At 47.0% G+C, this 57,671-nt stretch carries 44 protein-coding genes and 1 pseudogene; 29 read left to right on the top strand and 16 right to left on the bottom strand.

Features of this window, described 5'->3' with window-relative positions; all coding sequences use genetic code 11:
- The first annotated feature begins 205 nt into the window (after positions 1 to 205).
- The gene (locus ACK5NH_RS05755) at positions 206 to 2,362 is read left to right on the top strand and encodes a S46 family peptidase (RefSeq protein WP_416918229.1); all 2,157 of its coding nucleotides are present in this window, start codon (positions 206 to 208) and stop codon (positions 2,360 to 2,362) included.
- Between the two features lie 515 nt (positions 2,363 to 2,877).
- Here the strand turns inward: ACK5NH_RS05755 and ACK5NH_RS05750 are convergent.
- On the bottom strand, positions 2,878 to 3,990 hold the full coding sequence (locus ACK5NH_RS05750) for a hypothetical protein (protein ID WP_416918226.1): 1,113 nt from the start codon (positions 3,988 to 3,990) through the stop codon (positions 2,878 to 2,880).
- Positions 3,991 to 4,864: 874 nt separating this feature from the next.
- On the opposite strand from ACK5NH_RS05750, the gene ACK5NH_RS05745 reads away from it, so the two are divergent.
- Positions 4,865 to 6,322, top strand: coding sequence for a DUF4892 domain-containing protein (locus tag ACK5NH_RS05745; RefSeq protein WP_416918224.1), 1,458 nt, complete (start codon positions 4,865 to 4,867; stop codon positions 6,320 to 6,322).
- A 172-nt stretch (positions 6,323 to 6,494) separates the two neighbouring features.
- Here the strand turns inward: ACK5NH_RS05745 and ACK5NH_RS05740 are convergent, their stop codons facing one another.
- From ACK5NH_RS05740 to ACK5NH_RS05730, 3 genes are all read right to left on the bottom strand, one after another.
- Entirely contained in the window at positions 6,495 to 7,205 is a 711-nt protein-coding gene (locus ACK5NH_RS05740) for a 23S rRNA pseudouridine(2604) synthase RluF (RefSeq protein WP_416918222.1), read from the bottom strand.
- A gap of 11 nt (positions 7,206 to 7,216) precedes the next feature.
- A complete protein-coding gene (locus ACK5NH_RS05735) occupies positions 7,217 to 7,909 on the bottom strand; it encodes a hypothetical protein (protein ID WP_416918220.1) in 693 nt (230 codons plus the stop codon).
- Between the two features lie 185 nt (positions 7,910 to 8,094).
- Positions 8,095 to 9,432 carry a Na+/H+ antiporter NhaC family protein gene (locus ACK5NH_RS05730; RefSeq protein ID WP_416918218.1) on the bottom strand — a complete coding sequence of 446 codons (1,338 nt, stop codon included), beginning with the start codon at positions 9,430 to 9,432 and terminating at the stop codon, positions 8,095 to 8,097.
- A gap of 460 nt (positions 9,433 to 9,892) precedes the next feature.
- Here ACK5NH_RS05730 and ACK5NH_RS05725 point away from each other — a divergent pair, with 460 nt between their 5' ends.
- Positions 9,893 to 10,741, top strand: coding sequence for an FAD:protein FMN transferase (locus ACK5NH_RS05725; RefSeq protein WP_416918216.1), 849 nt, complete (start codon positions 9,893 to 9,895; stop codon positions 10,739 to 10,741).
- A gap of 123 nt (positions 10,742 to 10,864) precedes the next feature.
- Positions 10,865 to 11,248 (top strand): hypothetical protein, encoded by a 384-nt coding sequence (locus ACK5NH_RS05720; protein WP_416918214.1) that lies wholly within the window; start codon positions 10,865 to 10,867, stop codon positions 11,246 to 11,248.
- A 74-nt stretch (positions 11,249 to 11,322) separates the two neighbouring features.
- On the opposite strand, the gene ACK5NH_RS05715 is transcribed toward ACK5NH_RS05720, so the two are convergent.
- Together ACK5NH_RS05715 and ACK5NH_RS05710 are read right to left on the bottom strand one after the other, a co-directional pair.
- A complete protein-coding gene (locus tag ACK5NH_RS05715) occupies positions 11,323 to 12,954 on the bottom strand; it encodes a methyl-accepting chemotaxis protein (protein ID WP_416918212.1) in 1,632 nt (543 codons plus the stop codon).
- A 142-nt stretch (positions 12,955 to 13,096) separates the two neighbouring features.
- Complete coding sequence (locus ACK5NH_RS05710; protein WP_416918210.1) at positions 13,097 to 13,987, bottom strand: DMT family transporter; 891 nt, start codon at positions 13,985 to 13,987, stop codon at positions 13,097 to 13,099.
- A 194-nt stretch (positions 13,988 to 14,181) separates the two neighbouring features.
- Between ACK5NH_RS05710 and ACK5NH_RS05705 the strand changes: the two genes are divergently transcribed.
- Positions 14,182 to 14,961 (top strand): AraC family transcriptional regulator, encoded by a 780-nt coding sequence (locus ACK5NH_RS05705; RefSeq protein WP_416918208.1) that lies wholly within the window; start codon positions 14,182 to 14,184, stop codon positions 14,959 to 14,961.
- A 551-nt stretch (positions 14,962 to 15,512) separates the two neighbouring features.
- Here ACK5NH_RS05705 and ACK5NH_RS05700 read toward each other — a convergent pair.
- From ACK5NH_RS05700 to ACK5NH_RS05685, 4 genes are all read right to left on the bottom strand, one after another.
- On the bottom strand, positions 15,513 to 15,899 hold the full coding sequence (locus ACK5NH_RS05700) for a GreA/GreB family elongation factor (RefSeq protein ID WP_416918206.1): 387 nt from the start codon (positions 15,897 to 15,899) through the stop codon (positions 15,513 to 15,515).
- A gap of 463 nt (positions 15,900 to 16,362) precedes the next feature.
- Positions 16,363 to 16,497, bottom strand: coding sequence for a DUF2474 family protein (locus tag ACK5NH_RS05695; RefSeq protein ID WP_084789167.1), 135 nt, complete (start codon positions 16,495 to 16,497; stop codon positions 16,363 to 16,365).
- Positions 16,498 to 16,558: 61 nt separating this feature from the next.
- Complete coding sequence (gene cydB / locus ACK5NH_RS05690; RefSeq protein ID WP_416918204.1) at positions 16,559 to 17,566, bottom strand: cytochrome d ubiquinol oxidase subunit II; 1,008 nt, start codon at positions 17,564 to 17,566, stop codon at positions 16,559 to 16,561.
- 55 nt (positions 17,567 to 17,621) lie between these two features.
- Positions 17,622 to 18,962, bottom strand: a complete 1,341-nt coding sequence (locus tag ACK5NH_RS05685; protein ID WP_416918396.1) for a cytochrome ubiquinol oxidase subunit I — start codon at positions 18,960 to 18,962, stop codon at positions 17,622 to 17,624.
- Between the two features lie 155 nt (positions 18,963 to 19,117).
- Here ACK5NH_RS05685 and ACK5NH_RS05680 point away from each other — a divergent pair, with 155 nt between their 5' ends.
- Positions 19,118 to 20,530, top strand: a complete 1,413-nt coding sequence (locus ACK5NH_RS05680) for a PLP-dependent aminotransferase family protein (RefSeq protein WP_416918202.1) — start codon at positions 19,118 to 19,120, stop codon at positions 20,528 to 20,530.
- A 208-nt stretch (positions 20,531 to 20,738) separates the two neighbouring features.
- Positions 20,739 to 22,031 carry an O-acetylhomoserine aminocarboxypropyltransferase/cysteine synthase family protein gene (locus ACK5NH_RS05675; protein WP_416918200.1) on the top strand — a complete coding sequence of 431 codons (1,293 nt, stop codon included), beginning with the start codon at positions 20,739 to 20,741 and terminating at the stop codon, positions 22,029 to 22,031.
- Positions 22,032 to 22,103: 72 nt separating this feature from the next.
- On the opposite strand, the gene ACK5NH_RS05670 is transcribed toward ACK5NH_RS05675, so the two are convergent.
- Both ACK5NH_RS05670 and ACK5NH_RS05665 read right to left on the bottom strand, forming a co-directional pair.
- A complete protein-coding gene (locus ACK5NH_RS05670; protein ID WP_416918198.1) occupies positions 22,104 to 25,250 on the bottom strand; it encodes a DUF2339 domain-containing protein in 3,147 nt (1,048 codons plus the stop codon).
- 207 nt (positions 25,251 to 25,457) lie between these two features.
- A complete protein-coding gene (locus tag ACK5NH_RS05665) occupies positions 25,458 to 26,591 on the bottom strand; it encodes a methyltransferase (RefSeq protein WP_416918196.1) in 1,134 nt (377 codons plus the stop codon).
- Positions 26,592 to 26,781: 190 nt separating this feature from the next.
- On the opposite strand from ACK5NH_RS05665, the pseudogene ACK5NH_RS05660 reads away from it, so the two are divergent.
- The 17 genes and pseudogenes from ACK5NH_RS05660 (at position 26,782) to dinB (ending at position 44,612) form a co-directional block, all read left to right on the top strand.
- Positions 26,782 to 27,448 (top strand): annotated as a pseudogene (locus ACK5NH_RS05660) (alpha-ketoglutarate-dependent dioxygenase AlkB family protein).
- A gap of 134 nt (positions 27,449 to 27,582) precedes the next feature.
- On the top strand, positions 27,583 to 27,903 hold the full coding sequence (locus tag ACK5NH_RS05655; protein WP_416918194.1) for a BolA family protein: 321 nt from the start codon (positions 27,583 to 27,585) through the stop codon (positions 27,901 to 27,903).
- 204 nt (positions 27,904 to 28,107) lie between these two features.
- Positions 28,108 to 29,223: a TRAP transporter substrate-binding protein gene (locus ACK5NH_RS05650; protein ID WP_416918192.1), complete on the top strand. Its 1,116-nt coding sequence runs from the start codon at positions 28,108 to 28,110 to the stop codon at positions 29,221 to 29,223.
- A 155-nt stretch (positions 29,224 to 29,378) separates the two neighbouring features.
- Entirely contained in the window at positions 29,379 to 29,888 is a 510-nt protein-coding gene (gene luxS / locus ACK5NH_RS05645) for an S-ribosylhomocysteine lyase (protein ID WP_416918190.1), read from the top strand.
- A 154-nt stretch (positions 29,889 to 30,042) separates the two neighbouring features.
- Positions 30,043 to 32,094, top strand: coding sequence for a TonB-dependent receptor domain-containing protein (locus ACK5NH_RS05640; protein ID WP_416918188.1), 2,052 nt, complete (start codon positions 30,043 to 30,045; stop codon positions 32,092 to 32,094).
- Positions 32,095 to 32,497: 403 nt separating this feature from the next.
- Entirely contained in the window at positions 32,498 to 33,832 is a 1,335-nt protein-coding gene (locus ACK5NH_RS05635) for a Na(+)-translocating NADH-quinone reductase subunit A (RefSeq protein ID WP_416918394.1), read from the top strand.
- A complete protein-coding gene (locus ACK5NH_RS05630; protein ID WP_416918186.1) occupies positions 33,832 to 35,031 on the top strand; it encodes an NADH:ubiquinone reductase (Na(+)-transporting) subunit B in 1,200 nt (399 codons plus the stop codon). Before ACK5NH_RS05635 ends, ACK5NH_RS05630 begins: the two co-directional genes overlap by 1 nt.
- On the top strand, positions 35,024 to 35,812 hold the full coding sequence (locus tag ACK5NH_RS05625) for a Na(+)-translocating NADH-quinone reductase subunit C (protein ID WP_416918184.1): 789 nt from the start codon (positions 35,024 to 35,026) through the stop codon (positions 35,810 to 35,812). Before ACK5NH_RS05630 ends, ACK5NH_RS05625 begins: the two co-directional genes overlap by 8 nt.
- Positions 35,812 to 36,444 carry an NADH:ubiquinone reductase (Na(+)-transporting) subunit D gene (locus ACK5NH_RS05620; protein ID WP_011621733.1) on the top strand — a complete coding sequence of 211 codons (633 nt, stop codon included), beginning with the start codon at positions 35,812 to 35,814 and terminating at the stop codon, positions 36,442 to 36,444. The genes ACK5NH_RS05625 and ACK5NH_RS05620 overlap by 1 nt, the downstream gene beginning before the upstream one ends.
- A 6-nt stretch (positions 36,445 to 36,450) precedes the next feature.
- Complete coding sequence (gene nqrE, locus ACK5NH_RS05615; RefSeq protein WP_006080469.1) at positions 36,451 to 37,059, top strand: NADH:ubiquinone reductase (Na(+)-transporting) subunit E; 609 nt, start codon at positions 36,451 to 36,453, stop codon at positions 37,057 to 37,059.
- Between the two features lie 46 nt (positions 37,060 to 37,105).
- Positions 37,106 to 38,362, top strand: a complete 1,257-nt coding sequence (gene nqrF / locus ACK5NH_RS05610) for an NADH:ubiquinone reductase (Na(+)-transporting) subunit F (RefSeq protein ID WP_416918181.1) — start codon at positions 37,106 to 37,108, stop codon at positions 38,360 to 38,362.
- Positions 38,363 to 38,460: 98 nt separating this feature from the next.
- Positions 38,461 to 39,519, top strand: a complete 1,059-nt coding sequence (locus ACK5NH_RS05605; protein ID WP_416918179.1) for an FAD:protein FMN transferase — start codon at positions 38,461 to 38,463, stop codon at positions 39,517 to 39,519.
- Positions 39,520 to 39,530: 11 nt separating this feature from the next.
- On the top strand, positions 39,531 to 39,755 hold the full coding sequence (nqrM, locus tag ACK5NH_RS05600; RefSeq protein ID WP_007645837.1) for a (Na+)-NQR maturation NqrM: 225 nt from the start codon (positions 39,531 to 39,533) through the stop codon (positions 39,753 to 39,755).
- A gap of 373 nt (positions 39,756 to 40,128) precedes the next feature.
- Positions 40,129 to 40,602 (top strand): bacterioferritin, encoded by a 474-nt coding sequence (gene bfr / locus ACK5NH_RS05595; RefSeq protein WP_416918177.1) that lies wholly within the window; start codon positions 40,129 to 40,131, stop codon positions 40,600 to 40,602.
- Between the two features lie 9 nt (positions 40,603 to 40,611).
- The gene (gene bfr / locus ACK5NH_RS05590) at positions 40,612 to 41,079 is read left to right on the top strand and encodes a bacterioferritin (RefSeq protein ID WP_416918175.1); all 468 of its coding nucleotides are present in this window, start codon (positions 40,612 to 40,614) and stop codon (positions 41,077 to 41,079) included.
- 299 nt (positions 41,080 to 41,378) lie between these two features.
- The gene (locus tag ACK5NH_RS05585; RefSeq protein WP_416918173.1) at positions 41,379 to 43,382 is read left to right on the top strand and encodes a methyl-accepting chemotaxis protein; all 2,004 of its coding nucleotides are present in this window, start codon (positions 41,379 to 41,381) and stop codon (positions 43,380 to 43,382) included.
- A 150-nt stretch (positions 43,383 to 43,532) separates the two neighbouring features.
- The gene (dinB, locus tag ACK5NH_RS05580) at positions 43,533 to 44,612 is read left to right on the top strand and encodes a DNA polymerase IV (RefSeq protein ID WP_416918171.1); all 1,080 of its coding nucleotides are present in this window, start codon (positions 43,533 to 43,535) and stop codon (positions 44,610 to 44,612) included.
- A 162-nt stretch (positions 44,613 to 44,774) separates the two neighbouring features.
- Here dinB and ACK5NH_RS05575 read toward each other — a convergent pair whose 3' ends face one another.
- Positions 44,775 to 46,238 (bottom strand): aminoacyl-histidine dipeptidase, encoded by a 1,464-nt coding sequence (locus tag ACK5NH_RS05575; RefSeq protein WP_416918169.1) that lies wholly within the window; start codon positions 46,236 to 46,238, stop codon positions 44,775 to 44,777.
- Between the two features lie 218 nt (positions 46,239 to 46,456).
- On the opposite strand from ACK5NH_RS05575, the gene ACK5NH_RS05570 reads away from it, so the two are divergent.
- From ACK5NH_RS05570 to ACK5NH_RS05550, 5 genes are all read left to right on the top strand, one after another.
- Positions 46,457 to 47,995 (top strand): M17 family metallopeptidase, encoded by a 1,539-nt coding sequence (locus tag ACK5NH_RS05570; protein ID WP_416918167.1) that lies wholly within the window; start codon positions 46,457 to 46,459, stop codon positions 47,993 to 47,995.
- Between the two features lie 915 nt (positions 47,996 to 48,910).
- Positions 48,911 to 51,076, top strand: a complete 2,166-nt coding sequence (locus ACK5NH_RS05565) for a TonB-dependent siderophore receptor (protein WP_416918165.1) — start codon at positions 48,911 to 48,913, stop codon at positions 51,074 to 51,076.
- Between the two features lie 409 nt (positions 51,077 to 51,485).
- Positions 51,486 to 52,775 carry an NCS2 family permease gene (locus ACK5NH_RS05560; RefSeq protein WP_416918163.1) on the top strand — a complete coding sequence of 430 codons (1,290 nt, stop codon included), beginning with the start codon at positions 51,486 to 51,488 and terminating at the stop codon, positions 52,773 to 52,775.
- Between the two features lie 176 nt (positions 52,776 to 52,951).
- Positions 52,952 to 54,070, top strand: a complete 1,119-nt coding sequence (proB, locus tag ACK5NH_RS05555) for a glutamate 5-kinase (protein WP_220057477.1) — start codon at positions 52,952 to 52,954, stop codon at positions 54,068 to 54,070.
- 12 nt (positions 54,071 to 54,082) lie between these two features.
- Complete coding sequence (locus ACK5NH_RS05550; RefSeq protein WP_416918161.1) at positions 54,083 to 55,360, top strand: glutamate-5-semialdehyde dehydrogenase; 1,278 nt, start codon at positions 54,083 to 54,085, stop codon at positions 55,358 to 55,360.
- Between the two features lie 73 nt (positions 55,361 to 55,433).
- On the opposite strand, the gene ACK5NH_RS05545 is transcribed toward ACK5NH_RS05550, so the two are convergent.
- The 3 genes from ACK5NH_RS05545 to ACK5NH_RS05535 all read right to left on the bottom strand — a co-directional run bounded on the left by ACK5NH_RS05545 (position 55,434) and on the right by ACK5NH_RS05535 (position 57,400).
- Positions 55,434 to 55,736 carry a hypothetical protein gene (locus tag ACK5NH_RS05545; RefSeq protein WP_416918159.1) on the bottom strand — a complete coding sequence of 101 codons (303 nt, stop codon included), beginning with the start codon at positions 55,734 to 55,736 and terminating at the stop codon, positions 55,434 to 55,436.
- Between the two features lie 124 nt (positions 55,737 to 55,860).
- A complete protein-coding gene (gene ybaK, locus ACK5NH_RS05540; RefSeq protein ID WP_011621747.1) occupies positions 55,861 to 56,337 on the bottom strand; it encodes a Cys-tRNA(Pro) deacylase in 477 nt (158 codons plus the stop codon).
- 142 nt (positions 56,338 to 56,479) lie between these two features.
- Positions 56,480 to 57,400 (bottom strand): DMT family transporter, encoded by a 921-nt coding sequence (locus ACK5NH_RS05535; protein ID WP_416918157.1) that lies wholly within the window; start codon positions 57,398 to 57,400, stop codon positions 56,480 to 56,482.
- Between the last annotated feature and the right edge of the window lie 271 nt (positions 57,401 to 57,671).

Below are 57,671 nucleotides of genomic sequence, written 5' to 3'. Positions count from 1 at the left end.
AAGTAGGTAAGTGATGATGAATGTATTTGCTTTGTAAGCGAGTTTTTCAAACTCTGTTATTGAGTGCGTGCGATATGCTAAAGTCAGGCCCAGTGCCTGACTTTTTGCTTTTTTAGCGTTAACCAAAGCGGCATGTAATCCCAATAAATATAAGAAATGGCCTCGCAAGCGCTCGGCTTTCTTCACCTAAAACGGACTTAAGATAATGAAAAAATGGTTACTCTCAGTTGCCGTGGCGGCGAGTTTTGCCTCCCATGCCGATGAAGGCATGTGGCAGCCACACCAATTGCCCGCAATGGCCGACGAACTCAAAGCAAAAGGCTTAGAGATTGATGCGAAATCGATCTCCAAACTGACTGAATTCCCCATGAATGCCGTGATTAGCCTAGGTGGCTGTACGGCATCTTTTGTTTCGCCAAAAGGCCTTGTGGTGACAAACCATCACTGTGCCTATGGTTCGATTCAATATAACTCGACTCCAGAGAAAAACCTGTTACAGGACGGTTTCTTAGCCAAGACCTTTGCCGATGAATTACCCGCGGCGCCCGGTTCTCGCGTTTATGTCACCGAAGATGTCACCAATGTCACTGAGCGAATCAATGCTGGGCTTGAAAACAAAACGGGCCGTGAGTTTTATCAAGGCGTTGAGAACCAAGAAAAAGCACTCGTTGCCGAGTGTGAAAAGGATGAAGGCTACCGCTGCCAAGTGTATAGCTTCCACGGTGGCTTAGAATATTATCTGGTAAAACAGTTAGAAATCCGCGACGTACGTTTAGTCTATAACCCAGCGGGCAGCGTCGGTAAATACGGCGGCGATGTGGATAACTGGATGTGGCCGCGCCACACGGGCGACTTTTCCTTCTACCGCGCCTATGTGTCTAAAACCGGTAAACCCGCTGAATTTAGCGCCGACAACGTGCCGTACGAGCCAAAGAGCTTCTTAAAAGTCTCGGCCAAAGGTGTGAGCGAAGGGGATTTTGTGATGGTGGCGGGTTATCCCGGCCGTACCAACAGATACCGCACCGCGAACGAAGTGCAAAATCAGTTCGAATGGGCTTACCCAGAAGGCAAGATGCTGCGCGAACGTTTTATTGAAATCATTAAAGAAACCGCGCCAGAAGGCAGCGACGAGCGCATTAAGTACGAGAGCCAAATCGCTGGCTTAGCGAATTACGCTAAAAACTTCACTTCGATGATTGAGTTTTATGGTAAATCCACCATGTTAGCCGACCGCAAGGCCCGTGAAGCCGAGCTTGCCGCATGGATTGCCAAAGATAGCAGCCGCGAAGCCAAATACGGTAAAACCTTAAGCGAATTAGACGCGCTGATCGCCAAGAGCAAAGCCCATCAAGAACGGGATATGATTTTAAGCTACATTGGCAACACTACTATGGTGCCAACGGCGACCAATCTGTACCGTTTGGCCCATGAGAAGCAACTGCCTGATATGCAACGTGAACCTGGCTTCCAAGACCGTGATATGACGCGTTTCAAGGCGAGCATGGAACGTATCGACCGCCGTTATGCGCCAAGTGTCGATAAGGCCGTACTCTTAGATATGCTTAAACGTTATGCCGCGTTACCCGAGGCGCAGCGCTTACCTGCTATGGATAAAGCCTTTGGTATCGATAAAAAGGTTAACGAAGCTAAACTGGCTAAAACCTTAGACAAAATGTACGCCAAAACCGAGCTGGGCAACAAAGATGTGCGTTTAGCTTGGATGGAAAAATCCGTTGATGATTTCAAAGCCTCTAAGGATCCTTTTATTCAATTCGCCGTGGCCATGTATGACACCAACATGAGCGAAGAGAAGAAAGAGAAAGAGTTAGATGGCGAGTTGATGAAAGTGCGTCCGCAGTATATGGATGCCATCATCGCCTATAACCGTGAGCAAGGTAAGCCAGTGTACGCCGATGCGAACTCTAGCCTACGCGTGACCGTTGGCCATGTTAAAGGTTATGAACCTAAAGATGGTTTAGTGGCTAAGCCTTTTACTCGACTCGAAGGCATAGTGCAAAAAGACACTGGCGTTGACCCATTCGATGCGCCGAAAAAGCAGTTAGAGCTTATCAAGCAGAAGCAATACGGTGATTTCTATGTGAAAGCCATCGATTCTGTGCCGGTAAACTTCCTGTCGACCTTAGACACAACGGGTGGTAACTCAGGCTCTCCAACCCTAAATGGTCGCGCCGAACTAGTAGGTTTACTGTTCGATGGCGTGTATGAAAGCATCATCGGTGACTGGGCGTACGACGATAATATCAACCGCTCAATCCAAGTCGATAGCCGTTATATGCTGTGGGTAATGAAGTATTTAGATAATGCTGACAACCTATTAGCCGAGATGGAAATCGTTAAGTAATCCATCACCGCATCGCACAGGTGCGGCAAGTATCATTGCCTAATGCTTGTGTCGCATGATTTAGGTGATAAATAGGTAGCAATTGCAAGACAATAAAAAGCGATAAACCAATGTGGTTTATCGTTTTTTTGTATGTAATGACTTGCCGATAATTGTTGAAAGCAGTATTGCTAGGCGAGCCATGGTATTCGCTCACCGACACGCAGCAAGTCCATCCGTGGATGCTCGACCGCCTCGTCCTTGAGGCGGACGGTCGTCTCGCCAATCACCATGACTCACCCTTTTAGCATCGGTGTAGCTTGCAGGTTTTAAAGAAACACACAGCATGCTTTGGGACATTTTCGAGTTAAAGCCTTAACTCTAACGTGTCTATTTGGGATAAAAATATCTATGGAGATAACGCCCGCTTAAGCGGACAAAAATTGTTGGTTACAATGCGGAGCGAAGCGGAACCTAACAAACTGTTTTTGTTACGTTTAAAGCGCTTGTTATGTTCGTTTTTCAGTAAACTTTTCTTACTTGATTTTACTATAATCACCAAGTGACATTTTCTGAAATGTTCTACCTTTGGTGTCGAAAATTTCTAATTCCATCATGACCCCATGTACTTTATACATGCAAACAAAATATGGAATTAATTCATTTCCTAACTCTTGAAACTTAACTTTTCCCAGCGAGCGAACATCTGTTATTCTAATTTTCCATTGATTTAGAATTTTATCTACACCTAGAACATTATAATTTAAAACCGCAAAGACATTTCCAATTTGAGACATAATTGACTCTATTGTTAATTCGTAGCATTCATCGTTAGTGGTAACATCTTTTTTCACTTCAAGCTCTGTACTAGATAACTCAAGGCATGTTTTGAGTAAAATTTGAATGCAATCTATGGCTTTAAATAACTCAAAAAAGTCTTCATATTTTAAAGTAATAGAACTATTGTTATTATTTCCGTACTCACAATAAATAGAATCTGAGTTTTTACTATATTTATAAGATGAATGGTTACTTATATTTCGCCATTGATTTAGTGGAACACCTCTTAATAATGTTTTGAGAACAGCATCAATATCATCTGAAGAGTTAATTAATTCAGAAACAACTTTGCCGTTTGACAAGTTTGTTTTGTTTCCATACAAAGAAGACTCTTTACTACAAGTCAGGATTCTATAAACCAACTGTAGCTGTGGGTACAAGCTACTTTCAACTATCTCGCCCAACGAAGAAAAACCTGACTTGATAATTGTTCTTCTATTTTCTAAGTGAGCTGTATTAGCCAGTGCTGCAGCATCTTGATAACTAACAAGTGCTTCGTGAATTTGCAGATCAAACTCGGCATAAAACGTCCGTACTTCATCTTTGTGATCTTCAAGAGCGACTCGCAAGTTTTTGAAGAAGAAATCTATAAAGTCTTCGTATACAGTTCCTTTTGCCCATTTAATAAACATGACTTCAAAAGCAAATGCCTTACTACTTACAATAGCCTTAATGCGTTTTTCATCATTAATATATTTACTTAAAACTTTAACTGAGAACAGGTCAAACTCTGCTATTGATTCAAATTCAATCCCTTTCAGGAGGTAAGAAGCTTCCATTTGACTATTAATTAAGAACTTATCATCCATAATTATTTACTCCGAAATAGGCAAAATTTTGCAAAAGAACATAACATTTATTAGTGCGCATGCGCATTTACCTAGTTGGATCAGTAAAAACACGCACGGTTAACTATCTGTATGCAAAGAACTTATCAGCTTTCTGCCAAATACACCATCTGGAAAAACGCGCATGCGCGTTTTCCAAACCTATTAACTAAAAGTTAGTCACTATAGTTAATTGATTTTATAGAGTTTACTTATTTTAGATAGAATTGGTGCGCACAAGTCTTGTCTTAAAATCATACAAAAATACCTAAATTTAAATATGACTGTATAACCATACATTATTAGCCGATTAATGGTAGGGACAAACATAAGTAACTAGATGAGAATTTGTATGGCAACTGGAGTTGAAATTATCGATTGAGCTAACGAATAGAAATACGGAATGGGGCATTAGCTTTTTTGCCAAATGAACAGTGCAATGGCCGTCAAAATTGCCATTGTTGCAACAGTGACCGTTGGCGACATGGATGTCGCCGTCGAGCCTATAGGGACATATTCACGGCGTGTCACTGGGGAAACAATGACAATTAATCCTACACACCTGACGACAAACTTATCTCGCTTTGGGGCAATAGCTTTTAGTAAGATGAACTGTGACCGTTGGCGGCATATAAACCTCCTTGTTCAATGCTGAATCAAGTATAGATTGAGGTTATTACCACGCTATTTAAAGCAGGATATCGCAGTATTTTCCGTATTTCCTTTTCAATAAAAAGTATTACTTTTATACGGGTTAATACCTAGATAAATATTTTTATCGTATTATCCCGTCACTATTTTTTATCTATTTAGTTGGTTCGCGAGGGCTAACTTTCCCTACAGAAAAGGATTTTTTATGGGACATAAGACGTTACTGAGTGCTGTATTTTTGACTGCGACCTGCGGTGTCGCCACTTTTGCGGTGAATGCTGAGTCGCTGTTTACTTCCTTCCCTGACGCCAAATCGCCTGAAGAAAAGCGCATCCACTTTACGCCCTTTGAGCTTATCACCGCAGTGAATGGTGACAAGTTCACTCTGTTGCCTGTATCGGGGAAATTGACTCGACAAAGCGTTGAGTTGCCAGAGGGGTATAGTCCCGAGCATGTGATCAATAACTATTTGGCACAGCTTAAAAAACTGAATGCTGAAGTGTTATTTAGCTGCAAGGCCGCCACTTGTGGTGATGGTCAAGCCATGCAAACTCAGCTAAAGCCACTTAAAAGTGTGAATGCCGACTATCACAGTGCTTACGTGGCGGCAAAACTAAAAGGCCCTCGCGGTGAGGTTTACACCAGTATCTACGTCGTCAATCGCGAGGATAGATACACCTATCTACAGGTCGATATCCTCGACGCTATCCCTGAGCCGCTGGATTTGATCCAAGCGAATAGTGACTTTTTACAACAGGCGCCGAAGGACATTGAGATTAAAGATAGGCGTAGTGATGATGCTCAAGGCGCGACAGACCATCCTTTGCTGGGGCGTATGCCCGGCAGTTATATTTCAAGTTACAAACAAACTAACTTTACCCAAGTGCCTGTATTGGTGGGGATCTCGGGCGCAGATTATCAAACCAAATCGCTGGACGCCAAGCTTACCCAAATAACTTATCAGATGCCTGAAAGCTATTCGTTGTTTGAAATCAACAGCAATTATGCCGCAGCAGCACAAAAGCTGCAGGCTGAGCGGGTGTTCCACTGTAAAGGTACGGCCTGCGGCGACGATGATAACCTGATCAATGCCATCAAATTAATCAAGGACGATAAAGAAGATGAATGGCAGGAGTATCAGCTGTTTAAGCTGAGTCACGCCAAGGGCGATGTTTACTTCGATATCTATTCCCAAGGATATTTCGATGGCACACCTGCCGATACTACGCTCAGGATAATGGAACTCTCTACTCTGAAGGATGACCGTGTGGCGATCGACCTCGATGCCTTGACCGATGCAATTAGCCAAACAGGCAAGGCGACGTTAGAGGGATTGTTGTTTGATTATGACAGTGAGCGTATGTTGCCTGAGTCTAAGCCTGTACTCGAGGTCCTCGCGAGTTATCTTAAGCAGAACCCTGCGTTGAGTTTCTATGTGGTCGGACATACCGATGACAAGGGCGAGCGGAGTTACAATCAAAGCCTGTCGGAGCGCCGCGCCGCTGCAGTGATTAAGCAGTTGAGTGATGGGTTTCAAATTCCGTCGACCCAATTAACCGCCCACGGTAATGGGGAATACAGCCCTGTGGCCAGCAATACGAATGACGCTGGACAAAAGTTGAATCGCAGAGTGGAGTTAGTGCTTCGTTCCGATAAAAAGTAGCTCAACGCATCAGCTTGAAAGGCTACTTTAGTTTCATCAACAACGCCTGAGTCATCTCAGGCGTTTCTATCTTCATCGGCGTTTATTGGCGCTCATTGGAAGATATTGTTCGCGCAGGCATTTGTCTCAAATTGAGGTTAACTGCTTAAGTGTATTCGCCACTTGTCCTTCACTAAATTGCCACAGCGGCTTTAAGTGCCGTAACTTCCTCTGGGCTGAGCGGCCGCATCGCTCCTTCGGCTAATGACTCTAGGGTTAATGTCATTAACGCGACGCGTTGTAAGTCAATCACCTTATAACCCAAGGCGTTGGACATGCGCCGAATTTGGCGATTTAGCCCTTGGGTGAGCACAATTTCAAAACGGTCTGCACTTAACCGCATCACTTGGCAGGGGAGTGTGCGCACTTCTTTGTATTGCACGCCGCTAGCCATTTGTTCGATAAAGGCATCGTTGAAGGGTCTATCGAGTTGCACATGGTAAGTTTTACTGTGGGCAAAACTGGGGTGCATCAGTTTATGGGTGAGTTCGCCATCATTGGTGAGCAGCAATAAGCCACGGGAATCCTTATCTAATCTGCCAACAGGGTAGAGTCTTGGCGCAGTTGGCAGTAAATGCAGCAAACTGGACTTATCGGCATCTAACAAACGGCAATCTGTGCCTACGGCTTTATTGAAGATCCAATAAGTGAGCGCTTCGGCGCCCGATATGGGCTTTTCATCTAAGCAGAGGCTATCAAGACATTGACCGCCAGCATCGAAATGCACGGTATCGGTATGCTTAGCTATCTTGCCATTGAGGCTGATGCGTCCGGCCTCAATCAAGCGGCAGGCTTCACGGCGTGAACTAATGCCGCATTGGGCAAGGTATTTGGCGAGACGCATTAATGACTAAACTAAAACGGGTGATGGACTTGGGCGCGATGATACAGGATTTTGGATAAACGGCGCATGGCAAATGCGAGGCTTAAGCACCAAATAATATTGAGGTTCGTTTGCAGCCACATATTGGCGGCAACAAAACAGAAGTGATTGCCTGTCTCGCAGGGCGGGAAATCCAGTTGGCTCCAATCGAGTTGTAAGCTCAGGCTAACGGCACTGATAAAGCTTAATAAGCTTAAGTAAAACAAGGGTCTTGGGCAGATAAGTTTAGGCACGATTCCCGCGATAATCACCAAGGCATGCAGGGTTAGCGTGCTTAACAGATAGCTAGTGGAAACCAGCCTGTGCATGGTTAAAAAGTTAATCGGAAAAATACCCATCAAAATCACCGAGGTGCCAACCCAGGCGCCCGTGAGCGCAATATATTGGCTAAAGCTGTCGAGTTTAAGTAAGTAGAGCCCAGCCATAGAGATCAACATACAAATCCCCGCGGCTAATAATCCGAGGTTAAACACATAGGCGAGGGGCGAGTTGATATAGTCACCGAGAAAATCGGCACGCATAAACAGGGCGGGAGTACCCACTGTTTGATATTCGCCGTAGAGTGCGATAATAACCCCGGTGGCACTCAGCAGCGCCGCGCCTACAATCAACCAAGTGATCAGGCGATGTAAGTCGTAAAAACTGGGTTCATGCTGCGGATTCATATTGTGATGGATGCATTTTGGGGTGAATGACTATGCCGTAAATTAAGGTTAATACCGCGCAAATAACCCGCTGTAACTTGCCTTAATCCGAAACTGATGGCAAGTCTTGAGCTAATTTGAACCTTAGGCAGATAAAAACAAAGGGAGCGAATGGCTCCCTTGGTGTTATCGATAATCGAATAAGGTTAGTGGCGCTTACGGAAAATCACAATCGCAATCGCGACAGCCGCTAGGATCATGCAGTACCAAGCGTGGGATACAGCCGCCAGCGGTGTGATGCTAAAGGTTGAAGCGATCAGCAGTGCTTGGGCGCCATAGGGAATTAACCCTTGGATAATACAGGCAAAAATATCGAGTACACTGGCCGCGCGCTTAGGGCTAACACCGTGTTTTTCTGCCAGATCTTTAGCAATATCACCCGTCACAACGATAGACACTGTGTTGTTGGCAACGCAGCTGTTGGTGACGGCTACAATCCCTGCCATGCCTAACTCGGCCGCGCGGCATGAGGCTTCGCCTTGAGCTTTTGAGAAACGGGTGATGAGCTTTTCAATCTGCTTGCTTACAAAGGCTAAACCACCTTGTTGTTGCATCAGCGCGGCTAAACCACCGACTAACATCGACAGGATGAAGATTTCCTGCATATTGCTAAAGCCCGCGTAGATATCTTTACCAAATTGGATAACGCCATAGTCCATGGTTAGGAATCCCGCGGCGCCCGCCAGCAGAATGCCTAAGGTCAAGACGACGAACACGTTTAACCCTGCGACCGCTAATACCAGAATCGTCAGGTAAGGAATCACCTTGATAAAGTCGATATCCTGAGCGGCTAGATCGGCTTGGCCTTGGCCTGCAATCACAAAGGCGATAAAGGTCAGCAGTGAAGCTGGAATCGCAAAAATCAGGTTCTCGCGGAATTTATCTTTCATATCACAGCCTTGAGTACGAGTGGCCGCAATAGTGGTATCCGAAATAATCGAGAGGTTATCGCCAAACAGTGCGCCAGACATCACGGCGCCCGCCATCAGGGCATAATCAATTTGTGCCTGATCGGCAACGCCTAAGGCGATAGGTGCCACGGCGGCGATGGTGCCCATTGAGGTACCCATTGCGGTGGCAATAAAGGCGGCAATCACAAAAAAGCCGGGCAGTAATAGGTTTGAAGGAATAAGGGATAAACCTAAGGCAACGGTCGCATCGACACCACCTGTGGCTTTCGCTACCGCCGCAAAACCGCCAGCCAGCAAATAAATCAAACACATAGCAATAATATTGCTGTGGCCAATACAGACGATAAAGGTATCAATCGCTAGATTGAGTTTTTGTTTTGATAATACCAAGGCCAGAATAATGGCTGGCAGAATGGCAATCACACTCGGTAATTGATAGAAGGCAAAGTCTACACCTTGGCTTTGGAAATAGACGCCTGCGCCAATAAACAGACTTAAAAAAACGAATAAGGGTAACAGGGCAATAAAGGATGCCGGGCTACTCGGTGCAGTGGTTTGGGCTGATTGACTCAATGTAATGTCTCTTTTACTCGGCGGGTTGTCCGCGTGATCCTTGGCAGTCGAACTCGCTTAAAATCTGTGCCGCTTTGGCATCATATCCTAGCAACTTGGTGCCAAGCATATTGGATTGCCAATTTACTGTCAATCTAGACGTCTAGATGTTTTTACTTCCATTGTGATCCGTTAGTTAAAAAGAGGTTTAAATCGTGGTGGCCAGCTATTTTAGACCTTATTAATCAAGCTATTATCAATAACATTTTGTTGAAAAGATAAAGAGCATGAATGCTGTATTGTGCTTGGTCTGTAACAAATGCATGGTGAGTATAGCCTTTAGACAGAAATGTGCAGATTTAAGCCATTAGTCGGATGTCAGCAATATTAGTGGCGCAACATTAAGTTGCCGTAATTTACTCTATGGGGTAAAACGGTTGCTTATCATCTATCAACTCTTTTTGTCGCAGTCAGTCGCATCGTGATACGTACAGCCAAACCTTTACTCGGTACCTTAGTTGAAATTGCCGCGGAGTCCGTTGCCGAGCACAATGCTCATCCTCAATTGGATGAGCCAGCCCTTCAAGCCGCTATTACAGCGGCTTTTTCGCGTGTGGCCCATATTGGCCGCTTACTCAGTTTTCACCAGCAGGATAGTGAGCTGAATCTACTGAATCGCCAGCCAGGGCAGTGGATATCCTTAAGTCCTGATAGCCTGAGGGTGTTGAAGCTCGCCAAGTGGTTTGGCCGAGCCAGTGACAACCTCTTCAACTGCACAGTGGGTGGCGAGATGATGTCCCGCGGCGCCTTGCCCGCCTATCTCGGCATGCCGCTGCTGTTGCAAGGGGATTGGCGAGATATTGAAATCCAAGCGGATAAAGCCAGATTGGCTCGCCCACTGATTTTGACCTTAGATGGCATTGCTAAAGGCTATGCGGTCGATATGGCGGTCACTGAATTGCGACGTGCTGGCGTGTGCGGTGGCTGGGTGAATGCTGGCGGTGATTTAAAGGTGTTTGGAAGCGCTTCATTAAATGTGTTGTGCCGTGGCCCGAACGGATTGAGTCAAAAGATCAATGTCAGTAATACCGCACTTGCCAGTTCGCGGGTTTCCCAGCAGTTAAGCTATGATTATCCCGCACTCTTGTTACCTACGGGTAATTTAGATGAGCAGCCGTTTACTGATAACCAAGAAAGGGTTGTGAGTGTGCGCGCGCCCTTTGCCTGGCGCGCCGATGCATTAACCAAAGTGGCGGGTTACCTTGACGATGCCACCGCTGCACAAAAAATTCGGCAACTGGGTGGTGATTTAATTAATTTCGAGTCTTAAGTACTTGATCAAACTTCTCGATTGAGTCTTAGCAATTTCTAAAGATATAAATAAAAATTAAGTAGTTATCAAAATTTATTTTTCTGGTTGATCATCCTTACCATCACAGTAACGGGCTTATTTATGCTGCCTTGGGTGATGGAGTTTAAGCTGCAGTGGGATGTGGATTTGAGTTTGAGCGGAGAGCTGCGTTTACCCGCAGTTGTGATGCATGTGCTGCTGGGCTGGCAGATGCTCATGTTGCTCGGCGCTCTTTGGCATAGCCATATTAGCGCGGGCTGGCGTAAAAAACTTAATCATAGGAGTGGATTAATGATGTCACTCAGTCTGTTAGCCCAAGCGTTAACTGGCGTTGGCTTGTATTACTTGAGCTCGGAGTTGGCGCAGTTAGCCGCAAGTTTACTGCACACCTTTTTAGGGCTATTAGTCTGTGTAGGTTTTGTGTGGCACTGCTGCCACAGCCGACAAATTCGGCTGCAATCCGTAAAGCATCAACGTATCCTCTAATCCATAAAAAAGAGTGCCTAGGCACTCTTTTTTACGTTTTTTAGTGACTTATCTCGGTGAGGCTCACTCGTTCATTAAGCGACTTTAAAGCGTGACACTTCTTTTTGCAGATTGCTGCAAATGGTTTGGGTGTTGACGACGATTTTTTGAGTCTCTTGGATAACGGTATTGCAGTAGCGGGTTTTGTCAGACAGCTCGGTCAAGTTGCGATTGATTTCCTCGGTCACATGGGTTTGTTCTTCGGTGGCAGTGGCGGTCTGAGTTGACATCTCACTCACCTTAGAGGTGGAGTTAAGAATTTGATCTAGGGCATCCTGCGTCTGGCTGGCGAAGGTGACGGTTGACTGGGTGAGGCTGGCGCCCGATTCAATGCTCTTAACCGCATCATTAACGCCCCGTTGTAACTCTTCAATCATGCGCTGAATATCTTGGGTCGAAGTTTCGGTGCGACTCGCCAGTGTTCGGACTTCATCGGCAACTACCGCAAAACCCCGTCCTTGTTCACCCGCACGGGCCGCCTCAATGGCGGCGTTGAGGGCGAGCAGGTTGGTTTGTTCTGCAATTGAGCGGATCACATCCAGCACAGAGGCGATATTAGCGGAATTAACGGAGAGTTTTTCGATAACCGCCACGGCTTGTTTCACCGATTCCGACAATTGTTGAATATGGTTGACTGACTGGGTGAGGATATTTTTACCCTCAATGGTTTGGTCATTGACCTTAGTGATCTCGGTGGCGGTATGCAGGGCGTTGCTGGCCACCTCTCGCACTGCGGCACTCATTTCATTCACCGCCGTGACTATGGTATCGACAAACTGTTCCTGCTCGTAGCTGATGCCTATAGTGGTTGTTGATTTAGTCGCGAGATTTTCAACGGTTTGGCTAACATCTTTGGTCTGGCTGATAATCGCGATAACCATCTGTTGTAGCTGGGCAACGAACAAGTTAAAGGCATTTGCTAGCTCGCCAATTTCATCTTGACGGGTGATGGGGATTCGCTGGGTTAAGTTGCCATCGCCATCGACAATATCCTTGATCCTGTCAGTTATATCTTGGATGGCATTGACGATAATTTTAGGACCAAAGTAGGCAATCACTAGGGCAACAATGGCAACAAGGGTGGCAATTGTGACCGAAATTTGGGTTTGCGTGGTGGCCTGCTCTGAGGCTTGCAAATCCAATTCCTTCACGCGGTTATCGGCGGCTTCCCCCGCGGCGTTGTAGATATTTCTTAGGGCCTTAAACTCTTTTTTAGATTTGTTTTCATGGAGTTGTCTCGCCAGTTCAAAGTCATTATTTTTCACAGCGTTGATGACTTCTGATGAGGCTTGATACCAGAGCGAAAACTGCGCCTCGAAACCACTGGTGGATTGTATGACTTCTAAGTGCTCTTGCAGGTAATTTTTAAACTCCCCCATGCGATCACGTGCTTGGTCGACGTTTTCCTGCCAGTTGTCTATCTCACTCTTGCGATTGTCGCTGCTGAGATCAGGTCGAAGCAGAACTTCTTCACTGAGTTGCGCCTGATAGAGATCTCGGTCGGCGTTGAGAATGGCCGAAATCGCGGGATTAAATAACTGACTAAATTCTTGCATTTGCTTTAGGGTCGAGCGGCTCTGCATCGCATCTGTGATGGCCATTACGATCAAGGCGGTCGCCATAATGGCAAACATCAGCGAAAACTTTACTCTAATGCTATTAAACATGGGGCTCTCCATAACTCTCTGACAAAACGACTTATTAAATAGCTTAGTCGCTATTTGGCTGTTTGCAGTAGTCAGCGAAAAGTCTGTGAATGGCACAATTATAGGAAACGCCCCAAGACTTTAGGGCGTAGAGAGTAGCGAGTTATTCGGTGCAGACGATAGGGGCAGCGGTTTTCGGCTTAGGTTTTACCTGCACTAACATCACACCTAAGATGACCATGGCGCCACCGAGATAGTGATAGATAGCTAAGGTTTCATTCAAAATGATTGCCGCTAAGATGGCTGCGAGGATCGGCATCAAATTGAAGAAAATGCTAGTACGCTCGGCTCCTAACTTGCTGATGCCATTAATCCAGGCCCAAGGTGCGATGAGTGAGGCGCCAAGGGCGGCGTAGAGGATTAACGGCGCGGCTTGGCTGCTAATGGCGACACTGGGCGCGCTAAACAGCAGCGGGGTTAACATCAACACGGCAATAATGCCTTGAATATACACTGACTCCCACGTTGATATAGGGAGTTGCCAGCGTTTGAGCAATACTCCATAAAGTGCGTACACAAAAGCGCTGATAAGTAACAGTAAATCCCCTTGTGTGATGCCGATTGCAAGATTGGTCATATCCCCATGGCTTAGCATAAACACTAAACCTAATAGTGAAATCAAAGTGCCACCAAAGACTAAAGGTGTCAGTTTTTGTTTGAGTAAAGGTACGGCCAAGAACAGGCTCACCATAGGTACTAGCGAGTTGATTAAGGCCATATTCGTCGCTGTGGTGGTTGCCGCTGCAAAGTAAGCAAGGCTTTGATTTAATACCATGCCTAAGGCGGCTAAGGTTGCTAATTTTGGGAGTAGTGCTGCTATGGCTCTACGATTTTTCCAAACGGGTCTTAACATAAATGGCGTTAGCACTAGCATGGCAAAAAACCAGCGATAAAAGGCAATGGCTTCAGGGGCGATAATCCCAAAGGAGAGTTTGTTAACAATGGCGTTGCCCGCCCAAATGACTACGGCGAGCAGGGGAAATAAATACAACATGAGTCAGTCTTAATTGGCGTGAGGACGGGTTAATGCTGAGTGGCATAAACCCGATGTCATAGGTTGGCTGCTATTATCCTTGGTCTTTTATGATATAAATATCGTTTAAAAGACAATGTCAGTTCGTCGGCGGACAATCATTTATAAGTCTTTGTCTGCGCCTCGAGTCATGTCAGCCCATTTTCGGAGGAGCGATGCGTCCCGTTTATCATCCGCTCAAGGTGGAACAAGCGCCTGTTGCAGATATTTTCTTTAACTATGAAGCCTTTCTGCCCAATACCATCACCCCGAAGCATAGCCACACCTGGGGACAATTGCAGTTGATCAGCGGTGGAATTATGGAGCTACATGCCGCAGGGCAGCGGTTTTTATCGCCATCCCAATATGCGATTTGGGTGCCAGCAAGGATTGAGCATGAGAGCTACACTCGCCGCAGTATCCATTATTGCTCGATGAATATAGTGGCCAGTCGAGCGGCTGTTTTCCCAGATAAGACCTGCCTGCTGGCCGTCACATCCATAGCGCAGGCGATTGTCAACGACCTAAGGGAGCGGCAAATCCGGGTGGCTGACAGTGAGGCGGATAAACGTCTGGTTGAGGTGTTAATCGACCAACTGATCTTAGGGCAGGCGCAGCCGCAATTTTTACCTTCGAGTACGGATAAACTGTTGCAACCTATTCTGCAGCAGCTCGAACTCGACCCCGCCAGTCAAAAGAGCCTTAAAACCTGGGCCAGTGAACTGCATACCACCGAACGAACCCTTGCTCGGCGTTGCCAAGACTATCTTGGGATGAGTTTTACCGAACTGCGACAGCGACATAAGTTTATTTACTCGTTACAACTCTTGCGTGAGGGATTGGCAATCAAAGAGGTTGCTCTGACTTTAGGCTACAACCAAACATCGCCATACATAGTGATGTTTAAAAAATATGCCCAATACTCACCCGAGCAATATCGCCGTCAACTGGCATAAAAATAGGGCACGGTAGTACCGTACCCTATTGCTAATAAAGAGAGGATTTAAGGGATTTTTTACACAGGCATTAATCGGAGTTTTTTTGTCGGTTCCGTTTATCCTGACGTTTCTCTTTTAAGGTTTTCATCGGCGGTTTTTTCGCTTTTTCTTTACTCATGGGAAATACTCCTAACTGAATTGAATTCAGCAAAGTTAAACTCAGTAAAGTAATACTATCGAGTGTAGCGCCGCGTTCTTACCGATAGTTGATTTAATTTTGCCCGTCGGCAAATTAAAATGATGAAAAAGCCGTATGAACCAGATAAATAAACTTATACTTCTTGATGGTTTTTACATAAGCGCTGCCATACTCGGTAAATATGCAAGAGGTTTAAGCCTTGGCTCATCGGCTTTAATTAATTTCGCGGCCTATTAATGACTTCAAAATAGTATTCTCCCTATTTTACTTATGTCTATGCTAGATGCCGCCGCAAATAGCGACCTAAAAGCATGCTGCCACTGAAATTTGAACATGCTTTATTCTGATAATGCTGTGCTTACTATTAATTTTATTTCTTGCTTAGGGCGATATCCTTCACCATAAATAGCACGGGTTTGCCTAAAATATTTACCTCGGCATATTCGCCCTTAGTGCGTCCGAGTAGACTGACGCCGAGATCGGAGATCACTGAATAACGCCCAGCTCTGGGTTTGTGCCTAGGTGGGTATACCAGCTCGATACGGTATTCCTGTTGGTCTTGCTGATTAATCAGTAAAATTTCTCGCCCAACCGTCACTTTGTCTAGGGTTTCTTCATTTTTAAGTTGATCCAGTTTCGCTATCACCGCCGCCAGTGAGGTCGGGCGCAATGAGGCATTAAAACTGTTTTGCAGGTAATAGGTTTCCGTTTTCAACATAAAAGATTGAAATAGGTTTCTAAAAAAAGAATAAAACATAACTACCCCAAATATGAGCTAGATAACCGCAATGCTCCAAAATAAAAATGAAGCAATAAATTAAAATATGAGAGATGGGCTGCCGAGTGCGAGTCGCACTCGGCTTAAACTGGAAATTTTAGTGAAAGGCGCACGAAGCAGGCTAAATAATGAAACTTATTCAGCGTAAAAGAGAAACGCTTAAGAGTGATGGATGAAAATGCATTTTTAAACATAGTGCTACATCTCCATATCAAATTAAGACTAAATTAATCATCCAGTGTGTTGATGATTAATGGCTAATAAACTTTCGATACCATAGGCCAACTTGAAAAATAAATCAACTCATGTTTTATTTCGGTCGGCATTATTACTGGGTTGGTGTAAACCTCCCCGTTAAATAAAAGTTTATCGCTTAAAAATACCGTCAATTTTAGACATATGTTAGCGCATAAATTTATTGATTTGGCTGAATATGACTCGGTTAGGTCGTTAGCCCTGCGCCTTGCAGTAATATTTTAAGGCAAAGGGAAACCAACAGTAAGCAACTGACGCTGGTGCACCAAATCAACAGTAACCAGCCGAGCCGTTTGGGCAGGGATGAAGTTTGAGTCGTCATATCGATCTCCTAAGATTGTTTTGCTGGCAGCCGAGTCAGAATCGGCTGCAATAAGGTCGTTTTAGTGATACGCCGCATCCTTGGTGACTTTGCCGCGAAATACGTAATAGCTCCAAAAGGTGTAGGCCAAGATCAGTGGGATAATCATCAGTGCGCCGATAAGCATAAAGCCTAAGCTGCTCTCAGGCGCAGCCGCCTGCCAGAGACTAATCGTTGGCGGGATAATATGTGGCCAGATACTGATGCCTAAGCCACTAAAGCCTAAGAATATTAACGCGAGCGTCAGCAAGAAGGGGCGGTAGTCGTCTTCGGTATTTAATGAGCTGATAAGTGCCTTAGTGCAGAGCAATACCAACACAGGAACCGGCGCAAAATAGAATAGGTTCGGCAGACTAAACCAGCGCAGCGCGATATTGGGCTGCACAAAGGGCGTCCATAAACTGACGATAGCTATGACCATAAGCAGGCATATGGCCAGTCCTTTACCGAGCTGCTGCATGGACGTTTTGAGATTGCCTGTGCATTTCTTCACTAACCAAGTCGCACCAAGCAGTGCATAGGCCAGCATCAGCCCAAAGCCGCAGAAGAGTGAGAAAGGCGATAACCAATCGAAGCTACTACCGCTAAACCTTTGTCCATCCACTGAAATACCTGAGATAAATGCCCCAAGCACTACGCCTTGGGCAAAGGTGGCAAGGATAGAGCCGTACATAAAGGCTTTGTCCCAAAAGGGTTTAGTCTCGGCGCTGGATTTAAACCTAAATTCGAAGGCGACGCCGCGAAAAATCAGGGCGAGCAGCATAATCAGCAAGGGAATGGTCAGGGCCTCAAGCACTATGGCGTAGGCGAGGGGAAAGGCGCCGAGCAGGCTAGCACCACCCAACACCAGCCAAGTCTCGTTGCCATCCCAAACCGGCGCGACAGTGTTAACCATCACATCTCTATCGTCTTCATTGTGGATGAAGGGAAATAAGATGCCGATGCCAAGATCGAAACCATCCATCACTATATACATGAGAGTGGCAAAGATGATGATCCCAAACCAAATAAGGGGTAGATCGAATTCCATGGTATGCCTTTAAGTTGGTTGATTAATCGATAGACAAAATAAAATGCCTGGTTTGTTATTCATGGTTTTCAATCCCTTGCGAAACAGGCCCTTTACTGATGAGCCGCATCATATAGCGATATCCCACACCAAAAATGCCGAAGTAACAGATAACAAACATCATCAGGCTGAGGCTTAAATGGGTCACACTATGGGACGAAACCGCATCTTGAGTGCGCATTAACCCTTGGATAACCCAAGGTTGGCGGCCAAGTTCAGTGGTAAACCAGCCCGCGAGGGTTGCGATTAATCCCGCGGGACCTAAGAGCAGCACAAAGCGTAAAAAGAGTGGATTGCTGTATAGTTTTTGGTTGCGTCTTAGGTAGAGGCTCCACACACCCGCCAAAATCATCAGTACACCTAAGCCCACCATGACTCTAAAACTCCAAAAGACTAAGGGCACATTGGGCCAATCCTCGGCGGGAAACTCAGCTAGAGCGGGCACTTGCTGCGTTAAATCATGCTTTAAAATCAGGCTGGCTAATCCCGGAATTTCCAAACTGAAATGATTGCTTTGGCTATCCATATCGGGCAAGGCGAATAAGATGAGCGGCGTGGGCTCATCCCCTTCATTACGCCAATGTCCTTCCATTGCTGCGATTTTTACAGGTTGATATTCAAGGGTATTTAAACCATGAAAATCACCAATCACCGCTTGTAGTGGTGCAACAATCAATGCCATCCACATGGCCATGGAGAGCATTTTGCGAATCGCAGACGTATCGTTTCCTTTGAGTAAGTGCCAAGCGGCGGATGCGCCAACAAAAAAGGCCGATGATAAGAAGGCGGCAACCGTCATATGGGTTAAACGGTAGGGGAATGAAGGATTAAACACTATTTGCCACCAGTCGATGGGGACGACTCGGTTATCAATGATTTCAAACCCTTGAGGTGTGTGCATCCAGCTATTGGAGGCGAGGATCCAAAAGGTTGAAATCACAGTGCCCGTGGCCACCATGCAAGTGGCAAAAAAGTGCAGTTTTTTACCAACCTTATTTTGCCCAAACAGCATCACCCCAAGAAATCCCGCCTCGAGGAAAAATGCTGTCAGTACTTCATAGGTGAGCAGAGGGCCGGTCACGCTCCCCGCAAAGGCCGAAAAACCACTCCAGTGGGTACCAAATTGGTAGGCCATCACTATGCCTGAGACCACTCCCATGCCGAAGTTGATGGCAAATATCTTCAGCCAGAATTGATACAGCTGCTGATATACCTGATTGTTTGTCTTCAACCAGAGTCCTTCTAACACGGCTAAATAGGTGGCTAACCCAATAGTGATAGCGGGGAAGATAATGTGGAAAGAAACGGTAAAAGCGAATTGGATTCTCGCGAGTACGGTGGCATCAAAATCAAACATAGTGTCCTCAGGAGATTGCGGTCTCGTTGCAAAGGTATGTGTTAATGCAAGCCGTTCGGTGCCTCGGTTTGGCGCCGCTGATGGCTTGTGCATTATTAGACCATGGGGTAAGCTGGCTATAACAGATACAGAATTAGCTAAATTAACTATAACAGATGTCAAAGTACGAACAGCTAGCGCAGGATCTAAAAAACCGAATAACCCAGGGCGTCTGGCAGGCGGGGGATAAGCTGCCCTCATTACGGCAAACCGTGGCGGATTCAGGCCTCAGTTTAATGACAGTGTTGAACGCCTATCAGTTGCTCGAAAGCCAAGGCGTGATATTAGCGCAGGCAAAATCGGGTTATTTAGTGGCGCCTCAGCCTGAAGCTTTTCGTTACCCAGAGGCTCAGCGACAGATCTATTTTTCCGATAAAGTCGATATCAATGAGTTTGTTTTTAATGTGTTACAGGCATCGAAACAGGCTGGGATAGTGCCATTTGGATCGGCGTTTCCCGATCCCAGTTTATTTCCACAGCAAGCCTTAGCACGCTCGCTCGTTAACGTGACTCGGCATATGTCGCCTTCGTTCGCGGCCGATAATCTTCCCCCCGGCAATGCGGGGTTACGCAAGGCTATTTCCCAACGTTATGCCAAGCTAGGCATGAGCGTTTCACCCGATGAAATCTTGATTACCTCGGGGGCAATGGAGGCGCTGAATTTGAGTTTAACGGCACTGACTCAGGCAGGAGATTGGGTTGTGATTGAATCGCCAGCTTTTTATGGCGCGATGCAAGCCATTGAACGCCTTAAGCTGAGGGCGATTGCGGTCGCGACGGATCCCCGTGAGGGGATCGATCTGCAGGCGTTGGCCGAAGTGCTTAAGACCTATCCCGTCAAAGCCTGTTGGTTGATGAGCCTGCATCAAAATCCCTTAGGTTGCAGCTTATCGGAACAGAAAAAACAGGCGCTTTATCAACTGCTTTGTGAGCATAACGTTAGCCTGATTGAAGATGATGTGTATCAGGAACTTTATGTTGGTTCGAGTGCGCCTAGGCCGATAAAAGCCTTAGATACCCAAGGCAATGTGTTGCATTGTGGCTCTTTTTCTAAATCCTTGATTGCAGGGTATAGAGTCGGTTGGGTCGCCGCGGGGCGCTATGCACCTCAATTACAACGGCTGCAACTAATGTCGACCCTCTCGACCAGTGCGCCTATGCAACTGGCCATCGCCGACTTTATTCAGTCGGCACAATATGAGCGCCATTTAAAGCGCTTACGCCATACCTTAGCGGATCGTAAATTTGCCATGTATCAGTTGCTGCGCACTCACTTGCCTGAGTCTGTGAGCGTTAGCTTTGAGCAGGGCGGTTATTTCCTCTGGCTGGCGTTGCCTGCCCATATGGATGCGACCCAGATCTATTATCGGGCGCTTAAGCGAGGGATCAGCATAGCGCCGGGTAATCTCTTTAGTAATCAAGCCGAGTTTCGCCATTTTATGCGTATTAATGCCTCCTACGACTGTTCACCCGAACGAGTGCAAGCGATAAAAGACCTAGCAGCACTCATCTATGACTATCCGAATTGAAATGCCGAATTGGTGTGCCAAAGTGTGAGCCGTTGTAGCCATTTCGCTTGCGCACTAAAAATATTTAGACTTCTAGATGGCCGTCTGTTAGCTTGAGAGCAGTGCACAAATCTTGTGCTGTCTTAGTGTCATTTTGCGCAGTGCTCACCTTAGGGTTGTCTTAGGTTAGTGGCAAAGGTTGGGGAATTTATTGGGGAAGGAATCAAAGATGAAACTTGAATCACTGGCGTTACACCACGGATATGAATCAGAGGCGACCACGAAGGCCGCCGCGGTACCTATTTATCAAACCACCTCTTACACCTTCGATGACACCCAACATGGTGCTGATTTATTTGACTTAAAAGTCGCTGGTAATATCTATACGCGGATCATGAATCCCACGACCAGCGTACTCGAGCAGCGACTCGCGGCCATTGAAGGTGGCATAGGCGCGCTCGCAGTTGCCTCGGGAATGGCGGCCATTACCTATGCGATTCAAGCCCTGACTCAAGTTGGCGATAATATTGTCAGCACCAGCCAGCTCTATGGTGGCACTTATAATCTGTTTGCCCATACGCTGCCGCGCCAAGGAGTAGAAGTGCGGATGGCGGCCTTCGATGACTTTGAAGAGCTCGATGCTTTAATCGATGCCAAAACCAAGGCGTTATTTTGTGAGTCAATCGGTAACCCAGCGGGTAATATTGTCGATTTACAACGTTTAGCCGAAATTGCCCATAAACACGGCGTGCCTTTAATCGTCGATAATACGGTCGCTACGCCTGTCTTATGCCGCCCGTTTGAACATGGCGCCGATATTGTGATCCACTCCTTAACCAAATACATTGGTGGGCATGGCACTACGATTGGCGGCGTGATTATTGACTCGGGCAAGTTCGATTGGGTGGCGAATAAAGAACGTTTTGCTCTGCTCAATCAAGCCGATCCTTCCTACCATGGGGTGATCTACACCGAAGCCTTTGGCCCTGCGGCCTTTATTGGACGTTGCCGTGTGGTGCCGCTGCGAAATACTGGGGCGGCCCTTTCGCCCCACAGCGCATTTTTGTTGTTGCAAGGGCTTGAAACCTTAAGCCTTAGAATGGAGCGCCATTGTTCGAATGCCTTGGCATTGGCCGAATCTTTGATACTGCATCCTTCGGTCAGTTGGGTGAATTATGGTGCTTTGCCGAGCAGCCCTTACCGTGAAAATTGCCAAAAAATCACTGGTGGTAAAGCCTCGGGGATTATCAGCTTCGGGATTAAGGCGGCCACTCCCGAGGAGGGCAAAATCGCTGGCGGTAAGTTTATCGACGCGCTACAAATGATTTTGCGTTTAGTGAACATTGGGGATGCCAAATCGCTGGCTTGTCATCCTGCGAGTACCACCCACAGACAGTTGGATGCGAACGAGCTTGCTAGAGCAGGAGTGTCTGAGGACTTAATTCGAATCTCCGTCGGCATTGAGCATATCGACGATATTATTGCCGATGTGGCGCAGGCGCTGGAAAAAGCCTTAGCTTAAATTAGTAGATTGATTATTTGAATGAAAAAGGCCGCTAATGTTAGCGGCCTTTTACTTTGCATAACTGACGACTTATTGGTTTGCTTCTTGTATGCGATTACGGGCCTTTTGATAGAAGTAAGAGACGGTCAGTAAGATCACCCCAATCAACATAAAGGCGATAACCTTTTGCACTAGCTCAAAGGACGCCATATCCAGCAATAACACTTTGAGTGTGGCTAAGGTAAAGAGTCCAGCTGCGAGGCGGATCATATCCCCATGCTGGGGCTTTAAGCTGATAAACATTAACACGCTGCCATGCACGACGAGCAAAATGGCGCTGAGTGGCGCTGCAATCATGTTATCGAACGCATAACTCCAGGTGAGATAACTCAGCGCGAGCAATCCATGCCAGCCCCATTTGAGCCATTGCAGCGGTAAGAAACGCTGATGCAAACGAATAGCGACGCCGCGGCGTAAGATAAGTAGCGCGAGCAGTGCTAATGCCATCAATTCACAGAGGATCAATAACACGTTATCCAGATCGAGTCTTAGCGACAACTCAGAATGCAGCATTATCGGCAGCAGCGCTAGCCCTAGACAAAGCCCGTAGGCCAAGCTGTAGCTTGAGCGCACCGCGGCTTGGATTTCGATGGCTAAGTGCGCCATTAATCCCGTTTGCACTGAGCCATGTTTAGTGCGTCTTTGGAGCAAGAGGGCAAAGTAGCCGCTCATTACTAATGCCGTCATCGACCATGCCACGACATCGACGCGGTTAAATCCATAGACTAATACGGCTAGCACCAGCGCGAAATAATAAGGGCTAAGTTGCCATTGCAGGGTTAGCTGTGATGTCCAAGGCTTAGCAAGCTTGCGATAACGCAGCAGTACAAAGCCAATGACTAGGGCGCCAATTAGCAGTGCAATAAGCCCTTGCCAAACTTCAAATAGGCACAAGCTGGCGGTGGTGAGTATCGCCAGCCAAGTCAAAATCTTGGTTTCAATTTCAAGGGCTTTATGTTTGATAACATAGGCAAGGCCGAGGCTGAACAGGCTGCTAAGCCAGAGTGCAGCCGCGGTAAACTCCCAATAACTGCGCATCACCTTAGGCAATAAGATCAGCGGTAGCAGCAGATAACAGCCGAGCTGTATCTGCTTGGCGGCCTGGGCGAACAGCGAGCTTGGGTAATGCTTACGATACCAATAGTGGGCCAGCAGCAGGGCGGCGAATAATTCAATGCGTGCCAGCTTTGCCATCAGTGGCTGCGCACTAAAGCTCAGGCTGCCAGTGAGGGTCACGCCTTCGACCACAGAAAACAAGAGTGGCAGCAGCAAGAGCCAAGCGGCAAACTCGCTGACCATCAACTTGTCTTTACCACTTAAATACAACAGCAACAGATTCACGAGCGGGATGATGGCGAGGTAATAATCGCTGCTGACAAGGTAAGCCGCCAGCAAAAGGGTCGCCACATAAAAGCCGCTGAGGAACTCTTTGAATAAATAACTCAATTGCCGCTCGAGCCGCGACAGTGGTAACTCGTCACTCTGGATTTGGCGGATAATAAAGAGCAGGGCCGCCGCGCTTAAGGCTAACGCGAGCAGCGGGAACCCAAGCGCCGCCATCGACGTTTGCTCGCCAAGTCCGAGTAGGGAAAAACCTGTCAGCACCGCATATAAATTGAGAACCAGCCCTGTCAGCAATAACACGTAGGCTTCGGCGCGTACCGAAATCAGTTTCTCCTTAAGGCCAATCCACAGCAGGAGCAATGCTTCGAGGATTAATACCAATCCAAGAAAATCATGACTTAACAAATAAAGTGCAGCAAAGGCCGCAAAACTTCCGCCAAAGACTAACAAGAGACTGCTCTGGGACGGGTCGAGTCGAGACTTGAGCTTAACGTATAAGCCCGCACAGATTAGCGCATTAGCGATAAATATTTCCCCTGCAAACTCAGTAAATTGTGTGAGTTCAAAGAGCACAAAGGCCAACAGGGCTATCGGCAGAACTAGGGCTCTATGGCTGAGTGAGGTCGTTGAGGGATTAACGATAAACCCAAATAGACCATAGAGATAAAAGAGGGCGTTGATGCTTACAACGGCCAGCACAGCAGTGCCGCTCCACTGTGCGAGAGGTAAGTCGACATAATAGCTGAATGCTTCAATGCAGGCGATATGCAAGAAGGCTGTGATTTCCAGCAGTAATGGCCATTGCAATTTGTGGCTTTGGGCGAGGGCGCCCGCACCAATCAGTAGCAGATAAGGAATATACAGCAGCGGCGCATAGCTTTGGGATAACAACATCATAGGTGCCATCGAGCCGCCGACCAAGGCAATCACGGCAATGACCTTAGCATCGAGGCGCATTGACAGGCTATAGCCCGCTAAGGTAATCAATAGCAGCAGAATAAAGCTGGCACTATTGGGGATAATCTCAAAGTAAGGACCAATAAAATAGGCGCAGAGATAGTTTAGGATGAGGCCTAATCCGACAATCCCAGAGCCAAAGTCGGCCATGCCCGCCCTTTTTTGGCGGATAAAAATCCCGCCCGCAATAATCGCATTGGCGCAACCAAAACCTAGTAGGGCTTTACCGAGTTCGGAAAACCAATGGTTGATGGAATATTGCAGTAGGTAGCCAAAACCTAGGGTCAGGGTGATGATGCCCGCGACCGTCATCAAAAACACTGGGCCTAAGCCCTTGGCCTGATAATGTTGATAGAAACCTTTGACCTGTTCAGTGATGGCCGCAAATGGCGCCATGATGGCGGCAACGCCTTGGGATAATAAGGTCTCGAATTGGCTTGCGGCTTGTACGCCCACTTCAAGTCCGGCTTGCTGAGAAAAGGCCTTATCTTGCTGCAAATCATCCTGCTGCGAATCCACTGGTGAATGTACGGCTTTTGAGGGAGTCTTAGCGTGGCGCTGCCAAGGATCGTCTTGCCAAGGATTTGCCTCGGGCATTTGTGGCTGGATATCGGGAGCCATTTCTTCAGATTGCAGCGAGGTGCGCTCATCCCTTGGCTCAATCGTCGTCCCGAATGGCGTTGTGATATCGTCCGTGCTGGTGGATGCGTTGGTGAGAGGGCCATTGTCTTGTTGCTCAAGCTGAAGACTGATGCTATCGAGCTTGGCTGAGAATTCTGCCAGTTGGCGGCTGAGTGAAGATTGCTGCGACAGGTGCTGCAGTTTTAACTGCGCCAATTCTGCCTTGAGTTGGTCAACGTCATCCTTTAACGGCATCTTAATATCCTAAATATGCTTTCCATATCCATGGGGCATAAAAGTCTAAGTGACTCACTTTTATGCTTTTACTGTGAAAGATTGTACTGACAACTAGGCATAACGGCTAGTAAAAAGCCGTTACTCAGTATGTGCGAATGCGAAAGTGGAGGAGATGAGGCAAAGATAGCGCCATGATTTTGCCCTATCTTTGCTGAGCTAAAGCGGTTATTTCTGCGCTTGCAGGATCACAAATTTGCCGTTGGAGGCGACTGTGGTGCAGTTTTTAAATAAACGCTGCAATTTGACGTGGTAAGCTAAGTGGCGATTCCCCACTATATGTAAAATGCCGCCATTTTTGAGTCGGCGACGTGCGTCTAAAAACATCTGCCAAGCAATGTGATCGGTAATCGCCTCGCCCTGATGGAAAGGCGGATTGCAGAGCACTAAATCGGGTTCCACTCCATCGGGTAAATGGGTCATGCAATCATCCCAATGAAAATGGCCTTTATCTGCGGGGAGTTGGTTGTTTGCCCAGTTGGCTTTTGCCGAGGCTACCGCCATTTCGGAATCATCAATAAAATGGATATCGGCATTAGGGTATAACTGGGCCGCACGCAGACCTAGCACGCCATTGCCGCAACCCAGGTCGACAATCGTTTTAAAATCGCCCTGAGGGAGATTATCCAACATAATGCGCGCACCGATATCGAGTTTATTGGTGGCAAACACATTGCTTAAATTGCTGATATGGAGGTTGAATTCGGGAATATCCCAAGTGACTTCCTTCGGTAAGGCGCGTGGCTTGCCATCGCTAATACAGGTGATGACGCGGGTTTTCTTCCAAGCGAGGCTGGCGCTCGCTGGCCCTAAGTGTTTCGCGAATACTTCCAATAAGCTCGCGTTGATGGACTTGGCTTTTGCACCAACCAACACTTTGCAGCCAGCGGGCAACACTTGGGATAAGCGCATCAGCTGGTGGGCAAAGTAAGTGAGGTTTTTAGGCAGCTTCATCAATACGAGGGCGAGATCGCCTGGTAAGGCATCGCGACTGGTAAACCAGGTTAGGTTATCCATAGGCAACTGATTGCGATGATGATTTTGCTCTGCACCTAAAAAACTGGTTCTGGCATCGGTTTCGACATTCAGCGGCCAATCGGGATTAAGTCGCGATAGGGCGCAGCTTAAGGCGCCAAAGCTGTCGTTGATAATGGCCGTTGGCACCGCGGTTTGTACGCCTTCGACTAGGGTGTTAATCAAATGCTCGTCTGCCGCATCCCAAGCTTGGAGATTGGATTCCTGCGAAGCGGGGTAGCGAAAGAGTTCAAGCTCAATCCCTGCCACTGAAAATTGTGTCGTCATCTTTGTGCTAAGCCAATAAAAACGGTGCGAATAAAAACACTGCCATTAAAACAGTGCCAATTAAATAAGGCGCAGATTATCGCAGATTTCCCCTTATCGTGCGATGCTTGCCTGAGGTTGTATATCTGCTCGTGCATTTATGAGTGATTGGGTGGGGTCAATCAACGTTGTCAGTGGTATAAGGTGCTGTATGAAACAAGTCGATTTAGGACTCGAAACAGAGGCCAATCTTGAAGCTGATAGCGGGATCTTTTGCGCCCATCATAAAGAGACTGCACAAGTCGAGCCGCCTATCACTTTAGTTAGGGATTATTTGAATGTGGCGCAGCAGAACGCCCTGCTCAAGGAGGCCGAGTCTTACCCATTGAGTCGCCCACAAATTCAAGTGTTTGGTGAATATCATGCCATTCCAAGGCAGCAGGTTTGGTATGGCGATGCGGGATGCGGGATGCGACTATTTATATTCTGGGCTATTTATTCGTGCTCTGCCTTGGTCTAAGTATTTGCAAAAATTGCGTGACAAGTTGCAGCGAGATTTTGGCCTAGGCAGCAATGGTGTGTTAGTGAATCGCTATGCCGATGGTCAAGATTGCATGGGCGCTCACAGCGATGATGAGCCCGAGATTGCGAGCGGCAGTGATATCGCCTCAATTAGCCTTGGCGCCTCGCGGGATTTTGTGATTAAACATAAACACAGCAAGCTGAAATACACTATCAGCCTACACAGTGGTGACTTACTCATCATGCACTGGCCAATGCAGCAAGATTGGTTACACAGCGTACCCAAGCGATTAAAGGTTAAAGAACCCCGTTGGAACTATACTTTTAGGCAATTGGTTGTTAATTATCATGGCTGATTGAAAGCTAAATTATTTCAAACTGTTGCGAAATTTGCTCGGTTTTAAGCCGCAAAGGTGAGGTTGAGATTTGATCTTTTGTACTTGAAGCAGTACTCTGCGGCCACTGGATTTACCCATGCTGAGATTTGAATATGTCCAATACCCATGCGCAGGGCACAGTGGCCGAGACCATTAATCAGAAGCTGACTGAGAGCTTCTCGCCCACTCATTTAGAAGTCCTTAACGAAAGCCATCGTCATCATGTTCCACCTAATTCAGAGACTCACTTTAAGGTCGTCGTGGTTAGTGATGAATTTGATGGACTCCGCTTGCTTGCCCGTCATCGTTTGGTAAATAACTGTTTAGCCCACGAGTTAGCGAATGGAGTACATGCGCTATCTATCCACACCTTCACCCAGGGTGAATGGGCGGCGGATGTTGAAGTACCTAAAACGCCTAATTGTCGCGGTTAATTCGAGCCCAATATCTTACAAAAGCCACGTTATTAACATGGTTTTTTGTTTTAGGTCAAATTGAGGAAATTATTGGGTTTCCCTCCCCAAATTTATGTGTTAACAATATGTTTCGTTTTAACGGTGTTAACTGCCTATCGTTCGATAAAAGAGCACTAATTATCATACTGTTAACTGGTTTTTTGTATTCGGGGAGAGTTTTTAATGCGTCATTTGGGGAGCCTATTGCGTGCGGTATTGCTGATTGGACTGGTTGGGTGTAATCCTGTATCCCAGCAGACTGAACAGACTTCCGCATCGCTCCATCCTGATGCAACTCCCGTAAAAGAAGTCATCGAGTGGCGTTTGGCCACGTCTTGGCCGAAAAACTTCGCCGGTTTAGGCATGGCGCCTGAGCGTTTTGCCAAGTTGGTGAACGACATGTCCCATGGCCGATTGCAGATTAAAGTCTACGGCGCTGGGGAGTTAATGCCCGCCTTTGCGGTATTTGACGGCGTCAGTCAAGGTAAAGTGCAGATGGCCCACGCCGCCTCCTATTATTGGAAGGGCAAAGCGCCTGCCTCACAGTTTTTTTCTTCGATTCCCTTTGGAATGACGGCCCAAGAAATGAACGGCTGGCTGCATTATGGTGGTGGTATGGCGCTGTGGGAGGAGGTGTATCGCCCCTTTGGCATTATCCCATTAGCGGGTGGTAATACGGGCATGCAAATGGGCGGCTGGTTTAATAAACCCATCAATACTATTGCCGACTTTAAAGGCTTAAAGATCCGTATGCCTGGCCTTGGTGGCGAAGTGTTAAAACGCGTTGGTGCCGTTCCGATTAATATGGCGGGCAGAGAGCTTTATGGCGCCCTGCAAACAGGCTCGATTGATGCGGCAGAATGGGTCGGGCCTGTGAACGATCTTGCCTTCGGCTTACATAAAGTTGCTAAATACTACTATTATCCCGGTTGGCACGAGCCAGGCTCCAATATGGAGTTTTTGATCAACAAAGCCGCCTTTGAGAGCCTTCCCGAAGATTTAAAAGCCATAGTGAAAGGCGCTGCCCGTGCTATCAATCAAGATATGTTAGATGAATACACTACGCGTAATGTGACCGCCCTCGATACCTTAGTCAAAGATGAAGGGGTTGTGCTTAAGGCTTTTCCGCCTGAGGTGCTGACCGAACTTGAACGTATTTCGCAGCAGGTGATTGAAGAGCAGGCTGAGCAGGACCCTATGATGCGCAAAGTGTATAGTGCTTATCATGCCTATGAACAAGGCGTACGTGAGTATCATAAGATTTCTGAGGATGCTTACAGCCAACAGCGGCAGCATTAAAGCTGCTAATTTGAACAAAATGTTCATATTAGCGTCTGATTGATATGAGATGATTTCATCTTACATTATCTTGTTATCGACCTAATCCATTTGGTGTTATGCTTGCGCCCATAAACCGATAGCGGTTGTATCGCCTTAAGAATTTGGAGATCCCTATGCCATTACTAGATAGCTTTACCGTTGACCATACTCGGATGAATGCGCCAGCCGTGCGTGTGGCTAAACATATGAGTACCCCAAAAGGCGATGCGATTACCGTATTCGATCTGCGTTTTTGTGCACCGAATAAAGATATCCTCAGTGAACGTGGTATCCACACCTTAGAGCATTTGTTTGCTGGCTTTATGCGTGATCATTTAAACGGCAGCGATGTTGAAATTATTGATATTTCGCCAATGGGATGCCGCACCGGTTTCTACATGAGCCTGATTGGTGAGCCTACCGAGCACCAAGTGGCCGATGCCTGGCTTGCCTCGATGGAAGACGTACTGAAAGTGGTCGAGCAATCCGAAATTCCTGAGCTTAACCAGTATCAATGTGGCACTTATCAAATGCACTCGTTAGAACAAGCACAAGAAATTGCCCGTAATATTATCGCCGCAGGCGTAAGTGTTAACCGCAACGATGACTTAAAACTCAGCGATGAGATTTTAGGTCAACTCTAAGCTCTGCTGGGCTAGCGCAACGCGCGTGGTCTAGGTTCAGGGCTTTAGTGTTAAGAAAGCGACATTAGTCGCTTTTTTTTTCGAGTAAATTCAGCTATTTTACAAAATAACAACAAAAACGCCGTACGCTAACAAACACTTTTGGGAGCTTGGTATGTCCAGTCGCTACTTTGTGATGTCGCTGACCGCGATAGCGGTTTCCTGTGTCTACACTCATCCCCTCAATGCAAACCCTCTCTATTCTCAGACGCTCGATCTGATTGAGCTCAATAACCAGTATCACTCCAGTGATGATGGGATGCAGCTGAGTTACTTAAATAGTTTAACCTTGCTGCGGGCCGACCACAGTGGAAATACCGCGAATATCAGTATGCGCTCCGCCAGCCAAGGTGTAGCTGTGATGCAGGATAGGGTGTACTTCTCACCCGCGCCTTATTCGGCGCCGCAGTTACAGCTATTGCCCAATCTTTTACTACAGCAAAATGTGACGAGTACACCACTGGCGAATATGGCGGTGGGTGGACAGGGGGCCTTTGGTGTCGTGAATTATCAGAGCCTTGAAATTACCAACCGACCTCAGTCGGGTAGCTTTCAGGTTGAAGGTGCGACGGATTCTGATTTTAATGCCGGTATGACCTGGGGCGTAAAACAAAAAGAATACGGTGCCTTATTCGCGGCTAATTACCTGCAAGAACAGGGTGATGCGAATTTTTTCAACGACAGCGATGCAGACAAAAAGAAAACCGATATTCTGTTTAAGGTGAATGCTGCAAGCTTGCTGGGGGCGCGTAGTCCGCAGCAAACGGAATTTACCTATCAATTTATCGATGATGATAGTTATCGCTCGCAGCTTGGCGTCACCGCGGCGGACTGGCAGCAGGATCCCTTACTCTTGTACTCCGTAACGGCGCAGGATAAGCATAAAGGGCGGCAGCACAAGTACCAGCTATCACACCAAGTGGATTTAGCTGGCAGTAAAGTGATCAGCGACTTTTATTATCAATCCTATTCACAACAGTTGAATCAGCTTGGTTTATTTAATGGGCAAGAGATTAACGCAGCAACGCTTGCCGATATCGCCGCCTATGACCTTAATCCAAGTGCTGATGGTGCCGATCTAAACCTACTGGTACAAGATAATGATTACAGCGCTTTGGGCGCCCAGACCCAAGCCATAAATCAATACGGCGAACATCAAATCATTTACAGTGCTCGCTATCATACGGATAAGGCTGAGATGCGCTTTGGTGAACAAACGGCGTTGTGGCAAGCGGATAGAAGTCTTGTCTCTGATGAATCGAGCGCCATATTAGCCTACACAGATGATGCCACTGCGCTGACATCGGCAATCGACTCTTTATTCCGCTGGCAAGGCATGCAAATCAAGTTAGGGCTTACTTACGAGCATGTCAGTGTCAATCGTGAAGTGAATCAAGTCGTTGGGGGACTCGAGGAAGCAGATTTTTCCGACAGCGATTGGATGCCGCAATTAGGCGTACTCTATGATGCGGGCGATTGGCGCTTTAGCACCGACATTCGCCGTGCTTGGGCCGCAGCAAGTGCGGCGAATACGACCCAAGAAGCTCAGGTTTCACTGCATTATCAGGTGAGCGCCCAATATGCACGCGAGGGAATGAAGGCTGATTTGCGCGCTTATGTGCAAGAGTTTGATAACCTGCATGTGGGCTGTGATAGCTACTCAATGTGCACCGATACACGCCTGTTAACCCAAGAGAATATTCCTGATGTGCTCACCTATGGCGTAGAACTCGGTCTTGGCTATAGCTGGAATTTGGGGGAGTTAGAACTGCCCTTAGGACTAAATTATCAATATCTTAATGCCGAATATCAGGCTAACACTTGCACCGATATTCAAGGTTGCGTGCTTGAGGGAGCCAGGCTGGCTTGGCTACCAGAGCATCAATTGCAAATGAGTGCGGGGATCAAATACGCCCAATATCAATTAAATCTTGAGGCGGCCTATCAATCGGAGCGAGATTTCAGTCAGTTTGGCAGTGAACAAGAGTATGTTTCAAGTCAATGGCGCGTCGATTTAGCGGCGAATTATGATTTTGACAAGCACCATAAGGTGTATTTTAGGGTCGAAAATCTGCTGGATGAGTCCTTGGTAACGACAGCATCAAATAGCGGAATTCGGTCTGAAAATGGACGGATCAGCTATTTGGGCTATCAGTGGCGTTTCTAAACTGAATTAAATCTTGTTTAAAGGTTATTCAAAGAGAAAGCGAAAAGGTCGTTTTAGTTATCGTCATAAAGAGGTATCGACCTTTCGCTAAATTATTTCTTTAAAAATTAATGTTATAGTATTTGCCGACCGTAATTTTTTCTCTTTCTGCCCCCTCACTCGGTCGGAAGGTGAACGCTGTAGTGCATGATTCTTTTAAATCCATATTTGAGGTTTGAAATCACCTATAATTTTCGTGGCGATGCCACGGCAATTGGGGTAAAATGCGCGCGACCAGCGTGATTGCGATCGCATTTCTGTGATAAATCTGCGCTAGCTCAATGCAGTAGGTTTTGTTTAAAACCTCAGTATTTAGCAGGAACGCGGCGCATTGTCTTTCCTTCAAAACGTAGTGCTTGTGGATATGATTACAATTAAGAAAGGATTGGAACTGCCTATAGCAGGCGGACCAGAGCAAGTTATCCATAATGGCCCAGCCATTAAACATGTAGCTACTTTGGGTGAAGAGTATATTGGCTTACGTCCAACGATGAAGATCAAAGTGGGCGATAAAGTACAAAAAGGTCAGGTGATTTTCGAAGATAAGAAAAATCCTGGCGTAAAATATACGGCTTTAGCCAGTGGTACTATATTAGACATTAACCGGGGCGCCCAGCGTGTGCTGCAGTCAGTTGTTATTCAAGTAGAAGGTAACGAAAGCGTTTCCTTTGCTAAGTATGACGCCACTGCTCTTGATACGCTTGACTCGCAACTGGTCCGTGACAACCTGATCGAATCAGGCTTATGGACTGCATTGCGTACACGTCCTTTCAGCAAAGTGCCTGCCGTAGACTCTTCTGCCGCTGGTATTTTCGTCACCGCGATTGATACTCAACCCCATGCCGCAGATCCTGTTGTAGTGATCCGTGAGCATAAAGAAGATTTTGCTAATGGTCTTAAGGTCTTAGCAAGACTTACCGACGGTAAAGTTTACCTTTGTAAAGCGCCTGGCGCCGATATTCCTGCCGCTAATGCCCAAGTTGAAGAATTTGCCGGTGTTCACCCTGCGGGTCTTGTTGGTACTCATATTCATTTCCTACTTCCTGCTTCTGCAAAACGCACAGTTTGGCATGTCGGTTACCAAGATGTAATAGCCATTGGTCAGCTATTTACTACTGGTCAACTGAATACCGAACGTGTGGTTGCAATTGCCGGTCCTAAAGCGGCTAAGCCACGTTTGGTTCGCACTGTTTTAGGCGCAAGCATGACTGAATTGCTCGCGGGCGAAACCTTAGAGGGTAACGTACGTGTTGTTTCAGGTTCTGTGCTGAATGGCCGTACTGCGGTAGGTCCTCAAGGATATTTAGGCCGTTACCACGCCCAGGTGAGTCTGTTAGAAGAAGGCACTGAAAAAGAATTTTTAGGTTGGGTCTTACCTGGCTCAAACAAATTCTCTATCACCCGTGCATTCCTTGGCCACTTAAGCTCTTCTCGTCTGTTCAGCATGACAACGAGCACTGGTGGTTCAGACCGCGCTATGGTGCCAATTGGCAACTACGAGCGTGTAATGCCATTGGATATTCTTCCTACTATGTTGCTGCGTGACCTGATCTCTGGTGACTTTGACGGTGCTGCTACTTTAGGCGCGTTAGAGTTGGATGAAGAAGATCTCGCACTGTGTACGTTCGTATGTCCAGGCAAATATGACTACGGTTCATATCTGCGTGACTGTTTAGATACGATCGAGAGGGAAGGCTAATGAGCTTGAAAGATTTTTTCGAACGTATTGAACCCGACTTTGAAAAAGGCGGTAAATACGAAAAGTTTTATGCCCTCTTCGAAGCGGCATACACCATTTTTTATACGCCAGGTAAAGTGAACAAGGGTAAAACCCACGTTCGCGATAACCTTGACCTGAAACGTATGATGATCACTGTTTGGGCCTGTGCGTTTCCTGCGATGTTCGTGGGTATGTACAACGTCGGTCTACAAGCACAACTTGCGTTAATTGCGGGTTTTGCTACTCCAGACGTATGGCAAGTGAGCCTGTTCGGCATGTTTGGTACCGAACTGACGGCTAACTCTGGCTGGCCTGCGCTGATGTGGTACGGCGCCTGTTTCTTCCTACCTATCTATGCGGTGACCTTCGCCGTGGGTGGTATTTGGGAAGTGCTGTTTGCCGCTATCCGTGGTCACGAAGTTAACGAAGGTTTCTTCGTTACCTCTATCCTGTTCGCTCTGACACTGCCTGCAACTATTCCATTATGGATGGTGGCCTTAGGTATCACCTTCGGTGTGGTTGTGGCTAAAGAAGTGTTCGGTGGTACGGGTCGTAACTTCTTAAACCCAGCATTAGCCGGTCGTGCCTTCCTGTTCTTCGCTTATCCGCTGAACATGTCTGGTGACACTTCATGGGTTGTGGCTGACGGTTACTCAGGTGCAACTGCACTGAGTCAAGCGGCTGCGGGTACCTTAGATTATGCGTTCAACCAAAACTGGTGGGATGCGTTCTTCGGTTTCATTCCAGGCTCTGTGGGTGAAGTATCGACGCTGGCGATTCTCTTAGGTGGTCTGGTTATCATCTATACCCGTATCGCTTCATGGCGCATCGTTGGCGGCGTGATGGTCGGTATGATTGCCGTGTCACTGTTACTGAACCTCATCGGTAGCGACACTAACCCAATGTTTGCAATGCCTTGGTACTGGCACTTAGTGTTAGGTGGTTTTGCATTTGGCATGATGTTTATGGCGACCGACCCTGTGTCTGCGTCATTCACAAACCAAGCTAAATGGGCATACGGTATCTTGATTGGTGCAATGGCTGTGTTTATCCGCGTGATTAACCCTGCATTCCCAGAAGGCATGATGTTAGCGATTCTGTTTGCTAACTTGTTCGCGCCATTGTTCGACCACTTCGTGGTTCAGGCCAATATCAAGCGGAGGATTGCTCGTGGCTAGTAATAAAGATTCGTTCGGCAGAACGTTATTTATCGTCGTTGGCTTATGTCTAATTTGTGCGATATTCGTGTCGACTGCGGCAGTATTACTGCGCCCAACTCAAGCAGAAAACAAGCTGCTTGATAAGCAAAAGTACATTCTCGAAGCGGCGGGTCTGATCGACACTAAAGCGGGCAAAGTAACCAAAGCACAAATTTTGGATACTTACAGCAAGCACATCGAAGCTAAGTTAGTTAACTTAAAAACCGGTGATTGGGTTGAAGGTATTGATGCCAATACATTCGATCAACGCAAAGCGTCTCGCGATGTGAAGACTTCATTTGTGCCTGAAAACGACATCGCTTCTGTTAAGCGTGTTGCTGAAGATGCAGTGGTTTATTTAGTTCGTGACGAACAAGGTAAGTTAACTAGCGTGATCCTGCCAGTTCATGGTTATGGCCTGTGGTCAACTATGTACGCTTTCCTCGCGTTAGATGCTGATCTGAACACGATCCAAAGCTTAGTGTACTACGAGCAAGGCGAAACCCCAGGTCTTGGTGGTGAAGTGCAAAACGCTCAGTGGAAAGCGAAATGGCACGGTAAGAAGTTATTTGATGAGCAAGGTAACATTGCTATCAGCGTAACCAAAAACCCAGCTGTTGCTAGCACTGAATACGGTGTGGATGCATTATCCGGCGCGACTCTGACCAGTAACGGTGTTCAACACTCTCTGACATTCTGGTTAGGTAAAGAAGGTTTTGCGAGTTTCATTGAAAAAGCACGCAATGGAGGTCTCAGCTAATGTCTGACGCTAAAGAACTGAAACAGGTTCTGACTGGACCTATCGTCAACAACAACCCGATTGCATTACAAGTACTTGGTGTATGTAGTGCGTTAGCGGTAACGAGCAAGCTCGAAACAGCACTGGTAATGGCGTTGGCATTAACTGCGGTAACAGCGTTTTCTAACCTGTTTATCTCAATGATCCGTAACCATATTCCTAGCAGTGTACGTATTATCGTACAAATGACCATTATTGCCTCTCTGGTAATCGTGGTTGACCAATTGCTGCAGGCTTATGCTTATCAGATTTCTAAGCAGTTATCGGTATTCGTCGGCCTTATCATTACGAACTGTATCGTAATGGGTCGTGCTGAAGCCTATGCGATGAAAACACCGCCAATGATGAGCTTTATGGATGGTATCGGTAACGGTTTAGGTTACGGTGCGATTCTGTTAGCCGTTGGCTTCGTGCGTGAACTGTTTGGTAACGGTTCTCTGTTCGGTGTTCAAATCCTGCACAAGATCTCTGAAGGTGGCTGGTATCAACCTAACGGTCTGTTATTGCTGCCGCCAAGTGCGTTCTTCCTGATCGGTATTCTGATTTGGATTATTCGTACCTATAAGCCAGAGCAAGTTGAAGCAAAAGGGTAATTTGAGATGGAACATTATATTAGCCTGTTAATTCGCTCTGTTTTCATCGAAAACATGGCACTGGCCTTCTTCTTAGGTATGTGTACTTTCTTAGCGGTATCGAAGAAAGTCACTACTGCAATGGGCCTGGGGATTGCGGTAGTTGTAGTGTTAACTATCTCTGTTCCTGCTAACCAAGTTATTTACCAAGGGCTGTTAGCGCCTGGCGCACTGGCTTGGGCTGGTGCACCTGAAGCTGACCTAAGCTTCTTGAAATTCATTACCTTTATCGGTGTGATTGCGGCTTTAGTTCAAATTCTGGAAATGGCACTGGATAAGTACTTTCCTCCTTTGTACAACGCGTTAGGTATCTTCTTACCTCTGATCACTGTGAACTGTGCGATTTTCGGTGCGGTATCATTCATGGTTGAGCGTGACTACAAGCTGGGCGAAAGTGTGGTGTTTGGTTTCGGCTCTGGAGTAGGTTGGGCATTAGCTATCGTATTGATGGCCGGTATCCGTGAGAAGCTGAAGTATGCCGATGTGCCTAATGGCTTGCGTGGTTTAGGTATTACCTTTATCACCGCTGGTTTAATGGCCTTAGGTTTCATGTCGTTTTCTGGTGTGTCTCTGTAAGAGACACCAAACGGCTTCTTGAATTGGACCTTCTAAGGATAAGTTAATGGATATTCTTGGTATTTTTAAATCTACTCCGCTCGAGGTTTACCTCGGTGTGAGTATGTTTACTGCTATCGTCCTACTCTTAGTGTTAGTGATTTTATTCGCTAAATCTAAGCTAGTGTCTAGCGGTGACATCACGATCGGCATCAACGACGATCCTGAAAAAGCGATTACAACCGGTGCCGGTGGCAAGCTGTTAGGCGTGCTAGCGAACAGCGGTATCTTCGTATCGAGCGCCTGTGGTGGCGGTGGCTCTTGTGGCCAATGTCGCGTAGTGGTTAAGTCTGGCGGCGGTGATATTCTGCCAACAGAACTCGATCACATCAGCAAGGGTGACGCCCGTAAAGGTTGCCGTCTGTCTTGCCAGGTGAATGTTAAGAACGATATGGAAATCGAGCTTGACGAAGAAATCTTCGGTATTAAGAAGTGGGAATGTACTGTTATCTCTAACGATAACAAGGCGACCTTCATTAAAGAACTGAAGCTGCAAATTCCTGATGGTGAATCTGTTCCGTTCCGTGCGGGTGGTTACATCCAGATCGAAGCGCCAGCGCACCATGTTAAGTATGCCGATTTCGACGTACCTGAAAAGTACCGTGGTGACTGGGAACACTTTGGTTTCTTCAAGTTAGAATCTAAAGTTGACGAAGAAACGATCCGTGCTTACTCAATGGCTAACTACCCAGAAGAGTTTGGCATCATCATGTTGAACGTGCGTATCGCAACGCCACCTCCACGTAATCTGAGCTTACCATGCGGTAAGATGTCATCTTACATTTGGAGCCTGAAGGCTGGCGATAAAGTCACGATTTCTGGCCCATTTGGTGAATTCTTCGCGAAAGATACCGATGCAGAAATGGTGTTTATCGGCGGTGGTGCAGGTATGGCACCAATGCGTTCACACATTTTCGACCAACTGAAGCGTCTGAAGTCTAAGCGTAAGATGAGCTTCTGGTACGGTGCACGTTCTAAGCGTGAAATGTTCTACGTGGAAGACTTTGACGGCTTAGCGGCTGAAAACGACAACTTCGTATGGCATGTGGCCCTGTCTGATCCTCAACCTGAGGATAACTGGGATGGTTACACAGGTTTCATCCATAACGTACTGTATGAAAACTACCTGAAAGACCATGAAGCGCCAGAAGATTGTGAGTTCTACATGTGTGGACCTCCAATGATGAACGCTGCCGTGATCGGTATGTTGAAAAATCTTGGTGTCGAAGACGAAAACATCCTGTTGGATGACTTCGGCGGCTAATGTAAATTAGCCCAAGGTGAGAAGAGTTGCAGATGTGGAGTAGAGCTCTCATCTGCAACTTTTGCATTAAAGGGCATCCAAAAGAGTTGTTAGTCACTATGTTTAAGACCCTAGCGTTAAAAAACAATGTGTTAAAAATCTCAGTGTTAAAGCATTCAATGAACTGGCTGGTCCTTGTAGGTCTGGCCTTTTTTATTTCAGCCTGTAGCAAACAGGATGAGGTTATCTCCCTCGCGGGCAGCACAATGGGCACGACCTACCACATTAAAGTGGTTCCCAATGAGCAAATGCCGACGGCCCAATTACTGCAGGCCGAGATTGACTTAGCCTTAGAGCTGGTCAATAACCAGATGTCGACCTATCGACCCAATTCAGAATTGTCTCGTTTCAACCAGTTACCGCTCGAGCAAAGCGTCGAAGTCTCTCCTGATACCATCAAAGTGGTTAAAGAAGGCATGCGTTTGTATAACGTGACAGACAAAGCCTTAGACATTACCTTAGGACCGCTGGTGAACTTATGGGGATTTGGCCCCGATAAGCGCCCAACCAAAGTGCCGACTCAAGCGGATATCGATGCGGCTAAAGCCAAAACGGGTATCAGTGAGCTTTCTATCGAAGGTAATCGCTTGAGTAAGCACAATGCACATTTATATGTGGATTTGTCTTCTATCGCCAAGGGTTTTGGCGTAGACAAAGTGGCCTCTATTTTAGATAAGTATCACGCAACGGGTTACTTAGTTGAAATTGGCGGCGAGCTGAGCATTAAGGGAACTAAAGGCGATGGCAGTTCGTGGCGCGTCGCTATAGAGAAACCGACCAATGATGGTATGGCGGTGCAGCAGGTAATTGAACCTGGCACTATGGCGATGGCAACGTCGGGTGATTATCGCAATTATTATGAGGAGGAAGGACAGCGCTTTACTCATATAATTGATCCACGTACCGGTTTGCCCATTAACCATAAGCTAGCATCTGTGACCGTTTTGCATCAAGAATGTATGACGGCCGATGGTTTTGCGACGGCGATGATGGTTTTAGGCACTGAAGCATCATTGGAGCTTGCCAAGAAGGAACACTTGGCGATAATGCTAATAGAAAAGCAAGGCGAAGGATTTAAAGTCTACTACAGTGACGCCTTCAAGCCTTTCCTTAAGTAGTTGGAGTTAACATGAGCACTTTTATCGCGGCATTTGTGATTTTATTACTGTTCTTTTTGCTTATGTCGATAGGTTATCTCATCAAGCGCAAAGCCGTGGAAGGAAGTTGTGGCGGTTTGGGTGTATTAGGGATTGAAAAAGCCTGCGATTGTGATGATCCCTGCGACAAGCGTAAGCGTCGTATGGCCGCTGAAGAAGCGCGCCGTGAGAAGTTGACAAAAGACAGGATCATTTAATTATCCGCTTCAACTTAGATAGCCTCCTTTGGAGGCTATTTTTTTACCTCGATTTTAGCGCTGCTTACGTTTCGAGAGCCGATTTCGTTCAGGTCGGCTCGTGCTCGTGAAAGGAGGGGGGATATATAGCGGTCTCCTATCAAATGACGAACGGCTTTTATAACAGAAAGAGATCGAACTTGCCTGATGAGCGTACCCATAAGATTAATCCTTGATTTATGAGGAGGATAGCAGGCCAATCTAAGCGATAATGAGAATGCTTTTTATCTTTAAGTTTGTGAAAAATAAAGAAAATTTGAGTTAGCTTGAAAACTGTACTAGGCTAGAAGCTTGATTTAGATCAATCTTTCACTCATATCAAGGATCGTAACTTATGAAAGGTCATCCTAAAGTGGTGGGACAACTCAATCGGGTGCTTACCTGTGAGTTAACGGCCATTAATCAATATTTTCTCCACGCCAGAATGTTCAAGCATTGGGGCCTCGAGAAGCTAAACCACGTCGAATACAAGAAATCCATCCAAGATATGAAGCACGCCGATAAGCTTATTGAGCGGGTATTATTTTTAGAGGGATTACCTAATCTGCAACAGCTCGAAAAGCTGCGTATTGGCGAGCATAGCCAAGAAATGCTCGATTGCGATTTAGCCATGGTGCAGGAGCAACTCACGCTGTTACGTGATGCAATCACCCTCTGCGAAGTCGAGCAGGATTATGTGAGTCGTGATCTGCTCGAAGATATCCTTGAAGATGAAGAAGAGCACTTAGATTGGCTCGAATCGCAGCAGGAGCTGATTGGCTTAACGGGCATTCAAAACTATCTTCAATCGCAAATTAGTGAGTCATAGGAGCTGAATATGAAAGGCGATAAAGAGGTCATCGACGCGTTGAATCGACTCCTAACGGGAGAGTTATCGGCGATGGATCAGTACTTTGTGCATGCCCATATGTACGAAGACTGGGGCCTGAACGAACTCTATGAGCGTATTGCCCATGAGTCGGATGATGAGAAGGCTCACGCGGCCAAACTGGTACAGCGTATTTTATTCCTCGAAGGTGTGCCGAATGTGGCCGCGCGGGAAGCACTCAACATCGGCTCAAACGTCGAAGAGATGCTGCGTAACGATTTGGCTTACGAGTATAAGGTTGCCGATGATTTGCGTAAGGTCATAGCCCTGTGTGAACTGAAAAAAGATTATCAAACCCGTGAGATCTTAGAAGTGTTACTCGATGACACCGAATCTGACCACATGTATTGGTTAGAAAAACAACTCGGTTTGATTGACCGAATTGGTTTACCTAATTATCTGCAAACTAAGATGTAACAACGCCCGCTTACGCAGTTTAAGCACTAAGGCCAGTCACTAAATGACTGGCCTTTGTTTTTGGATTTTGAGTATTTAGTCTAACAATCTGTAAAAAATCGCTATAGCAATGGGATCTTCTGATTGAAGTCAATTGTTTAGCGATTCCTGTTATTTTGCTAATGTCTATTCTTTACAAATACTTGTTTACGTTTTTTCTCATCATTTCGGCTGTTGTTGACTGGTAAAAATTGTTACCGTGTGAAACTGTTTTTGCATGATTTTTTGTTAAGTGGTTGGTCAGCCAGACGGGAAGATGAATGAGATATATAAAACGTTCTCTGAGTTTGCAGTTAGTGGTCACTATCGTCGGTGCCCTTGCTGTACTTCTTACTTTAGTTGCCGCTTTGCTCGTGAATAAAGAAAGTAATAACACACGTAAGCAAGTGGATACGGACATTTCGGCGCTCGTTGCCTTAAAAGCCAATGAGATTGGTGGTTATTTTGTGGCTAAGGGGCAAGTGATCCACTCGGTATTTGCCGAGCCTGGGCTTATCAACTGGTTTAGCCAATACCATGCCCGTGGCAGTAACTTAGCCAATGATCAGCAGTACCAAGATATTATTCGTTATTTCCGCTCGTTTTCCGACCGTGATACCGATGTGAAGTCAGTGTTCTTCGGCTCGGCAAATACCTTCGAATATTTCGACCTCAATGGCCGTTTCGATGGCGATCCAAACTATTACACTAACAAGCGTCCTTGGTGGCAGGAGGCTATCGATCAGCGCGGCCTATTTGTGGGCGATCCTGCGGTCGATGCCAACGATGGCTCTATTTCAGCCACGGTCAAAACCCCAGTCTATGGTGCCAATGGCGAACTCATCGGGATTGGTGGTATGGATATTCTGATCGACACTATAGGTAAAACCCTATTAGCGCCAATCAAATACCGCAACTATGGCCAAGCCTTCCTGATGACGGATGAAGGCAAGCTAGTTTATTTCCCCGGTTTCTCCGATAAATTCCCGCCGGGCTCGCTTGCTAATCAAATCGATAGCCAGTTTAAAGACACCTCTGGTTTTAACGCCTTAAGGCAGCAAATGCAGCGTGAGGCGCAAGGTTTTGCCGAAGTGACCTTTAATGGTGTGCCGCAGCGCGTGGCCTTTGTGTCTGTCGGCGGAGATTATCCTAAGCAGAAATGGCACTTAGCCTTTATGTTGCCCCATGAGGTGATTGAGGCACCTGTGACCGAAGCCTTTTGGAATGCTTGTTTCGTTGCCTTAGGGATTATGTTCTTGGTTGGCATCACTGTATGGCTGATGTTATTGCCTTTTAGGCGTCAGCTCGGCAAATTACTCGATGCCATGGAAGACATTGCCGAGGGTGATAGCGATTTATCCCAACGGATTTTAATGGAGAGGGAAGATGAGTTAGGCAAGCTGGGTGATGCTTTTAACCGCTTTGCCGAAAAGGTGCAGCAGATGTTGTTGCATACCCGTAATTTGACTCAAGAGGTTGGTACTGGGGTGATGGATGCGCGCCAAGTGTGTGATTTAGCCGTATCTTCGGTGTCATCGCAAAAACAACAAATTGACTCAGTGGCCACGGCTGCAACCCAAATGGCGCAGACCAGCCAAGAAATGGCGATTAGTGCTCAACGGGCAAATGATTTTGCCGAAAAGGCGCAATCGCAAGCCCACGATGGCACTCAAATCGTTTCCCGCGCGACCGAAGGCATGAAAGCTTTATCGGTTCAAGTGATTGAAGCCGCCAAAGTCATCAAGGAGTTACGTAGCAGCTCCGAGCAAATCGGTGAAGTGCTAAGCGTTATCCGCAATATTGCCGATCAAACCAACTTGCTAGCTCTAAACGCGGCGATTGAGGCGGCGCGGGCGGGTGAGCAAGGCCGCGGCTTTGCTGTGGTGGCCGATGAAGTGCGTACTTTAGCGTCTCGTACCCAAGACTCCACCGCCAACATTCAAGGGATTATTCAAACCCTGCAACAGAGTGCACTGCAAGCCGAGCAGGTGATGGAGTCTGGGGTTGAGCAGGCAAGAGTTGGGCAAGACTTGACCACGCAAGTGGAGCAAGCCTTAAGTGATATCGCCAGTGCGATTGTGTCGATTCAGCAGCAAACGGTGGAAATTACCGTAGCGATTGGCCAGCAGGCCGTTGTGGCTGAAGAGGTGGCACAAAACGTCGTTAGCGTGCGTGGTTTGTCCGATCAGTCTTTGCTCTCAAGCCAAGATTTATCCCAAAGTTTGCAAGGGTTTGAGCAAGCTACTCACGAACTGACCCGCAACATTGGGCAATTTAAGATTTAATTCAACTAGTTGCAAATCAAGGGAGCCTTAGGGCTTCCTTTGTTTTTTGAGCGCTTATAATCCAAGCGCAAACAGCACCGCTGCAAATTGATAAGCGGTACTTGATTACTGTTTTTATATACAGTATTTTGAGTGTCGGAGGAATGCAAGGTGCGAAAAATCATTCATATCGATATGGATTGCTATTTTGCTGCGGTGGAAATGCGGGATTTTCCCGAATACCGCGGTAAACCGCTGGCTGTCGGCGGCAGTCGGGTGCAGCGTGGCGTCATCAGCACTTGTAATTATGAGGCGCGCAAATTTGGCGTGCGTTCTGCCATGGCGACGGGCTACGCACTGAAATTGTGCCCCGATCTTATCCTCGTTCCCGGTCGTATGCAGGTCTACAAAGAGGTCTCACAGCAAATTCGCGCCATCTTTTCCCGATACACTGAGCTAATCGAACCACTTTCCCTCGATGAAGCCTATTTAGATGTTAGCGATTGTAAGCTGTTTAAGGGCTCTGCCACATTAATCGCCGAGGCGATTCGCCGTGATATTTTGGCCGAAACTGGGCTGACGGCATCGGCGGGCGTGGCGCCGATTAAATTTCTCGCCAAGGTCGCCTCTGATTTAAATAAACCCAATGGGCAATGTGTTATCCCTCCCGATGAGGTCGCCGAGTTCGTTAAAAGCTTATCCCTGCGGAAAATCCCCGGAGTGGGTAAAGTGACCGCTGAAAAACTGTCTTCGCTAGGCTTAAATATCTGCGCCGATGTGCAGACTTATCCTAAGCAAGAGTTGATTGCCCGTTTTGGTAAGTTTGGCACCGTGTTAGTCGAGCGGGCCCATGGCATCGATGAGCGTGGGATTTCGGTAAGCCGCGAGCGCAAATCTGTGGGGGTTGAGACTACACTCGCTCAGGATATTTACACGTTGGAGCAATGCCAGCAGGTGATGCCGGGATTAATCCAAGAGTTGTCCAGCCGTTTAGGGCGAAGCGCTAAGGGGAGGCAAATCCATAAGCAAGTGGTTAAACTCAAATTTAATGATTTTAAACAGACCACAATCGAGCATCGCAGTGACGAGGTCTCCGTGGTGATGTTCTATGAGCTACTGAGCCAAGCAATGGCTAGGCAAGAGGGACGTGGAATTCGGTTACTCGGGGTTTCTGTTGGACTCGCCGAGAGTAAAGACACGCTTTCGCCGCTCATGGCCCGCGAAACGAAGCAGTTGGATTTTGTGTTTTAGTGCCAATCTTATCTGGGCGGATCTCGCTCAGCGCCAATCTAACCTGACTTAACTTAGCTTAGTTAGTGCGACAATCAGCCTTACGCAGTACATAAATAAAGAAACAAAAAGGCCGCTTCGGTAAACCCTCTGCGGCCTTTGTTATTTAAGCCTGCTTAGCGACTATTCACCTTTAGCGGGAATGCGTTCTAGCACAGCAAGGAGCAGATCCCAGTATTGACCAACTGTGGTGATATTGACCATTTCATCTGGGCCATGTGGATAACGGATGGTAGGGCCAATCGACACCATGTCCATTTCTGGATAAGGCTTCTTGAACAGACCGCATTCAAGACCCGCGTGGATCACCATGATAACTGGTTCTTTATGGTAGATAGACTCGTAGGTCTCACGCACAATCGCCATTACGGGTGAGCTGTTATCTGGCTTCCAACCTGGGTAAGCGCCACTGAATTCAATTTCAGCGCCTGCGAGGTTGGTCAGTGCATTGAGCATGCCTTCAACTTGGCTGCGGCCCGAATCGATGAGCGAGCGAATTAAGCACAGAATGCTAACTTCTTCATCGTTAGTGCTGATCACGCCTACGTTGAGTGAGGTTTCGGTCACGCCTTCAACTTCATCGCTCATACGCATCACGCCATTAGGGCATACATGCAGCAGGTCGATCAGTGTGTTTTGGCTGTTTTCACTCATCACACGTTTTGGCGTTGGGATTTCGCTCAACACTAAACGCATATCTGGGTCGACAATGGCCAGCTCGGCGCGGACTAAGGCTTCAAAAGCACGCACTTTTTCATTCAGCACATCGACATTTTCAGCGGGTAACATAAAGCTGATATTGGCTTCGCGTGGGATGGCATTACGCAGTGAACCACCGGTAAATTGGGTTAATTCCAGCGCTAATTCATCGGCATTTTCGAACAGGAAGCGTGCTAAGAGTTTGTTGGCGTTACCGCGACCTAAATGGATGTTCACCCCTGAGTGACCGCCTTTTAAGCCCGATAAATGCAGGCTAAATGATGCGTAACTTTGCTCCGACGCTTGCCATACCATAGGCAGAGTGATCTGGGCATCGACGCCGCCAGCGCAGCCCATGTAGATTTCACCTTCTTGCTCTGAGTCGGTGTTGATCAGGATTTCAGCATCAAGCATACCCGCTTGCAGGCCAAAGGCGCCTGTCATGCCCGCTTCTTCATCAATCGTGAGCAGCACTTCCAGTGGGCCATGTTTGATATCGTTGCTACCTAAAATCGCTAAGGCTGACGCCATGCCAATACCATTGTCGGCGCCTAAGGTAGTGCCTTTGGCTTTTACCCAGTCACCGTCAACATAGGCTTCGATAGGATCTTTGGTAAAGTCATGCACTTTGTCGGCATTCTTTTGCGGCACCATATCGATGTGAGCTTGGATCACGACGATTTTGCGATCTTCCATTCCCGCAGTTGCGGGTTTGCGAATGATTAAATTGCCGACCGCATCTTCCACGACATCGAGTTGTTTACTCTTAGCCCACGCTTGGATGTGTTGGCTGAGTGCTTGTTCATGTTTGGAAGGGTGGGGAATTGCACAGATTTGTTCGAACCATTGCCATAAAGGCTGTGGGTATAACTGACTTAACGCTGTCACAGGAGGTCCCTCATCAGGTCTTGTGGGTATAGGGCAAATTTGGCCTAATCCTACCACATTCTGCTCGGCCGATTAATCTTCTCTATTAGGTCTTATGCACCTGTGGCAGCGAAAGTTGCCACCCTCAGTCTTTTCGATGGGGCTAAAGCGATTTTTTGATTGGTAATTAAGCGTTATAGCGGGAATAATGCAGGCACAATAATGAAAAAGGATGGGTCATGTTTCAAGTTAACTTTGTTGATGTACAAGCAGAAAATGCCATTTTTGATGGTGAAGGTTGGGATGCGGTTGTGGTGGTTACGCCGGATCTTGGTGCTATCGAGATTGATGAGATCAGTTTGTTGGCCGAGCACGGTGCCAAGGTCGATAAGCGTGTCGGTAAGAGCCCGACTTTACTGTTTGCCCCCGGCTTAGCCGGTGGCCGTTTAATCATAGCGCCAGTCACTCAAGCCGATGATGATTATGCCGATGTGCGCGTTTATGGTGATGCGGCAAGAGCCGCAATTGCTATCACCAAAGACGCGGGTGCTAAACGGCCGCTACTCTATATTGTGCCATCTACCACACCCAAGTTTGGTTTTGCTGCCGAAGTTGCGGCGCTCGCCTGCTGCCAAGAATTATGGCAACCCTTAGAGTTACGTGAGGCGATGGGCTTAACGCCTGCCTTTGAAGCTATAGGTTTGCTGTCTCTATCATCTGAAAAGAGTCATTTGCTCAACGCATTAGAAGCTGGCCGTGTTTTGGCGAGGGATTTATGCGGCACTGAACCTGAGCGTATGTCGGCTAAGGCCTTTGCCGAATATTGTTTGCAAGCCTTTAAAGGCAGCGTGATTAAAACCGCAGTGGTGGAAGATAGGGATATTCTCGAGCGGGATTATCCGCTGTTAAGTGCGGTGGCGCGTTCTTCCTTTGCTGTTGGGCGCCATCAACCGCGGGTGGTGAAACTCGAATATCTGCCAGAGGGCGAGATTACCCGTACCTTCTTATTTGCTGGCAAAGGCGTGGTCTATGACACGGGCGGCGCCGATCTGAAAGTGGGCGGCGCAATGGCGGGTATGAGCCGCGATAAAGGCGGCGCTTCGGCGGTGGCGGGGTTATTTAAAACCTTGTCAATGCTCAAGCCTAAAGGGATCCGGGTGATCGCCGAACTGGGCTTAGTGCGTAATAGCATTGGCAGCGAAGCCTTTGTCACCGATGAAATTATCACTAGCCATGCGGGCGTGCGGGTACGCATTGGTAATACGGATGCGGAAGGGCGCTTAGTATTGGCAGACCTGTTAAGCCATCTGCGTATTAAAGCGGTTTCGGCGGTGCAACCAGAGCTGTTTTCGGTCGCGACGCTGACGGGCCATGTGGTGCGTTGCTATGGTAATTATCCTGCTGCGGTTGAAAATGCGGTCGCCAGTGGCGCACTGTGTGCGCAGACACTCGCGTTGCAAGCGAGCCAATGGGGCGAACCCTTTGAAGTCTCTACATTACGCCGTGAGGATTTTGCCAAGATCCGCGAAGTGTCAGGTGCCGCGGATATTTTATCTTCTAACAATGCGCCATCTTCGGTGACGGCCCGTGGGCATCAATATCCAGCGGCCTTCCTTCTCAAAGCTTCTGGTTTGTTTGAACACGGTGTCAATGCCGCAATTCCTTTAGCTTACACACACTTAGATATCGCTGGCAGCGCAACTGAGGGCGATCCGCATTACGGTAAACCCACCGCCAGTCCGTTAGTCGCTCTGTATCAATATCTGATCAATCGTTAACAAATCGACCTAACAAATAGAAATAATTCTGTAATATCTTACTTATTAGATGGTTACAGGATTATTTCTGTTTTTATGTGATGCGGGTCGCCAAAATTTCCGGCCTTTTAATGTAATTTAATTACATTAAAAGGCCTTAATTAAAAAAATACAAATAAAGCTTGTAATAAAACTACGAAAATATATAATGGTTTTCGTGGACAGGGCAATGCGCCATCCCCTCTAGTCTATCCAGGATGGATACCCTTCTCCAAGGACCCGAGTGACAAGTCGTCTCAACGGATTTGAGAATCTCTAGTTCCAAGGAACCGAGCCAAGCTTTACTAGAGTACTTAATCTCAACTTTACTTAGGAGTAATTGACTATGTCTTATACAGGCAAGAATTATTTTGTTTGGCAAAACACTTGGATCAACTCAGATGTTTTGCGTGGCGGTTTATTCGCTATGAGCTTTAAGGGCTAACTATCCCTTTAAACCTAGTTTCCATCATCCATCAACCTTTGTATCGCCTTTTTGGCGTGTTTAGACTCAAGTAGCATATCGGTGTTTTTGCATGGGTATGCCAGGTTTTTCCGCTAGCGCGGTTATGTACTTCCCCGAAAGGGACGCTTGAAATATGTCTTGCCTGCTCATTGAGCAGGCTTTTTTTTAGTTTTTTTCCACCGTTATCCCTCTATGTCGCCCATATCTTTCCAAGAACTTAAAATTTTTTGCTGCCATGTCGAGATAACTATTCTTTTCAATAGTTAATTTAATTACCTGTTTTTAAAACATAAAATTTTTTTACTAACGCATTCATCTTTTTGTACGACTTAAGAATGATAAATTTGTTACATTTATCACATAAATCACAAATGCAAATCGTTATCAATAGTGTTACCGTATGTACACCTTAACAAACTTGCTTAACGACTATGCGTTTTAATCTACTTCCTCTTGCGGCTGCGGTAACACTAGCATTGAATCCTTTGGCGTTGATGGCCGAAGAACAAACTTCTTCTAAAACAGAGACACAAGATCAAAATATCGAAAAAATTACAGTGATGGGTAAATACACTGTGAGTCGAAATATTGATACAGCGACAGGTCTCGGACTCACATTACGGGAAACGCCACAGTCGGTCAGCATCATGACGGCGGATCGGATTGAAGATCAGGCGTTAAATACTGTGGTCGACGTGGTCAATAACACTGTGGGCTTATCTTCTTCAAAAACCGATAACGTACGTAACGGTTTTTCGGCCCGCGGTTTTACCGTCCAAAACTATCAAATTGATGGCGTGCCTTTATCTTGGAGTTTAGGCGGCGATGCTGGCGAAACGGTATCGGATGTGTCTATTTACGAGCGCGTTGAAGTCGTGCGTGGTGCCACCGGATTATTAACGGGTGCAGGCGATCCTTCTGCCTCGATTAACTTAGTGCGTAAGCATGCCGACAGTTCCGATCTTAAAGGTTATGTGGATGTCGCCACTGGAAGTTGGGATAAAAAACAAGTCACCGCGGATGTGTCCAATGGTCTGAATGAAGACGGCAGTGTCCGTGGCCGTTTAGTCGCTAAGTATGTGAATAGCGATTCTTACCAAAATCTGTATCAAGACCGCAAAACCATTCTCTATGGTGTGGTCGATAGCGATATCACCGCCAACACTTTACTGCGTGTCGGTGCTAGCTATAACCACAACGATCCAAAAGGCGCGATGTGGGGCGCGTTGCCCGCCGTCTTTAGCGATGGCTCAGCCACAGATTGGGATACTTCGGCCACCACAGCCGCCGATTGGAGCCGCTGGGAAACCAAGAATATCAACTACTTTGCTAACCTAAATCATTACTTCAGCAATGGTTGGCAACTGGTGGCTAACTACAACCGCATGGAATATGAAACCACCACTAAGATGATCTACATGTCTGGTTTACTCGATAAAGACACGGGTGCTGGGCTCAGTGGTCAGCGTTATCACAGCCATGGTGAAAGTAACTCGAATAACTTTGATGTGCAGCTTAAGGGCGACTATGACCTCTTTGGTCAAACCCATGAGTTTGTGACAGGCGCCTTGTATAGTAAGCAAAAGTCCTACGCCGATACCTATGAGCCTATCCGCGACGATATGACGGGTTGGGACTCACAAGTGGTCGATAACTTTTACGAATGGCAACAAAATCAGTTTGCCGAGCCTGAATGGTCGACCAATGCGAACCGTCAGCTCAATATGGATACCGAGCAAAAAGGCTTTTATGCAGCGACTCGTCTGACCATCACCGATGATTTCAAACTGATTGCCGGTGGACGTATCTCAAGCTGGAACCGTGAAGGTGTGAGCTATGGTACTGACACTAACTTTGGCGATGATGGGGTGTTTGTGCCCTATGTAGGTGGTTTATACGATATCAATGAAGAGCACCGTATTTACGCCAGCTATACCGAGATTTTTAATCCGCAGAATTATTTCGATGCTAATCAAGAATATTTAGACCCATTAGAAGGTAAAGCCTACGAATTAGGTTTGAAGAGTTCCTATCTTGACGATCGCCTACATACCACTGTGGCCGTGTTCCAAATTGACCAAGATAACTTGGCAACCTTAGCTGGAACGATAGTTATTGGTGGACAACCCGTGAATTACTATGAAGCCGCACAAGGCACTAAGAGTAAGGGTTTTGAGCTAGAAGTGGTGGGTGAGCCTGCCGATGGCTGGAATATCTCTGCGGGTTATTCGCAATTTAATGCCGAAGATGCAGAGGGTAAGCGAGTGGCAACCACCAGTCCGCAGAAGCAATTTAAACTCTTTACTACCTATCAATTTGTGGATTTATTGCCCGAGTTAACCATAGGTGGTGGGGTGAATTGGCAAAGCGACAGTTACTCAGAGGGTGGTGGTGTGGCTATCAAGCAGGATGCTTATTCACTAGTGAATCTAATGGCACGCTACGATCTGGCTGAAAATATGGATCTGCAGGTTAACCTGGAGAATTTGCTGGATGAGAAGTATTATGCCTATATGACAGCGTCTGGCCTTGCTTACAGTGCGTATCACTACGGCGCGCCACGTAATTTTACCGTCAGCTTTAACTATCGCTTTTAAGCATTTTCCCCGTTGAACTCAAAAAGCCAGCGCCCTTAAGGGCGCCGGCTTTTTGATATCTACTTCAATCCGATTAGCGGCGCAGATATAGCCTAACATGCCGCTATGCAATAACCATTGTGCACAATTACGATTATTTCACTTAAAAAACAATATGCTGTTAATGTTGCACGGTATTAGACCATCCATAAGGCCGCAAGTCGCTCGCTAACCCCTATTTATTATGTGCTTTAATACGAATTGCTTATGGTGTTTTTTTGTTCTGTTTAGCGATTTCTATCAATAAAATCCCCATCAATTTTCTGGCCTGACCAGCACAAACTCCCTATAATCCCCTGCGAAAAACACTGCTACATAGTGTTTACATATTTAGACCCTACCTACTTAAAAAGAAAAGGAACCCAGTTCCATGTTAGAAAAGCTGTTCAAACTGAAACAAAATCAAACGAGCCTCAAGCAGGAAGCGATAGCAGGTTTGACAACATTTATGACTATGGCCTACATCATTTTTGTAAACCCAATGATGTTAGCCGATGCGGGTATGGATCATGGAGCCGTGTTTGTGGCTACCTGTTTAGCTGCGGCGGTGGGATGTATTGTGATGGGTGTGATGGCTAACTATCCCATTGCACTGGCCCCAGGTATGGGACTCAATGCCTTTTTTACTTACACAGTAGTCGGTGAAATGGGCTATAGCTGGGAAACGGCACTCGGCGCGGTTTTCTTATCGGGGATCTGCTTTTTAATCCTGTCTTTAGTGCGCATTCGCGAGTGGATTGTGAATAGTATTCCGATGTCGCTGCGCATCGGTATCGCCGCGGGTATTGGTTTATTCCTCGCGCTGATTGGTCTAAAGAGTGCCGGCATTGTGGTAGCAAGCCCTGCAACCTTAGTGACCATGGGTGATATTACGGCCTTCCCTGCTGTGATGGCCGTATTAGGTTTCTTCCTGATCATCGCTATGGTGCAACGTGGCATGAAATCGGCGGTCATTTTAAGCATCCTGATTATTACTGGGCTTGGATTAGTCTTCGGTGATGTGCATTACAACGGCATCGTCTCTATGCCACCTTCTGTCGCACCGACCTTTATGGCGATGGATTTATCTCAAGTATTTGAAGTGACAATGCTGTCTGTGGTATTTGCCTTCCTATTTGTGGATCTTTTTGACACATCAGGCACTTTAGTTGCTGTGGCGCAGCGCGGTGGTTTCCTCGATGAGAAAGGCCGTTTACCTCGCTTAAACCGTGCCTTAACCGCTGACAGTTTGGCGACGATTGCGGGTGCGACCTTAGGAACCTCTACCACCACCAGTTATATTGAGAGTACCGCTGGGGTGAGCGCGGGTGGCCGCACAGGCTTAACCGCTGTCGTGGTTGGCTTACTGTTTATCTTGGCCTTATTCTTATCGCCATTAGCTGGGATGATCCCCGCCTATGCAACGGCTGGCACGCTGTTTTATGTGGCAATTCTGATGATGTCCGGACTGGTTCACGTTGAATGGGAAGATTTAACCGAGGCTGCACCGGTAGTTGTGGTCTGTATCCTAATGCCGTTGACCTTCTCTATCGCCACAGGGATTGCACTGGGGATTATTTCCTATGCCGCCATCAAGCTATTAACGGGTCGTTTTAGCGATTTAAATATCGGGGTGATTGTGCTCGCAGCGATGTTTATTGCGAAATTTATTTACGGCTGATACTTAGTGAGTGGCTAATTAGTCCGTAATTATTTGAGGGTCATCTAATCGATGGCCCTTTTTTATGCGTGATCCCATGCAGAATTGAAAATTTCTACCAACATCCTGCCCACTAACTACCAATTGCTCTGCGGATTAGGTATAAGGATTATCCGGTTATTTTCTACATATGAATAATGAATTTAAGTGAGATAGCGTATCGCCGCGTGGTAGTGAAGTTGGGGACGAGTGTGCTGACTTCTGGCAGTAAACAGCTGGATAAAGCCCATATGGTTGAGCTTGCTCGTCAAATGGCCGCACTGATGAGATCAGGGGTCGAAGTTGTATTATGCACTTCTGGCGCAATTGCTGCTGGACGCGAACATCTCCAATACCCGGTATTGCCCGACACTATGGCTAACAAACAGTTATTAGCCGCTGTCGGGCAGAGTCAGCTTATTCTCGCTTGGGCACAACTCTTTAGCATCTACGGTTTGCATGTGGGGCAATTGCTGCTGACCCGCGCCGATCTACACGATAGGGAGCGGTATTTGAATGCCCGCGATACCCTTAATGCCTTGTTGGCAAACAATATTATTCCTATCATCAACGAAAACGATGCGGTTGCCACTAACGAGATCAAAGTAGGCGATAACGACAATTTGTCGGCGCGTGCGGCGCTGCTGTGTGATGCTGACCTGTTGATTTTGTTGACGGATCAAAAGGGCCTGTTCGATGCCGATCCGCGCACCAACCCTAATGCTAAGTTGATTTCTCAGGTTGAAAAAATTGACGATAGCTTACGTCTGTTAGCCGGTGGTTCGGTTTCGGGATTAGGCACGGGCGGAATGTCAACTAAGCTAGAAGCAGCGGATATTGCTCGCCGCGCAGGCATTGAAGTGGTGATTGCCTCGGGTCATCATCCCGATGTGATTAAAAAAGTTGTCGGCAAAGAATCTGTCGGCACGCATTTTAGCGCTATCGAAAATCCATTAGAGAGCCGCAAACAGTGGATTTTAGCGGGACCCGCTGCCCAAGGTTCACTGGTGCTCGATGCTGGCGCTGTGAAAGCCGTGACCGAAAAAGGTCGCAGCCTACTTTCTAAGGGGATTATTGGCGTTAAAGGGGAATTTGAACGCGGGGCAACCCTGCAATTGGTTGACCAAAAAGGAAAAATCATTGCCAGAGGCATCACTCGCTACTGTGGTGATGCCTTAGGGTTAATTGCGGGTAAACATTCCGACGAAATCGAGTCAGTGCTCGGTTACGATTATGGTGACGCAATAGTGCACCGCAACGACATGGTCGTCTTATAAGCGAGGTCTGTTTTGAGTCAAACTAATCAAACGCAATATTTACAACAACTAGGTAGCCAGGCTAAACAAGCGAGCTATGCTTTGGCTAGTCTAAGCGCCGCACAGAAAGCGGAATTACTTGAAGCGATTGCCGAGGCCCTGACGCAGAACACTCAGGCCATTCTTGCGGCCAACGCCAAAGACGTTGCAGCCGCTAAGGCTGAAGGCTTGAATGATGCGATGATCGACCGCCTTTTGCTGAACGAATCGCGTCTGGTGGGGATTATCGGCGACATCGGTGATGTGGTTCGCCTTGCCGATCCCGTTGGAGAGGAATTTGGTAGTCGAGTTCTAGACAACGGCTTAAGGCTGACGCGTCGCCGGGTACCACTGGGCGTAATTGGGGTTATCTACGAGGCGCGGCCGAATGTCACGGTCGATATTGCCGTGTTGGCACTTAAAACCGGTAATGCGGTTATTTTGCGCGGCGGAAAAGAAACGCTCGAATCTAACAAGTTGATAAGTGAAGTGATCCGCGGTGCCATCGCGAGCCAAGGTCTGCCTATTGATGCTGTGCAACTGATTGATTCTCCCGATAGAGCCTTAGTCACAGGCCTACTCAAGCTCGACCAATATGTCGATATGATCGTCCCCCGTGGCGGACAAGCACTGCAGCGCCTATGCGCCGAGCAAGCGACGATTCCGGTGATTTTAGGTGGCATTGGGATCTGTCATCTGTATGTCGATAAACATGCCGATCTTGAGCGCGCACTCGAGGTGATTGCTAACGCAAAAGTGCAGCGCCCGACGGTATGCAATGCGTTGGATACCTTGCTGGTGGATAACGCAGTTGCCGAGCGCTTTGTGCCGCAAATTGCCGAGTACTTACATCGCTTAGGTGTGCGTTTTTCAGTGTGTGAACAAAGCTATGCACTGCTCGATGGGCTGGGCTTTGATATTTCTGCAGCAACTGAGCAAAGCTTTGCTACCGAATGGTTATCTTTGACCTTAGGAATTAAAGTGGTGAATGATATTGATGCTGCGGTTGCCCATATCCGTACCTATTCCAGTGGACACTCGGAGGCGATTCTGACCGATGATATCCATGCTGCAACGCATTTTATGAACGAAGTAAATTCGGCGGCCGTGTATGTTAATGCCAGCACGCGCTTTACCGATGGTGGCCAATTTGGCTTGGGGGCCGAGGTGGCCGTGAGCACGCAAAAACTTCACGCCCGAGGCCCTATGGGACTTGAGGCGCTGACCACCTATAAGTGGCTAGCATGGGGTGATTACACTAGCCGCGCATAGTGGATTAAGCACAGTAAAAGTCGCTCTATTAAAAAGCCGCAATTGCGGCTTTTTTAATAGGTAAACGGCGCGGTTAATGGATAAGTGGAGTGTAAGTGGCGATTAACCACAGACAGAGAAACGCCACCGACATCACTATAGTGAATTTACGAAAGGCTCTGATATATATCAAAGTATAAAGAAAATACTTTTCCTGCACTCTACGGGTGATCAATACCGAGGGGAGTAAAAAGCTGCAATAGAGCATCACCACCATGGTTGTGAAACCGTTTCCCCAAAAATGTTCGTAGATGAAAAGGGCAATACAAATGAGCATGGCAACCCAACCGACAGGGCTTAAGCCATCTTCTTGATTCCATTGAGTTGATTTTTCCATCTGACTATCCTTAGTCGTATGTTTACAGTTCAATTTATAGACGGATATGCTGCAGTTTTCAACTCTGTTGAGGATAAATGCTGTGATGCTCTCAGCATATTTTAGCAATATCTGATGTTTTGCCTTAAAGGGTTTTAATATCCGCAAATGACCCGCGGCATAATTTTGCTAAGTCATTCGCCGCAAGGCAGATTTCAAGGCCGCGGCGGCCAGCACTGACGTAGATTTTATCGAATTGCTGAGCCGTCGCATCGATCAGCGTTGGCAGCTGTTTTTTCTGGGCTAGGGGGCTAATGCCGCCAACGAGGTAGCCAGAGGATTTTTGCGCTAAATCCGCATCGGCCATTTGCAGTTTTTTCTGGCCTAAACATTTAGCGACGGCTTTTAAATTGAGTTGATGGTCAACGGGCACTAGCGCGACGGCAAGCGGCGGATGGGCTTTATCGGTCGCGACCAGTAAGGTTTTAAACACTTGCGCGGGGGCGAGCCCTAACACATTGGCGGCTTCTTCACCGTAAGCGGCGCAGTGTGGGTCGTGACTGTATTCTAAGATTTCAAAGGGAATTTTGGCTTTCTTTGCCATTTGTACGGCTGGTGTCATGCTCTCGTCCTCGCGCCCCAAAATTAGGTGCAATAAAAGTCTAGGGGCAATAAAAGTCCGCCATAGTAGCCCTTTCTGCGGCGTTAAAATGTTAGCTCGGGCATAAATTATCTATGCCAGAGTGAGTCACCTTATCCCTTGTTTAGTCCGCAAGCTTGGTATTGAGTTTGGTTTTACGTTCCAAATAGCGCGGCAATAACTGCTGTAACATCATGCCGCTTAAAATAAAGCCGAGTCCAATGTAGGTTGCTGTGGCAATGGTTTCTTGCAAAATCCAAGCAATAAACCCAATCGACATGACCGGCGATAAAAACACTAAGGTACTGATATTGGCCGTGCGAGTGGCGGTTTTAAGCGCCATTAACCAGAGTACGAAGGTTATGCCCATTTCAAATAAACCAACATACATGCCTGCCATCACGGCGCTAATACTAAAGCTGGGCAGAGTATCGGTTAGCAGCAGGGTGACGGTAATAAAGGGTAAGCCAATTAAAAAGCTTAACAATAGGCTCACGACAGGATCGCCTTGATCTTTAGTGTTCACAATCCAATATAGGCACCAGAGCAAAGTGCTAGTTAATGCAAGACCAATCCCTAAAGGACTATCAAAGCGAAAACCGCTGACATCGCCGCCAGTGGCGATAATAAACACCCCTGAGTAGGCAATCAGCGCTGCAATCATATCGCTCTTACGCAAATGTTGTTTCAGCAGCGGCGCGGCTAACAGCGGCAGCAATACCGCCCAAGTGTAATTGAGTGAGAGCGCCTGCTGTGCGGGTAAGAGTGAATAGGCTTTAAACAACACCAAATAATAAAGAAAAGGATTAATCAGCCCTGTGACCAGATAAAAAGCCGGGCGGCGAAGGAGCTGCGCTTTAAGAAGGGGTAGTTTTTTTTGCCAAGCGAGAATGGCGCCTAGAGCAACGATTGAGGTGAGTACCGCCACAAACACCAGTTGCAATGGGCTATAAAACCCGAGGGCAATCTTAAATGCGGTTGCCACCGTCGACCAGAGGAATACCGCGGCCATGCCGTACACATACGCCAAATTTGAAGACTTCACACTATTTACCCTATGCGCTTAAACACGACTCAATGTGCGCAGATTGAATAACAGCTATTGCTGATAAGCAAGCGGATTTTGCGGTTTTGAATATTTTATACAGCCGAGTTTTTCGAAAAGATATATCAGAAAAATTTTTTATCGGCCCTTGTAATTAAATTCCCTGTCCCAATATAGGTGTTAAGGCAGAGAAGGTGGCCAAAAATGGACTTGATAAACAATACGTCCGGCCCCATATCAAAACCAACTTATAAATTTTAGTTAGACAGAA

Source organism: Shewanella sp., from assembly GCF_047975355.1.
Classification (GTDB): domain Bacteria; phylum Pseudomonadota; class Gammaproteobacteria; order Enterobacterales; family Shewanellaceae; genus Shewanella.
The sequence above is the reverse complement of the archived record's forward strand: the minus strand, read 5'-3'. Positions and strand labels throughout refer to the sequence as shown.

What these genes read in the sequence shown, in the direction of transcription:
- ACK5NH_RS05755 (WP_416918229.1), top strand. Translation starts at nt 206, where the DNA reads ATGAAAAAATGGTTACTCTCAGTTGCCGTGGCGGCGAGTTTTGCCTCC.
- ACK5NH_RS05750 (WP_416918226.1), bottom strand. Translation starts at nt 3,990, where the DNA reads ATGGATGATAAGTTCTTAATTAATAGTCAAATGGAAGCTTCTTACCTC.
- ACK5NH_RS05745 (WP_416918224.1), top strand. Translation starts at nt 4,865, where the DNA reads ATGGGACATAAGACGTTACTGAGTGCTGTATTTTTGACTGCGACCTGC.
- ACK5NH_RS05740 (WP_416918222.1), bottom strand. Translation starts at nt 7,205, where the DNA reads ATGCGTCTCGCCAAATACCTTGCCCAATGCGGCATTAGTTCACGCCGT.
- ACK5NH_RS05735 (WP_416918220.1), bottom strand. Translation starts at nt 7,909, where the DNA reads ATGAATCCGCAGCATGAACCCAGTTTTTACGACTTACATCGCCTGATC.
- ACK5NH_RS05720 (WP_416918214.1), top strand. Translation starts at nt 10,865, where the DNA reads ATGCTGCCTTGGGTGATGGAGTTTAAGCTGCAGTGGGATGTGGATTTG.
- ACK5NH_RS05715 (WP_416918212.1), bottom strand. Translation starts at nt 12,954, where the DNA reads ATGTTTAATAGCATTAGAGTAAAGTTTTCGCTGATGTTTGCCATTATG.
- ACK5NH_RS05710 (WP_416918210.1), bottom strand. Translation starts at nt 13,987, where the DNA reads ATGTTGTATTTATTTCCCCTGCTCGCCGTAGTCATTTGGGCGGGCAAC.
- ACK5NH_RS05705 (WP_416918208.1), top strand. Translation starts at nt 14,182, where the DNA reads ATGCGTCCCGTTTATCATCCGCTCAAGGTGGAACAAGCGCCTGTTGCA.
- ACK5NH_RS05700 (WP_416918206.1), bottom strand. Translation starts at nt 15,899, where the DNA reads ATGTTTTATTCTTTTTTTAGAAACCTATTTCAATCTTTTATGTTGAAA.
- ACK5NH_RS05695 (WP_084789167.1), bottom strand. Translation starts at nt 16,497, where the DNA reads ATGACGACTCAAACTTCATCCCTGCCCAAACGGCTCGGCTGGTTACTG.
- cydB (WP_416918204.1), bottom strand. Translation starts at nt 17,566, where the DNA reads ATGGAATTCGATCTACCCCTTATTTGGTTTGGGATCATCATCTTTGCC.
- ACK5NH_RS05685 (WP_416918396.1), bottom strand. Translation starts at nt 18,962, where the DNA reads ATGTTTGATTTTGATGCCACCGTACTCGCGAGAATCCAATTCGCTTTT.
- ACK5NH_RS05680 (WP_416918202.1), top strand. Translation starts at nt 19,118, where the DNA reads ATGTCAAAGTACGAACAGCTAGCGCAGGATCTAAAAAACCGAATAACC.
- ACK5NH_RS05675 (WP_416918200.1), top strand. Translation starts at nt 20,739, where the DNA reads ATGAAACTTGAATCACTGGCGTTACACCACGGATATGAATCAGAGGCG.
- ACK5NH_RS05670 (WP_416918198.1), bottom strand. Translation starts at nt 25,250, where the DNA reads ATGCCGTTAAAGGATGACGTTGACCAACTCAAGGCAGAATTGGCGCAG.
- ACK5NH_RS05665 (WP_416918196.1), bottom strand. Translation starts at nt 26,591, where the DNA reads ATGACGACACAATTTTCAGTGGCAGGGATTGAGCTTGAACTCTTTCGC.
- ACK5NH_RS05655 (WP_416918194.1), top strand. Translation starts at nt 27,583, where the DNA reads ATGTCCAATACCCATGCGCAGGGCACAGTGGCCGAGACCATTAATCAG.
- ACK5NH_RS05650 (WP_416918192.1), top strand. Translation starts at nt 28,108, where the DNA reads ATGCGTCATTTGGGGAGCCTATTGCGTGCGGTATTGCTGATTGGACTG.
- luxS (WP_416918190.1), top strand. Translation starts at nt 29,379, where the DNA reads ATGCCATTACTAGATAGCTTTACCGTTGACCATACTCGGATGAATGCG.
- ACK5NH_RS05640 (WP_416918188.1), top strand. Translation starts at nt 30,043, where the DNA reads ATGTCCAGTCGCTACTTTGTGATGTCGCTGACCGCGATAGCGGTTTCC.
- ACK5NH_RS05635 (WP_416918394.1), top strand. Translation starts at nt 32,498, where the DNA reads ATGATTACAATTAAGAAAGGATTGGAACTGCCTATAGCAGGCGGACCA.
- ACK5NH_RS05630 (WP_416918186.1), top strand. Translation starts at nt 33,832, where the DNA reads ATGAGCTTGAAAGATTTTTTCGAACGTATTGAACCCGACTTTGAAAAA.
- ACK5NH_RS05620 (WP_011621733.1), top strand. Translation starts at nt 35,812, where the DNA reads ATGTCTGACGCTAAAGAACTGAAACAGGTTCTGACTGGACCTATCGTC.
- nqrE (WP_006080469.1), top strand. Translation starts at nt 36,451, where the DNA reads ATGGAACATTATATTAGCCTGTTAATTCGCTCTGTTTTCATCGAAAAC.
- nqrF (WP_416918181.1), top strand. Translation starts at nt 37,106, where the DNA reads ATGGATATTCTTGGTATTTTTAAATCTACTCCGCTCGAGGTTTACCTC.
- ACK5NH_RS05605 (WP_416918179.1), top strand. Translation starts at nt 38,461, where the DNA reads ATGTTTAAGACCCTAGCGTTAAAAAACAATGTGTTAAAAATCTCAGTG.
- nqrM (WP_007645837.1), top strand. Translation starts at nt 39,531, where the DNA reads ATGAGCACTTTTATCGCGGCATTTGTGATTTTATTACTGTTCTTTTTG.
- bfr (WP_416918177.1), top strand. Translation starts at nt 40,129, where the DNA reads ATGAAAGGTCATCCTAAAGTGGTGGGACAACTCAATCGGGTGCTTACC.
- bfr (WP_416918175.1), top strand. Translation starts at nt 40,612, where the DNA reads ATGAAAGGCGATAAAGAGGTCATCGACGCGTTGAATCGACTCCTAACG.
- ACK5NH_RS05585 (WP_416918173.1), top strand. Translation starts at nt 41,379, where the DNA reads ATGAGATATATAAAACGTTCTCTGAGTTTGCAGTTAGTGGTCACTATC.
- ACK5NH_RS05570 (WP_416918167.1), top strand. Translation starts at nt 46,457, where the DNA reads ATGTTTCAAGTTAACTTTGTTGATGTACAAGCAGAAAATGCCATTTTT.
- ACK5NH_RS05565 (WP_416918165.1), top strand. Translation starts at nt 48,911, where the DNA reads ATGCGTTTTAATCTACTTCCTCTTGCGGCTGCGGTAACACTAGCATTG.
- ACK5NH_RS05560 (WP_416918163.1), top strand. Translation starts at nt 51,486, where the DNA reads ATGTTAGAAAAGCTGTTCAAACTGAAACAAAATCAAACGAGCCTCAAG.
- proB (WP_220057477.1), top strand. Translation starts at nt 52,952, where the DNA reads ATGAATTTAAGTGAGATAGCGTATCGCCGCGTGGTAGTGAAGTTGGGG.
- ACK5NH_RS05545 (WP_416918159.1), bottom strand. Translation starts at nt 55,736, where the DNA reads ATGGAAAAATCAACTCAATGGAATCAAGAAGATGGCTTAAGCCCTGTC.
- ybaK (WP_011621747.1), bottom strand. Translation starts at nt 56,337, where the DNA reads ATGACACCAGCCGTACAAATGGCAAAGAAAGCCAAAATTCCCTTTGAA.